A 57671-nucleotide genomic window follows, 5' to 3' on the forward strand; every position below is an offset into this window, starting at 1 on the left:
CCAGACTGATCACGATGACAGTACGCATAGTACAAGCAAGCGGTATTCTGAGCTATCGACCAGTGCTCCCCTGCATGCTTGTTCAAGACAGCCTTGGCTTGTGGAGCGAATCGTCGACTTTCTTCAGAAGTGATTGTCTTCTGTAAAACCTGATATTCCAAAGGACGCAGCGTACCTATATCCGGCAGACTGACCGCCTCTTCTCCTGATAAAAGCTGATGCTGCTTATCCCGGGACTCTGTAGTGAATCCCCGCAGGCATTGGCTCCAAGGTCGGCTGTCTGCCGGATATGGTGAGGGGAGGGCTTCTCATAACCGCTCTGCCCCAGAAGACCAAGAACGGCTTCAGGGCCGAATGTCAAAAAATAGATACGGCCACAAGTACATGGGTGCTATACAGAAATGCGGTTCTGAGAATGTCGGCAAATCGTTCAGCCGTCCTCTGAATCAAAATCGGTTGGCATAATAGCATCCGAGCGTACGAACCGACTCATGTCCATATGCTAGACCTCCTTCTTACCGGTTCATTCAGCATGATCTCGTTCTCAACCGATAGCCGCTGCCAAGCAGATGGATCATCCAATCGCACATTTCAAGGGGATCAGCCTGCATCTGATCTGTCAATATTTCTAATGCTTCCGTTCTCTTCGAGGAAGACCTCATCTGGCACAAGCTGTGTCTCGATGCACCCAGCAAAGTCGGGGTTGAATGAATTCCGGCCTCTACATTTGGTTATCCAAACCTGTCGTTATCTGTTTACGCGCGACTCAGAATTATTTGACGTCACTTATGCCAGGCAAGGATCGATGGATGACGAATTCTCCCGCTCTGCTTCCGGCACGACTTATCTGATCTGGTTTCAATGCCGGGCATTCTCGGAAACCAAGTCCTCCTAGCGTTATAATGGTGTATTCCGGCAACGACGTCCACAGGAAAGGCAGCCATGAACGATTGGAATCAGCCAATAGACCATCAAACAGGGGACAACCAAGACCCGGCTCGGGCAGGCGGGAATTACTCCGGCTACAGCGGATACGACCAACAATCGTCAAGCTACGGCTACGGGTCTGCTCCACAGCAGGGAAATCCCTCGGAAGCAGCCAATCAGTACCCTAACGCGGATCAGCCTTGGCGGACTTCGAACATCCCAGGAGGACCTCAGAATCCCTATGACCAAACCGCATATATGCCACAATCCAACGGCAGCAGCGAACCGTCCCAGGCTCAACCTTGGCAGCTCCAGACCCAGTATGTCAACGGACCGGGCATGTCAAACAAGTCAAAAGTCACGGCAGCCATCCTGGCTTTCTTCCTGGGCAGCTTCGGCGTACACAACTTTTATCTAGGCAAGACCGGGCGAGGGGTCGCCCAGCTGCTGATCACGATTTTCGTCCTCTTTATCGGCCCTCTCATCTCTTCGATCTGGGCCATCGTAGAAGGCGCGCAGATTCTTGGCTCGCATCCAGGCTCGCCTTACCATATGGACGGCAAGGGGCTGCAGCTGCAGGATTGAAAGCGCACGGACCCGGCCTACACCGGTCCTGGCTGCTAGCAGCTGCCTTAAATGCTTTTGGGTCTCAACATCCTTTCGACTGAAAACCAGAGACAATCAGAAGGGCATGGCACAGGCGCCCGCTCAGACACTACCTTCCGTAAGGTCAAAGATCGACGCGAAATCAAGGATCAGCTCCGTCCGCAAACTTGGCAGAGACGTCTGCCTAAAAAACAAAAGCCACTTGCCTCGTCACGACACCCGTAGGATGCCATGTGCGCCTTTTTCAGCCAGACTCATGATGTGGTTGACTATGGAATAGTCACCAGGCTGGTCGACCTTGAGCTCTACAAAGCCGCCTTGGGCCGGCAGCAGGGGCAGGACCTGAGCTCCGGCTGATGAGGCAGCGGAATCCGCTCTCGAATCTCCGCCTATCAGATAACGGCCCTCGGTCCAGACAGTATCGAACTGGGTTCCGACGATATGGAAGGACAGCGGTTGGTTAGGCCCGGCGTCCAGAACCCAGATGCGAACTCTTTGCCCCTTCTCCAGCGTGAGGGGGTGGGCGTCATATTGAAAGGCACGCCCGTTGAAGGTCATGATATCCGGGCTCATGGCCGCTACCTTTTCAGCATCGGCAGCACCTCCATTGGAACCTAGATAGATCTCGGACTGGACCAGAACATATTCAGCAGCTACTGGCGACAGTGTGCCGTCATCCACGACCACAGCCCCGTACATGCCGTTGGCTATATGGTTTGACATGGGGTCGCTGCTGCAGTGGTACATCCAGATGCCGGCCCGATCAGCGGTGAAGGTATATATGAGCTCCTTGCCAGGGTCTATGTTGCGCATCATGGTCTGCGGAACGGCCGGGCCAGCATGAAAGTCAATGGAATGGCTCATGCTTCCCTTGTTTCTGATGGTCACTTCAAAGGTGTCTCCCACCCGACCTCTGAGCACCGGACCCTGAGCTAAGGGCCGCGATCCCCTATCCCGCGGATCGCTCGCATCATCGAAGCTCCAGACCGTGCGCTCAAGCCCTGCTGCCACCTGTTCCTTGCGTTCTTTGACGTCCAGAGTGTACTTTCTAGTACCAGCCCTCCCCTGGTCATCCAGGGGTGGAAGAGCGGCCTTGGCGGGATCGCTTTTCTCAGCCTGCAACTTGAGCTTGGCTGCCGAAGGGGCCTGGTTCATAGTCATCTTCGGAGCGGAGGACTGCGCTTGCTCGGTAGTTGTTCCACCCCTGGTTTTGACCTTGAGCTCCATGCCCATCTGACGGTGTCCTGCCAGCGAGCACCATCCTAATGTGTCGCCGCCCAGGACGCCTACGTCGACCGAGACGCTCTGGCCTGCAGGCACGGATCCTGTGCTCTTGCCATTGGCAAACACCAAGTCATGCCGCTGATCCCCGGTATTCTGAAAATCTACAACCAACCGATCGCCTGCATCGATGGTGATGGTATCCGGCACAAAGGCCATCCCCTTCACCTTGATTGAAGCTCTGCTGGTGTGTCCGGTCGGCTGAACGCTCTTCGACGATGCGTCCCGAACGCTCCCAGCACTGGGCGATGCCCCGACCGAGACAGCCAGCGTTGGCCGTATAGCCATCAAGACCACGGCGGCCACCAGGACCAGCACAGTAGCCGAAGTGGCAACCAGATCCGTCCTCAGGGCGAATGTTCCTAGCCGTTCGGTTTCCGGAGAGCCCTCTGGCTGGCGACGACGGTAGCGTTTGGATGCCAGGACCTGCTTGCCACGAGCAGCCAGGTAAACCACGGTCAGCATCATGGAGAGGATTCCCAGGACATTCAGCAGGTTCCCCGCCTTCCATAAAGGCGTGTACAGCCGGATAGCTCCAAGAAGCCTGATCAGCAAGCCGACCTGCATAAGCGCCCAGGCACCCCAGAGGAGTGGGTGAAAAGGCAGGGGCCTGCGAATGACGGAGGGGACGATCATGCAGACATGGGCGATGACCATGGTCATAATGAATCCCACAGCCAAGGCATGCAACGCCATATCGCCCCAGTAGGTGTTGGAATCCAAAGGTGCCGCCATCCATATGAGAGCAGCCAGAAGCCCCCAGGCGTAGGCCGACAGCATGCAGGTGCCCATGAATCCTGGCAGGCCACCATGTCGGAAGGTACCCTTGGCCACGTCGTGACTAGCCATGACCAGGAGGAGCAGGCCCAAAGCCAACCCCAGAAGCGGATAGCCGACCGAAGGCGCCATGGCTTGAACAGGCAGCATCAGGACGATCAGAAGACTCAGACCCAGAATCCCCGATTCAAGACGGATATCCGAAAAGACTGCCCTGGCCAGTTCCACCCGCTCCCCGACGATGGTCAGAATCAGAAAGAGAAGCCAGGTTGGAGCTAGAACCGAGGCATCCAATCCTGCAACCCAGCCAGCGGCCCCGACCAGACCCACCAGGGATCCGAGGACCTGTATGAGCACCTCTGCAGAAGGCTGCCGACGCCAGATAGCCAGATACATGGCTGTCAGGACCAACATGGACAAAGTCCACGGAATGCCGCCAAAAAGCTCCACCCTGACCCATGATGGGGCAGCAGCGCGGCTCGAGACCATCAGCGACAGCAGACAGAGCAGAGACCCCAGCAAGCCCAAGGCAGGGGCGAAAAATCCCCAGGAGGGCTTGCTGGAACCGCCGCTGCGATAAGCCACTGCCCTCTCAAGACCAATGGCAGCGCCCAAAAACCCATAGACCATGAGCCCGCCGTGCAGATCGGCCAGGGGCACCCTGTCTGAAGGATGGATCAGATCCGCACGAATCAGCGCCGCTGTAAGGCCAAGCAATGCAGCCAGACCTGCGCCTATGAGAAGGGCCATCCTGGACCTGGGCAAGGCCGTTTTACCGCCGGACTTGCGCATCTTCTGGTCGTTCTGCATAGGTCTGTCCGCCTTGTCCTGGGTTGATAATTGATTTGATGGTTATACAATTTAATCGATGAGTCAGGAAATTCAAGCCCGCAAGCGATGGGTCCAATCCCCATCCAGACGCAGAAGCGGGGAAGAGATTCGCTCCGCAATCTTGAATGATCTGCACACGGCAGCCGAACGGACCGGCGCAGGTCTTACCGCACAGCAAATCGGGGCAGCCTTCGACATCCATTCGACCACCGCTCGTTTCCATCTTGAACGTCTGGTCGAACAAGGTGAGGCAGTCCGCCAGAAAAAAGACAGTAATGGCCAATCAGCCGGTCGAGGCAGGCCGGCTGTCATCTACTCCCCCACATCCGTGAACCGAGCCAGGGAGGATATGATCTCCTCGCTCTGCATGGCTTTGGAGGCTGCCTGCCCGGATACCCGAAGCAGAAATAGGGCCGCGCTGAAAGCAGGTGTGGCCTGGGGCCGCACCCTGGCCGGCCAGAACAGGGAAAACGCGAAAAGGGAGATGCCATCGAGCATGGCTCAGACACTATTGGATACGCTGACAACCCTAGGGTTTGCCCCGGTTATGGCAGGACCGAATGCGGCAATCCTGCACCTGACCTCATGCCCTTTTTTGGACAGCGTCGGCAGCCACCCCATTATCTGCACAATCCATCTGGGGATGATCCAAGGGCTCGTGGACGGCAGAAGCAAGAAGACCAGCGGCAAAAAGGCCAGCGTGTCCTTGAAACCCTTGTCCTCGCAAAAAGGATGCTTTCTGGAAGTAATAAAAACAGATAGTCGATCAAAAAGGAGAGTAAAGCAATGACCTACGTGATTGCCCAGCCCTGCGTGGATGTCAAAGACAAGGCCTGCGTAGACGAATGCCCGGTGGATTGCATCTACGAGGGCCCCAGGAACCTCTACATCAACCCCAACGAATGCATCGACTGCGGCGCCTGCGAGCCTGTTTGCCCCGTGGAGGCAATCTTCTACGAGGAGGATCTGCCAGAGGAATGGACCTGGTTCAAGGATGCCTCCGAAGACTTCTTTGCCCAGGTCGGCGATGCCGGCGGCGCCCAGGCCCAGGGACCCTACGATCACGACCATCCACAGGTTGCCGCCCTGCCCCACCAGGATAATTTCGTCTGCATTCAGCCGGAATCACGAGGCCAGCGCGCAGTCTGGGTCCGTAAGGACCAGGCCAAATGAAGACTGGCTCAAGTCAGGATGATCACCTGGCCTTCCCTGACTTTCTGGACCGCCCTGTGGATCAGGCTGCCCGGATGCTTCTGGGCTGCCTGATAATCCGAGACTACGAGTCGGATGGGAAACAGGCCAGGGTTCGGATCGTGGAAACCGAAGCCTATGATCAGAATGATCCGGCCAGCCATGCCTACCATGGACGGTCAGCTCGCAACGATGCCCTTTTCGGCCCCAGCGGACATATGTATGTCTACTTCACCTATGGAATGCACTACTGCTTGAACATCTCCTGCCAGGAGGACGGATTCGGCGCCGGTGTGCTGATTCGGGCCTGTCAGCCAATGCAGGGTCTGGGCCTTCTGCGCAGCCACAGGCATGGCCGTCACCCTGACCGGGATCTAACCAATGGTCCCGCCAAGCTCTGTCAGGCATTGGACATCGACAAGCGCAGCTACGGCCATGACCTGAGAAAACCGCCCATCCGTCTGGCAGCCGCGGAACTGGCTCAGGACGAGACCATCACGGCAACTCCCCGAATCGGCATATCCCACGCCAAGGAAACCCTACGGAGATTCGTCATCGCCGGAAACCCCTACCTGTCACGATAAGGGGCAAAGAATCCTTCACCTAGGGCTTGTACGCCCTAAAGGGTGACGACTTATTGCTCTATAAAGCGGGATTCGACACAGCTCTGGAAACGGACAAGCGAAAGAATGACGGCAGCAAGCAGAGCGATGATCAGCATACCCATGAAACTGCCGGTTACCGGATCCAAGCCAAACGCTGTTGAGAAAGCCTTGAAAACCCAGGTGGATGCCGTAAAACCAAGGCTGGTAGTGGCCGAAAAGATCCCCATGACCAGTGGATAGCGCCGGTGCTCGGTCAGATTGGACAGGAGGAATGGGCAGGTGGCCATATTGATTGCACTGCCCGACCCTATCAAGAACGCCGACAGACAGACCAATGGGAAGGAGCGGGTGGTCAGGAAGAGCAAGGCGCCCAGAGCCATGAGAGCAAAGGCGACCGGAATGGTCCATTGCCGGCAAATCCGCTTGATGCCGTTGATGCCGAGTCCAATAACGACCGACGAACCCGTGTTGAACATCAAGGCCACCCCGGCTGCACTGGTGCCGCCCAGACCGTACTTGGCAATGTAGACCGAGAGCTTGTTGTACAGGACCGCGACCAGGAAAATGCTCAAAAACCCGATGACAATGCAGGATATGATGCCCCACCAGCATTGTCGGCCTTTCCAGGAGGACGATGCTTCAGACCCTGTGGCCTTGTCAGGCTCATCCTCGACTGCACCAACCCGTGGGACCATGAAGATGACTAGCGCCAAGGCGGGCAAGGCCAGGAAATAGAGCCAATAGTTGTGCAGCCATCCTCCCTTGGCCAGGACACCGCCAAGAGCAAGAACCAGCATGGAAGAGCCATCCTGAACAGCCAATACCAGCCCCATCAGCGCCGCCAGCCGCTTCCCGCGGAAGAACCTGGCCGACAGGCTGGGGAGAACAGTAGTGGCGATGCCCACGCCGAACCCGACAACCAAGGCAAACAGGAGAAGCTGGCTTACGCTTCCGTGCAAGACCAAGGGCATCAGGCCGCCCAGGGCCACACACAGACAGCTGATGCAGGCAGCGGTTCTGAAACTCATTCTGGTCATGAGCTGGCCAAATAGAAGAGCGGAAACTATAGCCGCCGAAGAGCCTATGGAGACTACAGATTCAACGGTGGAGGGATCGGCATGGGGAAAGGATGCCTGGATGGCTGCTACGGAAGGGGAGATGATGGAGTCAAACCGCGACATGACGGCCAAGGCCATGATTCCGACCAGAACTCCAAGATTCCGTCTGGACAATATCCCTGTGTCCCTGTGCTCAGACACATCTTGGTCCGGTTCCACCGTTGCTGCCTCCCTCTCAATGCCAGCGGCACCATATCTGGTTGATGGAGGGCAGTCTACTCCAGCAGCAGGGCCATGCCAACCAAAACAACCAGAAAAAACAGATTAAGTGATGTATAGATCTTCAGGTAATTGCCTTTTCTGTCAGGGTACTGCTTGATCACAGCCTTGTAGGAAATCAACGAGGCCATTGAAGCCACCAGAGTGCCTAGCCCACCTAGGTTGGTGCCAAGAATGATAGGACGCCAGGCTGTCGAGAAACCTGAGACCAGAAGGGCGGTGGGCACGTTGCTGATGACCTGGCTGCACAAAACCGAGGTGATCAGAGGATGGATATTGACCAGGCTGCTGACAAGGTTGTAGAACTGAGGAATCCGCCTGGCATTGCCTATAAAAACGAAGAAAGCCACGAAAGTCAGAAGCAGTCCCCAGTCCACATGCAGAAAGACCCGCCTGTCGCAGATCAGGAAGGTCACAGCCACCACCAGGACCATGGCCCATTGGGGAATCAGCTTGGCCACACCGAGCAGGCAGACAAGAAAAAGAAGGAAATAGAGGGTGATACGCCATCCGCTGGACCGCTGCATCTCTTTCACCTGAGGTTGTACTCCCTCCTCTCTGGGCGCAAGTATGCTGCGGCGAATCTCCTGTGCATTCATACCCTCGAACTTGTTCAGATGCTGATTCCTGAAGGCGAACCAGCAGCACAGGAAGAGCATCAGGGCCGCGACCAGGGCGTATGGCGCCATAAGGAGAAGGAACTCACCGGCAGGCATCTCGGAACGGGCCTTGAGATATAAGTTGTGGGCATTGCCAATAGGGGTCAGCATGCTGCCCACATTGGCACCCAGAGTCATTAGGGTGACGACCAGCAGGGCATGGCTTTCCAGCTCAGCCATGATGAGAACGGCAATGGCAAAAGGCACGAAGGTAACCAGGGCGACATCATTGGTAATGAACATGCTCGAAAAGAAAGGCAGCGAAACCAAAACCAAGGCCAGGCCACGCACCGAGCGGACATGGCTCAGAAGGCTGGCCCCAATGGCGTGGAAAACCCCGATGCGCTGAAATCCGCTGACCACCATCATGAGGGAACCCAGCTGAGTGAGGGTATTGACGTGGATGTAGCCCAGGTACTGCCGGTCCGGAGGAATGAGGATGCAGGACACGAGAGCAACGACTGTCGCGACGACCAGGACGGTCTCGTTTTTCAACAGTCCGATCACCCGATGTTGCATAGTCACCTCCGGCGAACGAATTCCTCACTTAGTTTACGCGCCCGCCTGCAGCTTACAGGGCCTTGCCAGACGCTATTTTCCGCTCCAAAGCCTCAGGTCGGAACGCTCGAGAGCTACTGACTGCTAGCCTGTCCGGCCCCGACTTTTGACTCCCGTCGGATGCGCATAAAATCAAATGCGCATAAGGCGTGGAAAAGGGTCCTGCAAATCAGCACATCCGCAGGACCCATATCGAACTGCAATATTACTTGTCGCTCATTCGTTCCGGATCCGGAATCAGATAGGACAAGGCCAGGGCAACCAGCACCAGCACACCGCCGCCAATCATTGCCGCGACATATCCTGTACGGGCGCCCCCGGATGCCGCCAGGCCACTCATGAATGCATAGAGGACCGCGTAACTCAGCCCCGAGCCCAGGTTGAAGGCTCCGGCATTGAGACCGGGCAGATAACCTGTGTTGTCCGCAGGAGACAGGACGACACCTAGTCCGTTAAGCATGATATTGGCCGTCCCTGCATAGGAGACGCCTAGGATCAGAGAAAGAGCCACCAGACTCCAGATGCTGGGAACCAGGCAGACGTAGATGCCAAAGGCCAGTCCGAGCACACTGAATAGCTGACCGACCCTCAGCACCTTGAGGTAGCCGAAACGTGAAGCCAGCATCCCGGCCACCGGGCCAAAGACCAGACCGACCAGGGCATATGGGGTCAATGTGACAAAGGAGACGATGCTGGCCTTCAAGCCGACGCCGACCTCGCCATCCTGGGCCAGAGCCGGAACGATCCCATTCATGATGGCGAAGACGCCGACCATGGTGGTAAGAGTCGTCAGCAGAAGGCCCCAGGTGCGCCGCTGCCTCAGATAGATTGTGGTGACCATGGGTGCTGACGAGGTGCTTTCGACCTTCCAGAAGATCATGAAGAAGACCGCAGCCACCAGGATCTCAACGACCACCAGGATCCAACGTGCCTGAGCCAGCTTCTCGACCTCGTTGATAGCCAGGTAGGCCGCCAGGAAGGCGATGCACAGGAATACCACACCCGCCCAGTCCATACGGGGGCGATCGTCTGCATAGCTTTCGCGGGCGAAGACTGCCACCAGGAGTACGGCTACCACGGCGATGGCCACCATGAACCAGAAGACCGACCTAAAGCCGAACGTGCCGGCCAACCATCCGCCCAGTATGGCATCCACGCCGCCGATGCCACCGTTGACCGCTGTCAGAATGGCCATGAGTTTGGCGTAGCGGGCCTCATCGGGCACCTCGGCGTGCAGCATGATCAGGGTCATGGGCACGACCGGACCAGCCACCCCCTGAATGACGCGCCCAATCATCAGCACCGTCACATTGGGAGCCAGAGCGGAAACCACGCATCCCAGCGCTGTAAGGCTCAGCATGCCCAGCAGCACCTTCTTGCGACCGGCCAGATCGCCCAGTCGAGGCAGGAAGAGGGAGAAGACGGCACAGGAGGTGAAGAACACCGTCTGGGTCAGGCCGATGCTGGAGCTGCTTGCATTGAGTTCGACCCCCATGGTCGTCAGGGCCGGGGAGAGCATGGATGCGTTGAGCTGGAAGGCGAAGACGGCGGCCATGAGGGCCGTCATCAAGGCGACTATGGAAGGGCCGGAGCCGCAATCGCTCGTGGCAGCGGTCTTGTCAGCTTCGGATGATGGGGTATTCGAAGTATTCATGTATCTCATCCAATCGTGGTAATGGCCTTGACCACCAGGTCCCAGAATCCTCGGAAGTCAAGCTTGACGGCCACCTGGGTGTGGCAGTCCTCGGCAGATGGCTCCGGACCGCGCAGATCGGCCACGGTCATCCCGCAGGTCAGGTCCCCGCGCAGCTCCACATCGACCGGACAACGACGGGTACTCACAATGGACGGGTCAATCAGGTAGGCCACAGTGCAGGGATCATGCACGGGCGGATCCACGAAGTCCTGGTTGTCCTGGTAAGACTTGCGGAAGAAGTCCATCAGCCCGCTGACGAAATGGGCCAGATCAGTGCCGATGCCCTCAATGCGCTGCTGAACCTCCGGGGTGCACAGGGCCTGATGAGTCAGATCCAGCCCCACCATGGTGACCGGCCAAGGCTCGTTGAAGACGATATGTGCGGCCTCAGGATCCACCTTGATGTTGAATTCAGCGACAGCGCTCCAGTTGCCCACGTGGTAGCCGCCGCCCATGAGCACGACCTCGCGGACGCGATCGACGATGCGAGGTTCCTTGCGGACAGCCATGGCGATGTTGGTCAGGGGCCCTGTGGGAACAAGAGTCACTGTGCCCGGCTCCTCGCGCATGATGGTCTCGATGATCCAATCGACGGCGTGGCCAGGATCCAGCGGCCGGGTAGGCTCAGGCAGCTCGACTCCGTCCAGACCGGTCTGGCCATGGATGGAGGCGGCCACCTCCTGAGGACGCACCAGCGGCCTATCACATCCGGCGTGCACCGGCACCTGGCGCGCATGGGCCTTTTCCAGCACAGCCCTCGCATTGTAGGTAACCTTGTCCAGACTCTGGTTGCCGCCAACCGTAGTCACTCCGATCAGGTCGATCCGCGGATCGCCTACTGCCAGAAGGATAGCCACCGCATCGTCATGCCCTGGATCGCAGTCCAGGATGATCTTGCGCGTCGTCATGTACTCGCCTACGCCTTTCTCATGAATATGTCCTGGGCCATTGACCATGGCCCAGGACATGATAACCCTGATTGGCATTCAATCCTTGTAGGCGCGTTCGACTGGTCAGTCCTGGACGCGGGCGAATCCACCCACTGCCCAGGCCAGTCGATCCCGAAGATCGGGGTCCACTGCGAATAGCCCCAATCCGTGCACCCCTCGTTTAAGCAGCACATTGAACTCGTGCCGAAGATTATCCACAGGATTCATCTCCAGCTCCGGCCGTTGATTAGTCGCCAATGTGTTGCAACTGAGCTTCGGGTCGAATTCGATCTTTCCATTCCTATAAGTGACTGAGGGCCCGATAATGACCCCTGCGTAGTTGAGGTCAAAACCTTGGATGGTAAAGATAGAACCCACCTCATCAATGGTGAAGGGCAACTCGGCCCAAGCGATCCGGTGATTTGCAGCAGAGTTTCCCTGCGCCTCATATAGTTCGTAATTCCAGGGCATGGCGAATTCACCATCCCCTTCCTGACCCTCTTCGACCCATACCCACCGGCCTGAATCCTCTTGGCGCAGTACAACCTGCCAGTGACGGGAAGGATCCCGTGGGTCCGGGTGATTCCTGCTGTTGTAAGGCCAGTCATAGGTGGCTAGAAGTCGGCAGAGGCCCAAGGAGCCCTCGCTCCTTTGCTCTTGGTCCTTTCGACGAATGAACTTTCTCAAATCCTTTGGCGAATCAAAAACCTTGATCTCGTAAGGATGCTCCCAGGGATCCGGATGCAGTGGACCAATGACGCCATCCTTGGCCGTCACCCGATCCAGCCAGGCGCATGTTGCAGGATCAGCCTGAATGCGCATCTGTTGATCCAAACGAATATGACTAACCTGGAAAGTATCCTCACGTACATGCTGACCGTCCCGTGACTTTTCGCGGATGAGCATGGGTTGCGAGGAGGTCTGGTCATGTTCAGAACCCGTCAATCCCAGAAACCGACTTTCCTGGGCATCCACGAACTGGGATCCTCGCAAGATCTGTTCTGGGTCGAAGACTACAATGGCTACTTTTGCCCGCCGCAAAATGTCGTAGAGCTGGTTGCTCCCTGAGTAGCTCTGTGACCCTTGTGTCAGCAGCAGATGCGCCTCGTCAATCAGCACCACATCCGCCTGAGCGTCGACGCTATTCATGGGGTCCGCTGCTCTGCCTGTGGACCGACCATTTTGATTGGTGTGCTTGCTGAAACGGTTGATGAACTGGACAGCCCCCACCACGCACTGACCGCGTTTCTTTTGCAATCCCAGCTTCAGAGCCATCTGGTTGTAGACATTAGCCTGCTCGGCCTGGTTGACAATGATGTAGGAACGCTGCCTGGCCTTTGACGAACGGTTATCATCCTTGCCGTTCAAATTTCCGTAGATGCCGTATCTGGCACATATTTGATAGAAGAGATGGCTGAGCAAAACGGTCTTGCCAGTCCCTGACATGCCCTGAACGACAATGACCTGCGTATGGGCATCTTCAATCTGCACCGGCCCCGTCGACTCCGTCATCGAGTGGAAACCCTCGCTAGCGTTTTGAACTATCACCGACTCCAGCACATGCAGAACAGCCTCTTCAGCCCGCCGCTGTTCGTCAGTGAGCTTGCGGAAGGGCGAGGCTTTGAACAGGGCAGAGTCCAGGATCGCCTTCTCTTCCGGAAACAGATCGGGCTCCATCTGGTGCAGAGTCTGCCAGGCCTTGGAAAAGATGCTGTCGAATTCATCGCTAGTGTAGTACATGTCCTGAGCGTTGGTTCTACGGTTCATAACCAGCTTGACCGAGTCGACGCTCTGCATATACCCCATCAACCGATTTTCCATATCCAGTGTCAGAGATTTATTGAAGTGACGATCACCGATGATGTACTGGCAGACCCTGTCATGATTATTGCGCATGAACCGCACCAGGCGTTCCCAATCCGTCCGGGTCCGTGGATCCAACTCAATATGCTGCCTGGTTCGAGAACGAATGTCGTTGGTTTCCCCGACGTAAACCACATAAGGAGACCCACCGCCATGCTTTTTGCCGCTGTCCCTTATATCAGCAGAGACAATGTATACAGTGGGATAGCGCAGGAACAGCTCCTCAAGCAGCCTCTCCTCCAAATTGCTGCCCTGACTGCCAACAGCTTCCCTCTGCTTGTACTCTGCAATGGCTTTGGAAAAATCTTCATCCCTGGAGTCGCCATAGGGCAAAGTCATCACCACAGGCTGCGGCGCGCTTGATGAATCCATGGTTTTCACTATGCCACGAACCCACACCAATCTCATGGCAGGCGGGCCGACTGGTAGGCTCGAAACCATGATCAGCGAGGAAACAGAAGCAGCGGTGATGGATTTTGTGCATGAGCGCGACTGGGATCAATTCCACACGCCCGCCAACCTGGCCAAATCCATCTGCATCGAAGCTGCAGAACTCTTGGAATGCTATCAGTGGGGAGATGATCCTAGGGACGGTGATGAGGACCACGTGACTGACGAGCTGGCGGACGTGCTTACCTATTGCATCCAGCTAGCGGATCGGCTGGATCTGGACATGGACAGCATTGTCATGGACAAACTGCAAAGGACGGCCCACAGGTATCCAGTGGCTGCTTCGCGCGGTTCCAGCCGAAAATATCGGCCCCTGCAGTAGACGGATGAATTCAGCAAGTCTATGCTGCGGATGACTCCGATCGTCCGAGCCGCCTGGCGATCAGTGCTGACAAGTCATCCAAGGTAACTCCGACATAGCTATTTATGGAAGCGAACTGAGGGCCTGATGAAGTGTCCACCGGGTTGGCGCCGGTATAGGCCACTGTGGTGGCGCCCGATGCCACAGCAGAGGTGATTCCCGTCAAGGTATCCTCAAAAGCCAAACAGGAGGTCATCTGAGCAGGGCTATTGATGTCCAGCAAACTAGCTGCATGAAGATAGGGCGCGGGATCAGGCTTCTGTGCCAGTCCGTCATCCCCGCAAACATAATCAGCGAAAGCCCCTTCGGGCGCCTTGGCGACCACAGCCTGAGCCATGCGGCGTGGCGACGTGGTGACCAGAATCGAAGGGATCCCGGCCGCAACAAGGCCTGCCAAGATGTCACGCACCCCGTCAATCCATGGCATGTGATGCGCCTCCAAGGCGATCACCCCATCGATCAACAGATCGGGGATCTGGTCCTCAGGAACGCCAAGACCCCGATCGCGCATCAGCTTTGCCACCTTAGGCAAAGGTCTGCCAGAGACCTGCCAACCCATGTCGGCATTCCAGTCTCCGCCATGTTCGCGTGCCAGATCCATCTCCGCCTGATGCCAGTAGGGCTCTGAGTCGATCAAGGTCCCGTCCATATCCCAGAAGACGGCCAGTGGCTGACAGCCCCCTTCAGGCCGAGCCTCATCAGTCGATCCGGCATGGCTTTCTTGCATCTGATACCCCATGTTCATGTATCTACCCTATCGGTAGGGCCTGTCGAAAGTTGCATGCCAACAAGAGACCTATCCAGGCACCAGTTCATTCGGCGTTACCGAAGACCTGGTTGCGCAGCTCATTGCGCTGGGTCTCGTATTGGGTGAGCTGACCGAGAAGATCGAACTTCTCCTGCCCGTCTGGCAACTGATTCATCCGGTGCCGAGCAGAAGCAATCAGCCGCATGTAAGTGGCATCCAGCAGTCTTGCCAGCAGCTCTGAAGCATACTGACGCTCCTCCGGGCTGGGCTGTCTCAGCTGAGCATCCGCTTCCTGGGAGCCCGCCACCTGATCGTCTCCCTTGTTGACGACCATGGAGCCCGAGCCTGCCCCCTTCTGCCCATACTCCTGTGTATCCGAGTTCAAGGGCAGGGGCATGACGGCCAGCTCGTTGATGGCCGACTCCAACATGGGCCCAGCTGCCTTGGTCAGATTATGCATCCACAGTCCCTGGGGCGTCTTGCTGTCGGGAAGACCTCCGGTCGCCTGCACAGCCCGATAGAGGGAACGGAAAATCGGGACCTCAAAACTATCCGGACTGAGCTGGGCAAAAGCATTCGATCCGACCGCACCGGGAATCTGGATGAGTACACCCATGAACTGCTGCTCGCAGATAAATACGGCATCATCGATGCGATGGTATCCCTGTCGGAGAGCATCCTCACGCTGTATCCTGCGGCGTCGCATAGCATCGTCACTGCCGTAGCCTGCGCGCCCCTCCGATTCGCTCGAACCGCGGCGAGGAGTACGGATCGCATAGGCATCCCGGTCCTTCACATGCAGCTTGTGGCGGGCCTTGTTAACCTCCTCGCGCAGAAGATCCAGATCCACGCCGATTTGCCTGGCGGTCTTGCGGGTGTAGGCCCCCACCAGGGAGCGGTCCCTAATCTGGGCCAAAATGGGCGCCACAGCTTTGACCGCCCCCATCTGCCCGGTGGTGTACTGAGTGTCAAACATGGCCACGGCGGTGTCGATGACGAAGTCATACAGCGGTCGGGCATGCTCGACCAGGGATCGCACCGCCTCATCGCCGTAACGGATTCGCAGATCGCAGGGATCCAGATTCTCCCGAGCCACCGCCACGAAAGTCTGCGTCAGAAAGCTCCCGTCAAGGCCGAAGGCATGCAGGGCGGCCTTCTGCCCGGCGGCATCACCGTCGAAGGTGAAGACCACCCTGGAACCCTGGACCGGCCCTACCAGTTGGATAGCCCCCAGGGCGTCGTCAGAGATGAGACGGCGGACGATCTTGGCATGGTCCTCGCCGAATGCAGTGCCGCAAGTGGCTACTGCCGTGTCGACGCCGGCAAGGTGACATGCCATGACGTCGGTATAGCCCTCCACAATAACCACCTGCCGCTTTTTGACGATGGCCTCCTTGGCCAGGTCGATGCCGTAGAGCACCTGATTCTTGCGGTAAAGCTGAGTGTCCGGCGTGTTGATGTACTTGGCATTGATGCCGTCGTCCTCGTAGAGCTTGCGAGCGCCGAAACCCAGGGTGCGGCCTGTGGAATCCCTGATAGGCCAAGTGACCCTGCCCCGGAAGTAGTCGTAGACTCCCCGTTGCCCCTGCCTGGCTAGTCCGGCATCCAGCATCTCCTGCTGGGTGAAGCCCTTGTCGGACAGGTGGCGGACCAGGTTATCCCATCCGCGAGGGGCGTATCCGCAGCCAAAATGGGCGCTGTCAGCCTGCGAGAAGGTCCTGCCGGCCAACAATTTGCGCGCAGCCAGCGCCTCCTTGCTCATAATCTGCGAAACGAAGAAGCGCTGGGCCTCCTCATTGGCCTCCAGCAGCCGGGAACGTTTGGACCCATGGCGCTGGTCCTGACGGGAATTTTCGTAATGCAGCTCGATCTGGTACTTGTCTGCCAGGATCTCGACGGCATCGCCGAATTCGACATTCTCCTCCCGCTCCACATAAGTGAAGACATCGCCGCCCAGACCGCAGCCGAAGCAGTGCCAGACACCCAAGGAGGGACGCACTGAAAAGGAAGGGGTCTTCTCGTCGTGGAAGGGGCACAGACCCATGTAGGTGCCGGAACCGGAAGGCTTCAGGGTCACGCTTTCAGATACGATCTCATACAGATCGGCCTTGGCTCTGACCTTCTCGATGTCTTCCTTCTTGATCATTCCGGACATGACACCCAGCCTACCGGTCCAGGGCGATGTGTTGCGTCCGGCATAAACGCCGCAGGCCTAGGAACAGACCAGGGAATGCAGGGCCAGCGCCGAGCCGTCGGTCAAGGAGGCCACCTGGTCGATGGCCACCCGCAGGCGCTCCCCATCCGAACCGGCATTACGCCAATCCTCCATGAAGACGTCCTCCAAGGCATCAGAGGGCGCTGGCGAGTCGGCCATCATCACCTCAACCAGGTCGGTCACGATTTTCAGCTGCTCTTCGTGGAAGGGCTCCTTCTCGCGGGGAGCCATGACGAAATAGACAGCGATCCCCTTCAAAGCCACAATCTCATAGGAGGTCCGAGGAGGAATGACCAGCCCAGCCGAATATCTGGCCAGCGGGCCTTGGCCGTGGCGACCTCGTGTAGCCGCCTCCACTGAATCGGCGAAACGGCCGATCAAATAGCTGGTGGTGTTCTTCAAAGTAGCCAGAGCGCGGCGTGAACCATCGAAGCCCAGCGGCAACAGGCCACGGACGGTCTCCAGGGCTCGGACCAGCTGGTCAGCATCCCAGCGGTCGCCATACCAGGATCGGGCAGCCCGGACCACGCCATCGATGATCCGGGGCTCGGCCAGCCGTTCAGGCGCGAAAGAACCGACCACGATAGCATCCTCCACGTCGTGGACGCTGTAGGCGATGTCGTCAGCCAGGTCCATGACCTGGCACTCCATAGGCGTGCTGGCCGGCGGCGCCCCCTGCTTAAGCCAATGAAAGACCTCCTGATCGTCAGGGTAGACGCAGAACTTGGCGGTCCTCTCCCCCTTTGGATGAGCCGAGGCCTGGGCCAGAGTCCAAGGATATTTGACCGCAGCGTCCAGGGCGGCTCGGGTCAGATTGACTCCTGCTGAACGTCCGTCCGGATGGAAGACCTTGGGCTCCAGCCTGGTCAGCAGGCGAAGGGTCTGCGCATTGCCCTCGAATCCCCCTATACCGGAGGCCAGTGAGGACAGGGCGCGTTCGCCGTTGTGGCCGAAGGGCGGATGACCCAGGTCATGAGCCAGGCAGGCACAATCCACCACGTCGGGATCGCAGCCCAGCATGGTCCCGATCTGCCGTCCGATCTGGGCCACCTCAAGGGTGTGGGTCAACCGTGTACGGGCAAAGTCGTCAGTACCGGCGACCAGAATTTGCGTCTTGGCCCCCAACCGACGCAGCGCCGAAGAATGAACCAGGCGCGCCCTATCTCTTTCAAAGGCGGTCCTGCCGCTGGTCTTTGGCGGCTCTTGGGCCCACCGTTCCTGGTCCCGGGCAGAGTAGCCCTCGGCCAGCAGGCGGGATCCACCCCCTTCGTCATTGCCCATCAGGCGCGCCCGCTCCGTTCAGTCCAGATCGTCCACGACCACCACTTCAGTAGGCACATTGCCCGCCGTGGCCTTGGAATAGGGGCAGAGCTCCTGGGTGCGTTCCACCAGTCGGGTGGCCAGATCGCGTTCGACGCCGGGCAGGCTGACCTCGATCAACGCTTTGATGCCGAAGGACTCGCCCTGGTCGCCGAGGGAGATATGAGTGCGCACTCTGCTCTGGGCCAGCTTGGTGGCCGGTACGCGCAGTTCTTTGCCTGCCAGGCCCATGGCTCCCTGGAAGCAGGCGCCCCACCCAATGGCGAAGAGCTGCTCGGGATTGGTGCCCTGGCCCTTGCCCCCCATGGCCTTGGGCGTGTCCAGGTCTAAGGAGAGATCGGGCTCGTGGCTGACCGCATGGCCCTCGCGGCCTCCAGTGATGTCAGCTACGGCTGTGTATGAGATATTGCTGGGTTCATTTCCTGTATATGTAGTCATAACCTCATCTCACCACTTATATTGCCCCTTGACAAGACCTTCGGACCAGGTTCTGCCTGTGATAGTGGTCTCAAAGAATTGAGTCAGGGGCGAACAGGTGCAGGTCGGAGGGGTCGACCACCTCATGCACACCAAGATAGAGCCGTGGAATCCGACTACGCAGGCAGGTGAAGATCTCATAGCTGATGGTGTCGGCGGCCCGGGCCCAGTCATCGGCGGTTGGCTCCGCCTGATCCTCCCCTCTGCCTGGCCCGAAGAGCACAACGGTATCGCCCTCGCTCACGCCAAAGTCGGAGGCCAAGCCTTTGAGATCAAGCACGCACTGGTCCATGCAGACCCTTCCAGCAACGCGAACCAACCTAGGCCCTTGACTAGTCATTAGTCGGACGGGCCCGCCCAGGTGCTCTCGACCCATAGCGCCCTCGCAGTCGAAGCCCGAGGCTGACCTGTGTATCCCATCGGCGTAGCCCAAGGGCATGATGGCCGTGCTGGTGGGCTTCTCCGTCAGATAGGTGCGTCCATAGGAGATGCCGTGACCAGCCGGCATATCCTTGACAGTGCCCAGCTGAGCCTGAAGGGTCATAGCCGGACGCAATCCATAGTCAGCCGAAACCCCCATGGAGGGATCAGGCTCGTATCCGTACAGGCCAATGCCCGGACGGGTCAGGTCATAGCGTATCCCAGGACGGCTGAGCGTGGCAGCAGTGTTGGCCAGGTGCCGTACTTCGGGCTTCATGCCTGCGGCCGTCATCCTGTCAGAGAACTCCTCAAAGAGGGCGATTTGCTCGTCAGTGGACGACACGAACTCGTCCACGCCAGGCATGTCGGCCACTGCCAGATGACTGAAAAGCCCAACAGGCTCCAACAGGCCCTCGGCGGCCAGGCGAGAGAGCTCGCGCAGAGCGTCCCCGAAGGTTTCAGGAGTGAAGCCGTTGCGTCCGAAGCCGGTGTCCACCTTGACGTGGACGCGAGCAGGTCTGCCAACCCGATCCGCCGCCTGGGCCGCCATGTCCATGGTCTTCAATGAACCGACGCCCAGATCTATGTCAGCCTGGATCAGCCCGTCAAAGGGAGCGCGGTCCCCGTTGAACATCCATGACAGAATCCTGCAACGGTCTGGGCCGATGCCCGCCCGACGCAGGCAGAGGGCCTCGCTGGACTGGGCCGTGCCCAGCCAGGTTGCCCCGCCGGCCAGTGCCGCCAGAGCGGCTGGGATAAGCCCATGGCCGTAGGCATCGGCCTTGACTACGCCCATGACTGCAGCACCAGGGTTCGTGGAATGAACCAGATTCACCAGGGTGGCCATATTGGCCTTCAAGGTCCGCAAGTCCACGATGATCTGCCCGGGATAAGCCTGAAGGGCTTGCTCGTAGTGCTTTTTGCCCTCGGGCCCGGAGAATCGCCATGCCGGTGCTGCACTCAATGTCATGGCTCCATTGTGCGACGGCGCTGCGACGGTCGGCACCCGCCATCAGACAGCGACCAAGTGCTTGGCCGCCTTTTCGCGCTCCGCCAGGTCGAGCGGACGGTCGTGCCGCTGGTAGGCCACCCGCACGTTCTCAATCTCCTTGTTCTCAGGCATGATGATGTTGCCGCAGCGGGTGAAGCCATGAGTCTCCAGGATGTGCTGCATGGCGTAGTTCTTCAGTCCCGTATCAGCGCGGATATTCTCGTATCGGCGCATGCTCCAGTCAAGCAGGTCCCCGGCCGCGTGACGCCCCAGTCCCGAGGCGGCCACCCGATGGATGGTGGTATAGGGCCGATCATCCAGCCAGCTGCCATCGATGACTCGATAATCCGGCTCCGGGTCATGGAAGAGGGCGAAGACGCCGATGATGCGCTCATGGCTGCCTTTGTGCTCGTCAAGCTCGGGTTCAGGGTAGACGGGATCCTCAGGAATGTGGTCCATGCCAGCCGCATCATCTACCAACAGCATGGTGTGGCCCCCGGCGATGTCCTCGCGGATGCGTTCGGGCAGGGGGTACTTGTCCCCCCACTGATGGGGGTTGCCGGTCTCGGCCATCCGCTTTCTGGCGTAGGCGTAGACAGGCATGATCGCCTCAAAGTCGTCCATGGTGGCATGACGGATCCAACGTGCAGTTTCCATCGCGTACCTGCTCACTGTGGCTACCTCTTTCTCGACCGGTGCGGCAGGGACGAGACCCGCCCCTGCGATTGCCGAAGTACGAGTGTATCCAACAGAAAGCTGGCACGAAGTGAGTACGCATTGAGCGAATCAGGGAATAGTTTGGGCTATTCTGCGACCATCATAAGAATTCAGAGCCTATCTCCATCAGCTACGTAGCCAGACTCTCATGCTTCCCCTCTCCCGATTGGCCCAAGCATAGTAAGGGACCAGTTTCATGCTTGCAGATCGCTCATGCCTATCCGACAGGGGCATGTAGAGCGGATCATCAGGGTTGTCCTCGGAAGCAAGCATGGCTGGTACGGTCAGCACGTCGACGCCGCCCAGCAGATCCTGGTGGAATTCAGATGACACTTTCCCAGGATCCATAAGAACTCGGTACTGCCACAGCTTTCCCGGGTTATCGGTCGACTCGGCGCAATACACCAGAGGACCTCGCATAAGGGCCACGGATCCGGCATCCGACGAAACCCGCGAGTTGGCTCTCATGAACTTAACGTCCATATTCATTTCCAGGTGAACATGGCACCTTTGGCCCGGAGCCAGATCCACATAGAAGAATCCGCGGTCAGGTTCCGTCGATTCTTCAGATCCGTCAAGGGTCAACTTGTATGAATTCGCCGTCCAACCAGGCACTCTGATGCCAAAACGAACCGGTCCGAGTGCATCCGCGTCCATCTTCAAGTCGTAATCGACAAGACCGCTCCATGGAAAATTCGTAGACTGTACAACTTCAAGACCATTGTCGAAGCTGGCCTGATTGGCGATGAACTGATGGCTGAGCACCGTGCTGTCATCAGGCCTTGCATAAATATATCTATCCACGGAAGCGATCAGCCGGGCAATGTTGGCGGGACAGCATGCACAACCAAACCAGTCCACTCTATGCGCCAGAACGTGATGGCGATCTGGATTGTCCACTCCCTCGGGATCAACCTGGAGAGGATTGACATAGAAGTACTGACGCCCATCCAAACTGATGCCCGCCAAGGCACCGTTGAAAAGCTCACGCTCCAGGACATCGCCATATTCGCCATCTGCATCCAGCGCGAGCATTCTCTCGGTCAGCATCGCAACTCCGACCGACGCACAGGTTTCCCCGTACATGGTGTCATTGGGGAGGTCGTAATCATAGGTAAGAGACTCACCGACGTGAGTGGACCCGATATTCCCCGTGATGTACATGCGTTTGTCGACCAGGTTGTGGCATAGTCGGCGTACCGTGCGTTCCAAGTCTGCATCCTGGGTAATGGCGGCCAGATGAGCCATGCCCGTGCACAGATACATCAACCTCACCGCATGTCCGTGAGCTGTTTGTTGTTGGCGAACCGGCCGCTCAGCCTGAAAGTACTCCAGAGGATAATCAGCCATATCCGGCGCAATCTGCTCACCCGGCGCGCTCTTTTGCTGCTTTTCGTAGAAACGTGGATCCTGCCCGCGAATATCGATGAGATAGGCGGCCAATTGCTTATACCGCTCTTCACCAGTGGCCTCAAAAAGCTTGCAAAGGGCAAGCTCAATTTCCGGATGGCCGTCAGCCCCGTGGATTTTCCCTTCTTCGGGTCCAATATGCGCATCAATGCAGTCAGCCATCCGACGAGCTATATCCAGTGCCTGCCCATTGCCGGTGGCTTGGTAATAGGCCAGTCCCGCTTCTATATAGTGACCCATGCTGTAGGTTTCATGGGATTGCTGCAGCTGCGTGAAAGGCCTGCGATTCGCCCAAGGCCCCGTCCCAATCTGAAAAGCGGTGACCAGGTACCCGTCTGGAGCCTGGGCCCGGGAAATAAGATCCACAGTTCTGTCACAGACCTCCTGCAGATGAGGATCCGGATGGTACTTCAGCACATAAGCAGCCTCCTCCAGCCACTTGTAGACATCCGAATCCTGGAAGACCATCCCTTTGAATTCTCCAGCCTGCTCACCTGCGGCGATGCGCAGATTGCCGACAGCATGACTGAGCGGGTCGGAACCCTGGTTTCCTGCTGGATCATCGGGCACATTCACATCGACTTGATCATTGAGGACCTGCCACTGATAGGGCAAAACCACACGTGCGATCTGCTCCCGCCGTTGTTTCCAAAAAGCTGATGTAATCCGAACCCGGGGTTCACTAGGCAGTGGCTTCCCGCGCAACTGTGATTTTCTCATTCGTTCTCCTTCTGTCCCTGATCGCCAACGCGGACCGTCAGCCCTTGACCGCACCTGCCATGAATCCCTTGACGTAATACTTCTGAAGCGCCAGGAAGAGGATTGCTGCGGGCAAGAGCAACACAACCACGCCTGCCTCTGTAGCTCCATAATCAATGACGCCCATGGTCTGCTGACGCATGTTGACCAAGGCCAACGGCAGAGGGGCATGCGAAGATCCGACCAGGTAGAGGGGAATCATGAAGTTATTCCATGCTTCCAGGAAGGCCAGCAGCCCCACGGTCACCATAGAGGGTTTGACTACAGGCATCAGGATCTTGACCAGCGCCTGCAGGCTGTTGCATCCGTCCACCATGGCGGCCTCTTCCATGTCCTTGGGAATGGCATCAAAGGCTATGCGCATGATGAAGGTGCTCATGGGAAGCTGGAAAAGGGTCAGTACAAGGCCGACACCGACCAGCGAATCGTTCAGACCGATGTCCTTGTACCAGACCATGAGCGGTATCAGCAGGGACGCATACGGCACCATGAGAATGGACAGCGTCACCATAAATCCCAGATCATGGCCTGGATATTCAAATCTGGAGAAGGAGTATCCGGCCATAGTGCATACGATTACGGAAAGCACCACCGTAACCAGGGTGATGACCACCGAATTGGCCAGGTAGGTAGGCAACCCGTCCTGGTAATGCAGCAAGGTCAGATAATTGCCCGGCCCCCATCCATCCGTCTGAGCAGATCCCGTCTGCGGACTGAAGGAACAGACGACTACCCATATCAGGGGAGCTACGAAGACCAAGGCCAGCAGTGCCTGAAGAATCCTGCTTATGCAACGTTTCCACAAGGGCGTAGTCATGATTCCCCTTACTTGGTATTGTCGCGCAGACCGCGCATTTGAATGGAGTTAATGACGACCAGGGCCAGCAACACGATCAAGGAAAGCGCCGCAGCCATGCCCAGGTCTTTCTTGGAGTCGAAGGCGAAGTTGTAAATGAGCTCTACTACAGTCATGGTTGCGTTGTTGGGCCCACCCTTGGTCAGAATGAAGAACTGATCGAAAGCAAGAATGGACCCGGTCACGCAGTAGACCAAGCACATGACGATGGTCGGCCGCATCAGAGGAAGGGTGATTGACCTGAAAATCCGCCAAGTACCCGCCCCATCCATGCGTGCGGCTTCGTAAAGATCACCCGGAATGGATTGCAGACCTATCATCATGAGCAGCATGTAGTACCCCGAGAACCGCCAGACAATGACAATAATGGTGGCCCAAAGGGCACTCTGCCCGGTGGCCAGCACAGAACCATTGGCATCCATAAGACCAAGATGAGCGAGGATTTTCGTGACTGGGCCCACCTGAGGTGAATACAGAGCGTAGAAAAGCAACGATGCTGAAGCCAATCCGGTGGCGCTAGGCAGCAGGAAGCAAGTTCTAAGCACATTGTTCCATGCACTGGACTCCTGCACCAGCAAGGCCAGTCCCAGTCCGAGGACCAGGAGAATAACGGTCACTATGACCGTGTACTCCAAAGTGAACCCGATGGCGTGGGCAAGCAGTTCATTGTGCAGGACCTTAATGAAATTGGTGGGAAAATTCCAACCCCGATTGCCACCCATCAAGGTCCAGCGAGAACCCGCCATGACGATCAGCAGGACAATGGGAACGACGAAGAGGACGATGATGAACAGCCAATCGGGAAGAGCATAAATCATCCCTCGGCGCATTCTTCTTCCGCGCGCCTTGCTTCGTCTTCGTGTCACTGCTTGCTCACTGCTGCCTGACATATTGCACCCCTTTGCTTGGTCATGCCCATCGCTGGTTATCGTCAGGGAGGTTCCTGCGAAACCCCTCCGGCAAAACCGATGGACGCTTATCTACGACCATTCACTCCTTGGACAGGACCTTGCTGACCGCCTGATTGTCGGCTTGCAAATCGCCCTTGCCCCAGACGGCATTTTGAATCAGCAGCTGCCAAGGCGACCCGGCGGCATTGAACGCCTCATTGAAGGCCGGGGACTTGGGGGTCTGGCCATGACCATCGATGATGACGGAATTGATGGTCTGCACCCTCGGATCAGCATCGGTATAAGCGGTCTTCAGGGTACGGATGTTCGAGGCGGTGTCACCCTTGTCGGCGAATACCTGCTTCTGGCTATCCGCTTGCATCAGCCAAGAGAGGAAGTTCCAAGCCTGAGCGACATGCTTGCTGTCCTTGGAGATTCCCATGGCATCCCCGCCGAGGAAAGTAGCGGTCTTGCCCTTTTCAGTGCCGGGTATAGGAGACACACCGACCTTGAAGCCGCCCTTCTTCTCGGCCTCGATGACTGCGGTCACCGAAGTGTTGGGGTAAGGCATCACACCGACCTTGCCGTTGGCGAATGGGGCTGTCCAGGTGGCGCCTGTCTCTTCCTTGGAGCCTGCTCCCAAGCCATTGGTCGTCTCAGCAAGCTGATGGTAGGCGTCCAGAGTGGCCTTCATAGAAGGATTGTCCAGAGAGGCCTTGCTACCGTCGTCATTCATCACTTCATGACCATCAGCCCATGAGGACGGGAACAGATCAAATGCCAGCGCCCCGCCGGATTGACCAGCCAGATATGATCCTGAGACCCCATCCTTGTTCAAACCGGCGATCTTCTTGGCCTGGCTTGTGAATTCCTCTATGCTGTCCGGGCCTTTCTCCGGATCCAGACCGGCTTGCTGATACAGATCCTTGTTCCAGACCATGATCGATACATCGGTGATGAAGGGCAGCGTGTATTTCTTGCCATCCACGGTTCCCGCCTTGATGTGGCCCTGTTGGAGATCGGCTTTATTCGACAGGGCGTCGATTTGCTTGGTTATGTCCTTGAAGATGCCCTCAGAAGCCCAATATGGAATACGGACCACGTCACCAGCCAGGATATCCGGCAGCGACCCGGTCTGGGATGCTCCGCCGACCTTGCCTTCCATATCGTCGTTGGGAATGATCTCCAACTTGACCTTGTTCTTATGGGACTTGTTGTAAACCCCGACCACATTTTTTGCCTGCCGCTCCAACGGGGATCTGGTCCACAGGGTGATTTGAGCCCCGTCGTCCGTCCCCTTGGCCGGTATGTTGTCGGAAACTGCGCCGGACTGCGATCCTCCTCCACATGCGGCCAATGGCAGGAGCATGGCGGCAGCGGCTATGGCCGTCGTCGTACGTACGATGCTCTTCATCGAGATCATATCTGCTTCTTTCTCTACGTTCCCGCTCATCATTGAGAGCTGGCAGCGGAAACTCCGCTTAGCATTCGACGAGTGTCACTTGAATCCAACCGAATGGTCCAGGTCGAAAGCTCTTTCATCATATGCAAGATGAGCGAAAATGCAAAATCGCTTTCTCATAGTGTTACAAACCTATTTATTCTGCCCATACATAGTATTTTCTTCTGCACCATAGTTACGATTGCGAAAATAGCGGTCTGAGGTTTCGCAACTGCCGAAATCCTCGCAAGGCCGCACTAGCATAGGGATTAACACAAGGTGCAATCAACTGCTCGGAAAACTCGCGAACTGGAGTTGGACATGGAGAAGACAACACGGACTGTCAGGCTGTCGGATGTGGCGCAAATGGCCCAGGTGTCACTGTCGACGGCCTCTAAAGCGCTTCATGACCAGCCCAGAGTAAGTCCAGCGACCAGAAAAAAGGTTCGGGCAGCCGCAGAACGTCTGCACTACAGTCCAAACAAGATGGCGCAGTCCCTGGCCAGCGGCAAGAGCGGCATCATCGGCTTGGTCACCTCTGATCTGACCGGCCGTTTTTCGACCCCTATTCTGATTGGGGCCGAAAACGAGTTGCGCGCCGGCTCCGTATCTGTTTTGCTGGCCAACGCACGAGGCGACGAAGCCCTGGAACGTAGCCATGTTGAAAAACTTCTCTCGTTGAACGTGGATGGCCTGCTCATCGTGCAAAGAGAGACCAATCCCCGTTCCAGTCTAGGAAACGTGGGTGTTCCTTTGGTCTATGCATATGGACCTTCGACTAATCCCCATGATGCTTCGGTGACCTGCGACAATGTCGATGCCGGACGAATCGCAGTCAATTCGCTCATCTCCTGCGGACGCAACAAGATAGCCATCATTGGAGGCGACGAAACTTTTACGGCAGCCACAGATCGGACAAAAGGATCTCTTGAAGCCCTGGCAGAATTCGGCCTTGACCCCGCTGGGCCAATCCGATATGGTCGCTGGAATGAGAATTGGGGACGCGCGGCTACAAGACTATTGCTTGACCAAGGTGTCGATTTTGATGCAGTCGTCTGTCAAAGCGACCAACTGGCAAGGGGCTGCATCGATGCACTGAAACAACAAGGACTGTCGATTCCCGATGATGTAGCAGTAGTAGGCCACGACAACTGGGATGTGCTGGTCAACGCCTCCAGGCCTTCATTGACCAGCATCGACAACAACACTGAGCTTATTGGCCGCATTGCCGCTCGGCAGCTCATGGATGCCATCAAAGGCCAGCCGCACCATGGGATTGATTACGTACCCTGTCGGCTGATTCAGCGCGAGTCCACAGTCCCCATGGATTAAACGTGTCCTGTAGCACCCAGACAAAACAGGGGCCCAGGCAAAATTTTCATTTTCGCCTGGGCCATACCTGCCAATGTCTGTCAGCACTCAGACCAGCTTGCGCTCGTAAGGATCGGAGCTGATGCCGGCAGCCACGATGTCGCGGCTCCACTGCTTGGCTGAGAAGAGCGAATGGTCGCGGTAGTTGCCGCAGGAGGTGATCTCGGTGCCCGGCACGTCGTCCCAAGTGGCCTTTTCGGCGATAAACTCCAGCGACTCCTTCAAGGCCTTGGCCACATCTTCGGTCGAATGGCGGCCCCAGGCAAGCAGGTGGAAGCCAGTCCGGCAGCCGAAGGGGGAGCAGTCGATATAGCCGGGGATGCGCTCGCGCAGGAGCACGGCGATGGTGTGCTCGATTGTGTGCAGCCCGGCAGTTGGAATGGCGTTCTGATTGGGCTGAACCAAACGCAGATCATAGTTGGAGATGATGTCTCCCTGAGGGCCCTTCTCCTCGTCGATCAGACGAACGTAGGGTGCCTTGACCTTGGTGTGGTCCAGTTGGAAGCTCTCTACGATAGGTTTGTCAGCCATTGTTATTCCTTTCCTGTCGGGCGCCCAGCGTAAAAGGCAGCCGCGATGAAGTCATGCACATCTCATGGTAGGCCGACCCGCCTATCAGATTCTGCCCTGCCGCTGACCACATTCACTCCTCTTCCGGCTGAGAAATCGGAAATGACCCCCATGAACTGGGGTCCATACTGCTCCAGCTTATGCTGTCCCACCCCGTTGACAGCCAGGAAGGTCGCATCATCGACTGGTCGAAGACGACACATGTCGCGCAGGGTCCTGTCGGAAAAGACAATGTAGGGAGGCTTGCCGATCTCGCGGGCTATGCTGGCCCGCAGATCGCGCAGCTCCTGGAAAAGTTCCTTATCCTCTGGGCTGGCATCGCTTGCTCCGGCCTGGTCGAGACCGTCGTCGAGCGTCGAACAGGACCCGCCGCCGTAGACCTTGCCTGAGGCATGCGGGCGTTCCGTCTGCTTGATCTCGTAGTGGAAGTCCGGGCTGACCGTTTGTGCGGCCTTGGGTCCGAAATGGACCATGAGCAGTCGTCCCTCGGTGATGTACAGATATCCGTCCGAGGCCATCTGATTGAGCACATCACGGATTCGCGCCTCCGGAACCTGGGCCAGAGCGCCATAGCTGGGGCACCGATCCAGCCCGCGCCGAAGCAGATCCTGCGAGCGCGAGCCCCGTAGTATCTGCGCAATCTTCCCGGAGCCGAACCCCTGGTTCACATCATGAACGCACCTGCTGACGGCACGGGCCACATCGCTCACGTCGATGGTCTTGAAGGTGCTCAGACAGTTGGAGCAGTTCCGGCAGCCGCCGCTTACCATGTCGGAATGTCCGGAAAGGGTGGCCTCCCCCTTGCCGGCCTCGGCAGGCGAAAGACCTGCGGCAGCCTGGTCCACCTCTTCGCCGAAGTACCGCAGCATGTACTGGTGAAGACAGCCAGTAGTCCGACAGTAGCCGATCATGACGTTGAGCAGACGCCGGTGCTCGGCTCTGACCGCTTCAGTCTGGTCCCCGGTGAGCCTGTCGTTGCCGTTGTCCATGTCCAGCAGACGTCTGCGGGTGACGATATCGCTCTCGTTCCACAACAGGGAGCAGCGGGCTGGCTCGCCGTCGCGCCCCGCCCTGCCGGCCTCCTGGTAGTAGGCCTCGATGCTCTCAGGCATGTTGTGATGGATAACATAGCGCACGTTGGACTTGTCGATGCCCATGCCGAAGGCGTTGGTGGCCACGACCACCTGCACCTTGTCGTTGACGAAGTCCCGTTGGGCCTGTTCCCTGTCCTGGGCATCCATGCCCGCGTGGTAGCTGACAGCGCTGACACCGGCCTTGCTCAGATCGTCCGCCAGGGCTTCGGTCTCCTTACGGGTGGCGCAGTAGACGATGCCCGAGTCGTCTCCATGCTTCAGGGCGTATCGGACCACCCAGCGATTCTTGTATTTGCTCTCCAGCTTGATCACGTCGAAGAAGAGGTTGGGCCTGTCGAACCCCGTCACAGCCACATACGGGTCGTTAAGACCCAGCATGTATACGATGTCACGCCGAACCTTCTCGGTCGCCGTGGCGGTGAAGGCCGCAACTGTAGGACGATACGGCAGAGACCTGATGAAATCCCCAATGCCCAGATACGCAGGTCGGAAATCCTGACCCCACTGGGATACGCAGTGAGCTTCGTCCACAGCCAGCAGGGAGATCCTTGTACGCTGAGCGAATTCCCTGAATCGAGGGGCGTCCAGCCGCTCCGGCGCCACGTAAAGAATCTTGCTGTGCCCCTGGGAGGCCTGTGCCATGGCTAGGGACTGCTCGTCCATGCTCTGAGTGGAATTGACGAATGAGGCCTGGATGCCAGCATCCTCCAGCCCATCCACCTGGTCCTTCATCAGGGAAACCAAGGGAGAGATGACGATGGTCAGACCGTCCAGAAGGGTGGCAGGAATCTGATAGCAGATGGACTTGCCAGCCCCGGTCGGCATGACACCCAGGCAGTCCCGCCCATCCAGAATGGCCTTGACCAGATCCTCCTGACCCGGGCGGAAGGACTCATATCCGAAATACCGCTTCAGCGCCTGCCCTGCATTCTGGATGTCCACCATGATTCACCAGTCTATTGCCTGGGAAGGAGTCAAGCAGTAGGTGAACGACCATGTGGACAATCGTCAACGGGATGCATAGCTATCCTGCCACTAATCCAGAATGCTGAACCCTTGGATGGCTGGTAACTGCCGACGGCTGGTGAGCCAGCAGCTGAAGAGGACGCACATGGCGGAGAAGACCAGGGTGAAGACCACCTGGGGCCAGAGCACATACACGGTGAAGTATCCCCAGAGGTCCGTATTCATGAAGGGGCTCAAGGTCTTGTACATCCAATGGCCGCGCATAAGGTTGATGATCTGAACCGCCGCTTGCTGCCATCCCCAAAAATTCCAGCCAGAAATCGAATGCCAGAAACCAACACAGATCAACAGTCCTGCCAACAGCAGGCATCTGCCTTTTCGATCAAGACGGGCGGCCAGGTCACCCAGCACCTGGCCAAGCAGAACGAAGGCTACCTGCACCATAAAGGCATGCAGCGCCAGAGCCAGCCAACGGGACGGCTGCTGGGCATACGACTGGTTAAAGCATGACACACTCCAGGGATCAAGAGTCAGTCTCCAAGGCGAACAGCCCTGTACGAGAAACCTTTGGTAACTTTCCGTAAAGGGCATCCATCCGATTTGGCCTAGGCTGCTGATAATCGCGACCACGATCATGAAAGTGCTTGTCGCCAGGGCCATGACCACATTGGAGATGATCTGGGTCCATGCGATTGTGGAACGGGTCACGGCGTTGGAGACCAGGGGCCGAAAAGTCGTCAGTGAGCAGACAAAGGCGGTGGCCATGAGCACCATCTCGGTGAATAGACCGGTGAATCCAGAACTCAAGGGGATAAACCCCATAACCCCCAGAGCGAGGACGAGGGCCCAAATCAAAAAGACGATCAGCCTCGGCATCACCTGTACGCGCAGGGCCATACGGGTCTGCACCGCAGGCGACAGGAAGCGCTTGATTTGAGCCCAGCCTTCAGCAGGTCCGGCACCTAGGTCGGGGCTGTCTGACCCCGGCTTGGTCTTCGTTCCTACCGTCTCTGCAACTTGCGTGTTACTCATTGTGCTGCACCTTCCGTAATCTGGACGAAGTAGGTCTGCAAGTCCATGGGGGCGACAATAAGCCCCTTGGGCTGCTCGTCGGGCACCGGACCCTCAAAGCTGACGCGCAGCAGGTCGCCGATGCGCTGTCTGCCCAGCAGCTTCGGGTCGCCCTGTGCAAGATAGCCCTCCAAGTCACGCGGACGGCCAGTGACAGTGGTCCCCAGACCTGACAGATCATCCACGCTGAAAGATCGCAGGACCCGCCCCTGGTCGATGATCGTGGCGCGGGAGATGAGCTGGCTGACCTCGTTGATGATATGGGTAGCGATGATCATGGTCGGTCCGCGGCGCTGATAGGACTCCAGAAGGAAGGAGTAGATCCTCTCCCTGGCCGCCGCATCCATTCCTGTCGTCGGTTCATCCAGAATGAGATATTCCACAGGCAGGCAGAGTCCGATGACGTCCTTGACCACCTGACGCTGCCCCATGGAAAGGGAGGCAAAAGTGTCAGTCAGCCTCAATGCGAAGCTCTTAAGAATACTCTCAGCCAAGTGCCAGTCGAAACCGCCGTAAAACCCCTCGGCCATGGCAAATGCCTGTCTAATGCGCCGTCGGGATGGATAGGGCCAGGTTTCGTTGACCAGGGCCACGCGGCGAGCGATTCTTGAGTCGTTGACCAGATCGCTTCCATCCAGGTGGATCAGCCCCTGGTCAGGAAGTGCTCTGCCCGTCATCAGATTGCACAGGGTGGACTTGCCGGCCCCGTTCCGCCCGAAGAGTCCATATATATTGCCGGGCTCAAAGCAGAGTGAAATCTCATCCAGGGCCTTCAGCTTTCCGTACGATTTGTCCACCTTGGAAACTGTCAGACTCATTGGTAGACCCTTTCTATGATGGCGTCCAGGTCCTCACGGGATACGTCCAGAGCCTTGGCTTCTTCGACCAGATCCTGGAACCTTCCGTTCAGGAGTTCCCTCCTGCGACGCTCACGAACACTCCGGCCCGCACCGGCAGTGACAAACATGCCCAGTCCCCGCCGTTTCTCCAGAAGGCCCCGGTCGACCAGTAGGTTCATCCCCTTGAGAACGGTGGCCGGGTTGATCTGGTAGGCGGTGGAGATTTCCGTGGTGCTGGGAATCCTTTCACCGTCGGCGACCAGACCCTCGGCTATGGCTTCGGCCAACCGGTCTGCCACCTTCACGAAAACGGGCCGACCATCCGGTATTTCGATCGCCATCGTTTGACCGCCTTGTCTGCCTTGATTCGGAGCGTCGAATTAGGACCTTTTACAACTGTTTATTACTTAGTTACTTGAGTAACTAACCAACAGTCTACGACTCCCTCTCACAACCGTCAAATCACATGCAGTCCTCATCCGCCCGATTGCTCTGCGCATATGCTCCTGCCGCCCACTTTCATCCCGGCTAGGATGGGCATGTCCTCATGTAATTCCGCTTGCCGGAATGCCGGATGAATCCGGTACCTACAGGGTCGCAGCTGCCAGTAACTGCCGGGTATAGGACTGCTTGGGATGATTGAGAATGGCGTTCACCGGCCCCTCCTCCACCACCTTGCCCCGGACGAGCACCATGACCCTGTCTGCGATGTGCTGGACAACGCCCAGATCATGGGAGATGATGATCATGGACATCCCATTCGACGGATCGGCCTGCTGCCTGGACTGTGCCATGATGGATTGAAGGGTATGGAGAATCCCTACGCGCGCCGAGACGTCGATGGCGCTCATAGGCTCATCAGCCAAGAGTATCCGGGGCTTGACAATCAAAGCCCGGGCTATGGCCGCACGCTGGGCCTGGCCTCCGGACAGATCCGAGGGATAGGCCGTCATGAGCCTGTCGGGGTCAAGCTGAACCGCTGACAAGACTTTGGCCACCTGATCGGCAAGACCCGTCCCGTCCTGACGACGATGCCATAGGTGCCCGCTCCCCCTGCGTCTGGCAGCCAGAAGAGGCTCAGCGACTGACCGGCCAATGGTCCACCGGGGATCCAGGGAGGCAAAGGGATTCTGAAAGACCAGAGCAGAGTCCCGGGCAAGCGCCTTGGCGGCCGGGGAACCATGCAGAACTGGTCTGCCCTCGTATGCCACCTGTCCGGCATCAGGCCTCAACTGGCCAAGGAGCAGACGGGAAAGCGTGGTCTTCCCTGAACCAGACTCCCCTATGATTGCCAGGCACTCCCCCGGCAGGAGTGAGACATCGATTCCGTCAACTGCGGCCTTTCGAGCCATGCCGCTGCCCGTGGAGGCATAGACCTTGGTCAGGCCCTTTCCGGTCAGGATCGGATCGGCAGGTGCATCGTCAGTCAGCCTCATGCTTGCCTCCATCTGCGCTCAGCGTCAACTCTCTGGCAGCTCTCACCAGAGTCCTGCCCTGTGGACTGGATGGGTCGCGCAGAATGCCCTGCGTCTGCCCGCTTTCCACCAATCGACCCGCGTCAAGGATGTAGCAGTAATCAGCAACCCGGGCCAGGACGGAGAAGTCATGTGTGATGAACAGGAGGGAGGCCCCGCTCTGGTCGACCAAGGAGACCAGCAAGTCAACAATCTGCCGCTGGGTGATGGCATCCAGGGCTGTGGTGGGCTCGTCTGCCAGTATCAGTCTGGGCTTGGTGACGAGGGCCGTGGCTATAGCCGCCCGCTGCTGCTGACCCCCTGACAGCTCATGCGGATAGGAGCCAGCCAGATCCGCATCCAACCCCACCTGTTGCAATATCTCCATGACCCGCCTGCGCCTTTCCTGGGCGCTCAGGCGATAGTGGCGGCGAAGAGGAAGCTCCACCTGGTCGTAAATCTTCTTTACCGGGTTCAGTGCTGTAGAAGGATTCTGAAAGACCATGCCCATCCGGGCACCGCGCAGGTCCGCCAGGGACCGATCATCGGAACCGAGAATCTGGAGCCCGTCCACCAGAATGGATCCCGACAGGGAGGCCGTCAGTGGTGCGGTGCCAAGAACGCTGCGGGCAATCATCGACTTTCCGGAGCCTGAGGAGCCGATCAGGCCGACCCGTTGTCCATCCGCCACCCTGAGGTTCACCCTGTCAAGAATGGTGCGTCCATTGATGGATAGGCTCAGGCCGTCAATATTCAGCGACATCATTGCCTCCCTCGCCTGCGTAAATCGCATTCTCGACAAGATGGTCGGAATCATCTAATTGCGCAGAAACCGCCTGAGGCGCAGGTTGAAGAGCAGACCGTCCGGCGGCAGCCACGGCGGCCCTGAGCCTGGAGTTGGTGACCGGATCGATGGCATCACGCAGCGCATCACCGAACAGGTTCAGCGCCACCACCACCATGGTGACTACCAGGCCAGGCCAGAGCACGGTCAGCGGAAAAACGTTGATGAACTTGACCGAGGCGGTCAGCGAGTGCCCCCAGGAGGGCAGACCGGAGGGAACGCCCACCCCCAGGTAGGTCAACCCTGCTTCAGCCAGAACGGAGGTCCCCGCCGACATGGAAAGCTGCACGCACAGGACCGGAATGACATTGGGCACCAGATGGGTGCAGAAGATTCTGAAGGACCCGACTCCGCTGTGCAGAGCGGATTGCACATAGTCCGACTCTGCCGCCAGGAGCGCCTGGGGCCTTACAATTCGGGCCAGGTTGAGTCCGTAGCCGAATCCGCAGGCCACGACAACCACGGCGATGCTGGGCCCCAGGGGAACGGCCAGGATCAGAGCCAACAACACTGTAGGCAGGGAGATCAGAGCATCGACCAGGACTACGACCGTCTGCGATACTCCAGAGCGGTGCGAAACCATGGCCATGACCAGAAGAAGTCCCAGTACGCCTGACAGGATGACAGCCAGAAAGCTGATGGCCAGGTTGGTTGCCGACCCCGCCATCAGCCAGGAGAGGATGTCTGCTCCAGTGCCGTCCGTACCCAACAGGTGGTCGCGGCTGGGGGCCCGCCAGATCCGGTACCCGTCGGTGGTCCAGATAGGCACCGGGGTCCAGAACCTGGAGACCAGGGAGACCAGGATCCATACGGCCAGAACAATCAACGAGTATCGACCTGAGGCCTTGCGCCACATGCTGGCCAGCACCACCCGCATCCGTCCGAAGAATCCCAGTCGGCCCGGGAATGCGGCCTTCGATCCCAAGCGGGGCCTGTCTGCGTGTTCACAGCTCATCAGTCAGCCACCTCCTGCCTGGCCGCACCTCGAAAACGCGGATCGATCAGCCTATGAGTAACGTCCACCAGGAGTCCCAGAAAGAGGAAGAAGGCCGCCAGAAGAAGCAACTCGGACTGAACAGCCGGAAGATCCCGGTTGCCCACATCGGTGATCAGCATGGAGCCCAGGCCCGGTAGGGCGAACAGGTTCTCGCTGACCATGACGCCCGTAATCATCTCGGCCATGGTCAGCCCGACCACCGAGACCAGCTGGGGGGAGGCCAGCCGCAGGCCGATGCGTAGGGCGGCCTGGGTTCGGGTCATCCCGCAGGCCATGCCCATGTCCACATACCCCGAAGAGAGCATATCGGTCAGGAGGGAGCGGGTGTACCGCATGATGCCGGCGCCCACGATGATGCCGGTGGACAGAGCAGGCAGGGTCAAGGACGACAGGGCCTGCCCCGGCTGAGCCCAGCCGAGAGCAGGAAAGCCCTGGGAGGGCAACAGGCCGATCAGACCGCTCCCCTTGGCGAAGAGCATAATCAGAAGCAGTCCTGACCAGAGGGCCGGTACGGATCCACCCACGATGGCGGCCATGTGGCTGAAGGACTGCATTCGCGGCGAGCGCGCCAGAGCGGCGGCGCAGCCTAGGGGGATGCCCAGCAGCAGGGCCACGCCCAGTCCCAAAAGAATCAGCGGAAAAGTAATCTGGGCCCGTATGCCCACCTGGGAGGCGATGGAACGGTTGGTCAGAATGGACCTGCCCAGGTCCCCTTTCAGAAAGTCGCTAATCCAATCCAGATACTGCCGAGGATAGGAGCGGTCCAGGCCCATCTGCCGACGCAGCCGGTCGACACGTTCGGGTGGGGCATCCAGCCCGGCCATGACAGCCGCCACATCCCCGGGCAGGATGCGCAGTGCCAGGAAGATCAGCAGGGAGATGCCCATCAGTGCTAAGAGGAACAGCACCAGGCGCCGCATCAGGAATCTGGCCATGGTCATGCCCGCCTATAAATCACGTCGGACAAGGGCATGAGAGACTGGTTCAAATCGACTGGGAAGCCCTCCAACCCCGTCCGCCAAGCCGCGGTCACCCGGTAATTGAAGAGCCAGTCCGCCGCCGCGTCGTTGCTGACGATCCGGGCGGCCTGGGCCAGGAGCCTGTCGGAGTCATCGGCGGAAGTCGTGGCCATGGCCTTCTGGTAGAGCTCCTGGACCTGATGATTGTCATAGTTGTAGTAGTAGCCAGGGTTGGCCCACTGATGGAAGTCGTGGCTCTCGCCATGATCCACCAGAGATAGGTCGTAATCCTTGTTGGCATGCACGTCCTGCAGCCAGACCGAGAATTCCACCACCCGCACGTCCAGGTCGATGCCCACCTGGCGCAGCTGCGAGCGCAGCTGATCGCCCAACTCGCTACCGTAGGTGTTGGCGTAGGTCAGCCGCAGCTTCAGCCGGTGGTCGGGACCATATCCGGCCTGGGCCAGAAGCCGCCGTGCCTGCTCCGGATCATGGGGGTAGAGTCCGGTCAAATCCTGATAGCCGGGATCCAACGAGGGTATGGGGCCACCCAAAGCGCTGTCCGATCCGCCCCGGGAGGCAATCAGCTGCCGATGGTCGATGGCATAGCGGATGGCCTGCCGCACCCGCAGGTCGGATGTAGCAACACCCTTGCCGTTCATGGCCAGGACGTACTTGTCGGTGTCGTCGCCCGCCTTGACCTGGAAGTCGGGGTTGTTGCGGAAGGGACTGGCCAGGTTCTCAGTGACCGGAGCCAGCACCTGCACATCCCCACTGCGCAAGGCATTGACGGCAGCGTTATCGTCATTGAGGTAACGGATGATGATGGTTTGTGTCTTAGGCTTATCGCTGCCCCAGTAGTGCGGATCGGCCTTGAGGGTGACCGAGTCGTTTGGACGGAAGCTTTCCAGCAGATATGGGCCGGATCCCACGGCCTGGGTCTTCATGTCGTATCGGGCCCGTCGGTCAAAGACCAGGCCAGCCCGGCCGCTCAGCTGCCAGAGCAGATCCTGGTAGGGTCTGGACAACGTCAGGCGCACCGTCAGCGGATCCGTAGCCTGAACGCCCTGGAAGCCCTCCAGCATCTCGCTGCCCTGATAGTGGCCTGCCATGAGCTCGCGAATGGAGTCGACCACGTCCTGGGCTCTAAGAGCATGGCCGTTGGAGAAGCGGATGCCCTCATGCAGGCGGAAGGTGTAGACCAGGCCGTCCTCGGAAACATTCCAAGTTTTTGCCAGCCCTGGGTGCACCTTATTCCTAGAATCTCGTGACACCAGACCCTGATAGACATTGCCGATCAGGAGCTGATCCAGCGCCGTACCCGACTGGTTGCGGATATCCAGATTGGTGGGAGCCAGCTTGAGCCCCACCTTGACCGTATCCGCCACGCTCCCGCCCTCGGCCTGACCAGCGACTCCACGATGCCCTGTCCACAGGGAGAGGGCCAAGGCCAGTGCCAGCAGCAGACTGAGCAGCTTCCAGGGCAGGGTGTTGCCGCCCGACTTCATGGGTCTGATCCTGGCGTTGAGTTCGGGGTCAGTGCTGGGGCCTGGCTCCTGGGCCACGTCTGTATCTGCTGCGGTCACGCTGTCATGGGCATGCGTGCCGTGTCGATCTGCATTCATTGACGAATCCTTATGCTGCGGTTGACCGCCATTATGGTCGATCACCGCCCACCAGCATACTCCCCAAAGCCATCACCGAGGCTTCTGCGCTTAGGATGGATTCGAAAAAGCGCTAAGTGCCCGAACGACGGCAGGGAGGAACAGAGATGCTGCTGGCCATCGACATAGGAAACACCAACATCGAGGTCGGATTCATGGAGGACGGCCAGGTCGCCGCATCCTACCGCCTGACGACAAGAATCGACCACACGGCCGATGAGTTCGGGCTTCTGCTGGGACAGCTCATGGCTCTGTCCGGCTACAGGACTTCGGATGTGGAGGATGCCATCATCTCTTCAGTGGCTCCTGCGGTCATGCACGCCTTGAGGTCCTGCCTGATTCGCTTCTTTTCCATCGATCCAATGGTGGTGGGTCCAGGCGTGAAGACAGGCATGAACATCCGTCTGGATGACCCGCGTTCCCTAGGTGCCGACTGTCTGGCCGACTGCGTGGGCGCCTTCCACTGCTACGGAGGGCCGGCCTTGGTCATCGACTTCGGCACGGCCACCACTTTTAACTATGTGGATGCCAAGGGCGCCATCCGCTCCGGTCTGATCGTGCCGGGCATCCGCTCGGGGGCCCAGGCCCTTGCCGGACAGACCGCCCAACTGCCCCAGGTTGAGATCACCCGCCCAGAGACCATCATGGCCACGGGCACCAGGACAGCCATGCAGGCCGGACTTTACTACAACTTCCTTGGCGGCCTGGAAAGGATCATCCGCCAGTTCCGCAGCGAGATCGGCCAAGACTTCCACGTGGTGGCCACAGGCGGCATGGGTCGCGCTTTTTCACAGGACACCGACCTGATCGAGGTCTACGACCCCGAGCTGATCTTCGCCGGCATGTACAGGATTCACCAGCTCAATGCCGATGGGCGACCACACGCTGCACCAGCGCGCCATTGACCTGCAGACTGGCCTGCTTTCCATCCACGTCGACGCCAGCCAAGGAGCCCACTAGAACCTGGCCCTCCAGCTGAACCTGCACCGGATGCTTGGTACGGTTGAATAGAAAAGCGAAGCGCGTCCGGCCATCCCCGCTGACCCTCTCGATTCTCAGCAGCCCGGGATCAGCTTGGGCCGACCTCATATCGGCCACATCCAGTGCCTCCAGCAGGGAAGGAATGACCTTGGCCAGATCCTGGGCATCCAGACGGCAACCTAGGTAGACGGCCTTGCCATGACCCCAGGCATGTACGGTCATGGCTGGCATGCCATCCATGCCTGTCCAAGGATCCGCCTGGTAACTTGCCAGGACTTTGGTGCTCTTATCCAAGCTGCCGATGACATCGGCCCAATCGCGCGCCGTGACCCCGTTGGTCAGATTCAGATGGTTCAGCAGACCAGGCATTCCGGAAGCCATGGGTGCGAATTCCTCGACCGACAGGCCCAGCAGGTCCCGAAGCGGCCCCGGATATCCTCCTGTCCAGACGCGGTCCTGCTCGTCGGCGATCCCGCTTCCCCATGTGACGATCAGCCGCCCTCCCCCATCTACGTACTTATGCAGTCGCTTGGAGAGATCGGCGTCGATCAGGTAGAGAGCAGGCAGGACCACTAGCGGATACTCCTCCCAAGCGGCCCTGACCGGCAGGACATCAGGTCGTATGGCGTTGTCCAGGAAGGCTCGGTACCAGACCGGCGGCTCCTGCCCATGCTCGACCCGATCGCTGGGCGAGGCTGTATGGGAGCTGGCCCACTGGCTTTCGTAGTCGAAGACCAAGGCCAGCGGAGCCCTGGCCAGCGTGCTGCCGGCCAGACCGGCTTGCGAGAGTCCCTGCAGATCCTCTCCCAGCTGGCAGACGTCACGGAAGACGGCCGTGTCTTCGCCAGCATGAGGCAGCATGGCCGAATGGAACTTTTCCGCGCCAGCCCGTGACTGCCTCCACTGGAAGTAGCAGATGGCATCAGCTCCCAGTGCCAGGTGGGCCAGAGAATCTCGCTCCAGCTGTCCGGGCTCCTTGCGAGGGTTGATCGGCCGCCAGTTGACCGCCGATGTGGCCTGTTCCATAAGCCACCAGGGACGCCGACGGGCGATGGCATCCACCAGGCTGGAGGAATAGGCCAGCTCCTCCAGATGATCCCTGCCCGGCGTCGCATAGTGGTCGTTGGATACAAAGTCCACCTGGCCGCCCCAGTCGTCGTAGTCCAGAGCGAACCCCTCAGCGCTGACCATGAAATTAGTGGTCAGGGGAATATCCGGGGTGATCTCAGCCAAGGCGTCACGCTCGGCCATATAGAAATCCTTGAGAGCATCGGAGCTGAACCGCTCAAAATCCAGCATGCGGCCCGGATTCTGAAAATTCCCCTGGCCGATGAAACGCGGAGGCAGGATCTGCGAGAAGTCGCTCAGCCTCTGTGACCAGAAATCCGTGCCCCAGGCGCGGTTTACGGCCTCGATGTCCTTGTAGCGGCGGCGGCACCAGCGCTGGAAAGCCCTCATGGCGTCGTCGGAATAGTCGAAGCGATTGTGGCAGCCATACTCATTGCCCACATGCCATGCCACCAAATAAGGATTGTCCCGATAGTGCTCGGCCATAGCACGGCAAAGCTTCAAGGCGTAGGAGCGGAAGATCGGCGAGGTTGGCCGCCAGTGCTGCCGGGCTCCGGGCCAGACCGTGTCACCGCGCTCGTCCCTGAGCAGGACTTCGGGATGGGCCTGGGTCAGCCACAAGGGAGGCGAGGCCGTAGCCGAGGCTAAGTTGACTCCGATGCCCGCCCGACCAAGCTTGTCGATGATCCGGTCCAGCCAATCAAAATCGAAAACCCCCTGGCTGGGCTCTATACGTGACCAGGAGAAGACCGCCAGGGCCACCACATTGACCCCGGCCTTGGTCATGAGCCTGATGTCCTCATCCCAGGTATCCTCGGGCCACTGATCGGGGTTGTAGTCGCATCCGTACCAGAGTGACTGCTGACCCTTGAGATGCTTGGGCCATCGATAGGGCCGCCTTGTCGGTTTACTCATGGGATAGAACCTCCTGGTCCGTCTTGATCCTCGGACGGGGATGCCTGCCGCGTCCACGTCGTCCCGCAGCTCCGGGATCCCCTGGACCATTATGTCCCACCAGGGTGACTGTTCAGACTTCTCCTTGAGGATTCAGAGGTACAGAGGAAACGAAGGAACGCTTAACCCCTGTGAAGGGGTCCGTGAATTCCAGGCATCGAGCCACCAATTGCAGCGGCCTGGAGAAGTCGTCGTAGGCACGGGTCTGAATCCTGGGATAGAGATCGTCACCCGCTATGGGCAGACCAAGGGCGTTCATATGCACCCGAAGCTGATGGGTCTTGCCCGTCTGCGGATAGAGCGTATATGTGGCCAGACATCCTCGGGAATCCGCAGCCGCAGGACCTTGGCCCACCGTCAGCTCGATTCGGGTAACGGCATTGACCGGCCCACGCTCCTCCCAGGCTTGGAGAACCCCTCGGCGTTTGATCACTCTGGAGCGGCGCTCCAGCGGGAAGATCCGTGGCGGGTTCATATGTCGCACAGTGCCAGTGGGAGGACGAACTATGGGTCGCACTGGCGCCAGACACTGGTAAACCTTGCGCACGCGATGCTCCTGAAAAAGCATCTGGTAGGCCCGCCTGGCAGCCGGATCTCGCACCAGGACCAGCACGCCTGCGGTGGCTCTGTCAAGCCTGTGGGCTGGTGTGATGTCAAGCTCCCCGTACAGCTGGCGCATACGGATCAGCACGGTGTCTGCGTACCACATCCCTCTAGGCGTGGTGGCCAGGAAGTGAGGCTTGTCGACCACAATGATGCGCCGATCCTCGTAAATGACTTTGGGATCGAAAGGAATCTGCGGCTCCTCCAGGACGATCCGATGCCCCCGCTGCCCGGACCCGACGACCACTGACAGCCTCTATTCCACAGTGACCGACTTGGCCAGGTTACGGGGCTTGTCCACGTCCAGGCCCTTGAGCTGGGCCATGTCCAAGGCGAACAGCTGCAAGGGCACTACATCAACCAGGGGGCTGAGCAAGGTCGGGCAGGGCGGCCTCCAAAAGACCACATCGGCATAACGGTCGGCATCAGGGTCGCCCTCCTCAGCCACGACGATGGTGAAGGCGCCGCGAGCCTTGACTTCCTCGATGGCGGAGATGACCTTGTCATGCAGCACATTGCGGCCCCGGGCACTGGGGACGATGACCACCACGGGCTCTCCCGGCTCCACCAGAGCGATAGGGCCGTGCTTGAGCTCCCCGGCAGCAAATCCCTCGGTGAAGATGTAGGCGATCTCCTTGAGCTTGAGCGCCCCCTCCAGAGCTACCGGATAGCCAACATGCCGCCCCAGAAAGAGGAAGGAGCGGGCCTTGGACATGCGTTGAGCCGTCTGTTTGATGACCTCGGCCTGCCCGTCCAACACTGTCTGAATCTTGGCAGGCATAGCCTTGAGGTTGTCGATGGTCTGGTGAATCTCGTCCCGGTACATGGTCCCCTTGACCTGAGCCAGGTAGAGGCCTAGCAAGTAGGCTGCCACGATCTGCGCCAGGAAAGCCTTGGTGGAAGCCACAGCCACTTCGGGACCGGCGTGGGTGTAGAGTACAGCGTCGGACTCCCTAGGGATGGTGGATCCCTGGGTGTTGCAGATGGCCAGAACCCGTGAACCCTGCTCGCGTGCATGCCGAAGCGCCATCAGCGTGTCCATGGTCTCCCCGGACTGGGAAATGGCCACGATCAGCGTGCGCGGGGTCAGAATGGGATCACGGTAGCGGAATTCATGGGCCAGCTCGACCTCCACGGGGATGCGGACCCAGTGCTCAATGGCGTACTTGGCCACCAGCCCCGCGTAGGAGGCCGTCCCACAGGCCACGACGATGATCTTGTCGATCTGGCGGAATATCTCCTCATCGATGTGGACCTCGTCCAGATCCAGGTCGCCCGACTCGTCGTACCGGCCCAGCAACGTGTTGGAAACCGCCGCAGGGTCCTCATGGATCTCCTTGTCCATGAAGGAATCCCATCCGCCCTTTTCGGCGGCTGAGGCATCCCAGTCGACGGTATAGCGGCGCGGATGCTCCACCGGATGCCCCTGAAAGTCGGTGACCATGACCTGGTCCGCGCTGATGCAGACGGCCTGATCCTGCCCCAGCTCCATGGCCTGACGGGTATATGCCACGAAGGCCGCTACATCGGAGCCCAGGTAGTTCTCGCCATCTCCCAGGCCGACCACCAGCGGCGAATCATGTCGGACGCCAACCACCAGATCGGGCTGCCGCGAGTCCACCGCCAGGATGGTGAAAGCTCCTTTGAGCATGCGCGCCAACCGCCTGATGGCCTCGAAGATGTCGGGCTGGCCAGTGGCATCAATGATCTCCTGGGTGATCTTGCCAAGAAGCTTGGCCGCCACTTCAGTGTCCGTGGAGGAGACGAAAGCATAACCCTCGGTCTCCAGATCCAGCCGCAGTCTGGAGGCGTTCTCGATGATCCCGTTGTGAATCAGCGCGACCTTGCCATCACGGCTGATGTGGGGATGAGCATTAACATCGGTGGGCTCGCCATTGGTGGCCCAGCGGGTGTGCCCGATGCCCACAGTGGCCTCAGGCATGGGCTTGGCCTTCAGATCAGCAGCCAGATTGTCCAGGCGCCCCGCCTTCTTGCGCACGGCCACCTGCGTCATACCCGGGGCGGCCAGGGCTACTCCGGCCGAGTCATACCCCCGGTACTCCAAGCGTTCCAGACCCTTGAGGCAGACCTCCAGGGGCCTGCCGCAGGCCGTCCGTACTGATCCTGCATAACCCACGATTCCGCACATGGGCCCCAGTCTAGCCACGGGAGTTCCCGCGTCGCCCGTCCGGAAGGCTTCTTGCCGGAATTTCTACAACCTGAACCGAGCCTGAGCCTAGAGCACGGTATGCAGGAATTCGGCAAACCTCTCGGTGCGAGGATGGTCGATAATATCCGGGCCTCCCTGCTCCACCACGACGCCCTGATCCATGAAGACGATCTGCTCGGCGACCTCGCGCGCGAAGCCCATCTCATGGGTGACCACCACCATGGTCATGCCCTGTTGAGCAACCTGCCGCATGACCCCTAAGACCTCCCCCACCAGCTCTGGATCCAGGGCTGAGGTGGGCTCGTCGAAGAGCATGATGTCGGGGTGCATGGCCAGGGCTCGCGCGATGGCCACACGCTGTTGCTGACCGCCGGAGAGCTGGGCGGGATAGTAGTCCATCCTGTCCTCCAGACCTACGCGTTCCAGCTGGGCCTGAGCCTCCTGGCGGGCATCGGTCTTGGAAACCCGGCCCACATGGACCGGCGCCTCCATGACATTCTCCAGAGCGGTCATATGGGGAAAGAGGTTGAAGCGCTGAAAGACCATGCCTATTTTGGACCGCTGCCTGGCAATGGCCTTGTCGTCCAGGGTCTGCAGCACAGGGCCCTTGCCGGTATCGATCTTCCGGTATCCGGTCAGCTCGCCGTCGACATAGATTTCGCCGGCTGTACGGGTCTCCAGCTGGTTAATCAGCCGCAGCAGCGTTGACTTGCCTGAACCGGAAGGTCCTAGGACGGCTGTTACCGTGCCGGGCATGACCTCCAGGCTGATCCCCCGCAGCACATGCTGATCACCGAACACCTTGTGGACATTCCTGATGACGATAGCCGGATCCTTGCCGCCTTGACCGTCTTTCTTGATCTTCCTGTCCTCGCCCATGATTCTCCTCCTGCGCTCAGGCGTTCAGCCCGGCCATCATGACCTTGTTGACCTTATCAGCCTCCTGACGGGTCTGCGGATCCTCGCCATCCTTGCCGTTCTTGGTCCCCGACCCGGCCAGGGGCCGCGAGTCGAAGCCCTTGCCGTAGTGCTTCTCCAGCTGGGCCTGAATGACCATCAGAACGGAGGTGATGACCAGATACCATATGCAGGCCACAATCAACAGCGGGATGGTCTTGTAGATGCGGTTGGCGATGGCGTTGGTGGCGAACTGGAGCTCCAGGGTGAAAGGCACGGCAAGGGCCAGGGATGTGGTCTTGAGCATGCCGATGGTCTCGTTGCCGGTGGGCGGCACGATGATGCGCATGGCTTGAGGCAGGACGATCCGCCGCATGATCATGGATGGCGGCATTCCCAGAGCCTTGGCGGCCTCCTCCTGGCCGGGGTCCACGGCTTCGATACCGGCACGGACGATTTCGGAAAGGTAGGCGGCCTCGTTGAGTCCCAGACCCAGAACCGTGGCCACGGTGGCGTTCAGCACGGTCTTGGTGTCGATGCTCCAGAATTCGGGACCAAAGGGGATGCCGATGGCCAGCTTGGGAATCAGCACGGACAGAAGGCCCCAGAAGACCAGCTGGGTGTATACGGGAGTGCCACGGAAGAACCAGATGAAGAACCAGCTGACCCAGCGCAGAACCGGATTGGTTGACTTGCGCATGACCGCCAGGATGATGGCCAGGATCGTAGCCAGGACCATGGCGTAGACGGTCAGAAGAAGAGTCCACTTGATGCCGTCCAGGACATGCTCATTGAAGAGATACTTCCAGACTGTGGGCCAATCAAAATTAGGATTGGTCATCATGCCGTGGATCAGCATGGCAACGAAGATGGCCACGATGACGGCAGCCACGATCGGCCCCGGCTTACGCACCGGCCTGGCCTGTATTCTGCCGGGGATCTGAACCGGGTCCGTCCCCTTCTTGGTACGCATCTCCTGCTTCCTTCCATACCGCTGAACCTATTCAGGGCCCAGCCTATCGAATCGGACCAACCTCTGAAAACGCGGACCGGCTGTTGCTCCGATCCGCGCCTGGACCGGTCTCAGTCAGAGACTGCAGGGTTGATCTCGGCCTTTTCGACTGCCCCGCTCTGAACACCCCAATTCTTGAGAATCCTGGCGTAGGTGCCGTCGTCGATCAGCTTCTGAAGAGCCGCCTGTGTGGCCTCGGCCATGCCGCTGCCCTTCTTCAGAGCGGCGCCCTGGAGGACGATGTCAGTATCCTTGCCCAGCTTCTCCAGCTGGCCATCAGTCTGCTTGATGGCGTACCCGGTCACCTGGGAATCGGCGTAGAAGACATCGATTTTGCCGTTGACCACCGCTGTGGCGGCATCGGTCTGCTGCTTGTAGGACTGGACATCCACCGGCTTCTTGCCCTTGGCCTTGCACTCGGCCGAGATCTTATCGGTCGCCTGCTGCTCTTCGATGGTGCCCGTCTGCACACCGACCTTGACGCCGCAAATGTCGTCAGGATTGATCTTGGAGGGATTGCCCTTCTTGACAGCAAAGGCCGTGCCCGCCTTGAAAGTGGTTACGAAGTCGACAGACTGCATTCGCTCCTTGGTGATGGTGAAGCTGGAGATGCCCGCGTCGTACTTGCTGCCTATGGCTGGAATGATGGTATCGAAGGAGGCGCTGACCATCTCTCCCTTGAGCCCCATCACCTTGGCAATGGCATTCGACAGATCCACATCGTAGCCAATGGGAGTCTTCCCATCCTCATTCATGAACTCGCCAGGCGCATATGAGGTCTCCATGCCTACAGTCAGCTTCCCGTCCTTGGAAACAGACTCGGGCACCTTGGCTGCGATGGCCGGATCCTTCTTGATGCCGCTGACGTCAAAAGCTGCTGGATGGGAGCTGGTGGTCGCCTTGCCCGACGCACTGTTGCTGTCCGACTCGTCGGTGGTTCCGCAGGCCCCGATGGATGCCAGCAGGGTGACACTCAGAGCCGCCGCCAGCACCGCCTTGATCTTGCCCATCTCTTCTCCTCTTCCGGACCGCTCCGAAGCGACCCCTCATTGCTCTTGGTTGTCTCTTGGTTGACATGTACTATTATGCACACATTTGTATTTTTATGCACATGTATGAGGGTTGATAAGAATTGCAGACTGCTTATCCTGGTGGTTTTTGGCTCAATTGCAGGCTAAAGGCACCATCCGAGGCCGTTTACTGCCATCGACTCCCGGCGTGTCGAATCTGCATAGAGCCGGAAGGCAGCAGCAGGCGATTATCAGTTTTTAAGAGGCTTATACGAAAGTCCGGAAGCGCTTGGGTCAAGCTCAGCCCCGCCTGTTCCGGTAGCGCATAGCCCTCTGGGCATCACGTCGATCCTGCTCCTCCCGCAGGGCCTGACGCTTGTCGTACTCGCGCTTGCCTCGTGCCACGGCAATCTCGACCTTGACTCTGCCGTCCTTGAAGTACAGGCTCAGTGGAACGATCGTGTAGCCCTTGGCCTGAATCTGCCTTTCCAAACGAACGATCTGCTTGGCGTGGAGAAGCAGCTTGCGCTTGCGTTTGGGGGCGTGGTTGTTCCAGGTGCCGTTGAGATATTCAGGGATATTGGCATTCTCCAACCAGACTTCGTGCCGCCGGTCGATACTGACAAACGACTCGGCCAGGGAGGCACGTCCCTCGCGCAGGGACTTGACTTCAGTCCCGGTCAGGGCGATGCCGGCCTCGTAGCGGTCCTCGATCTGGTAGTCATGACGGGCCCGGCGGTTCTGGGCGATCATGGATGTGCCAGTCTCCTTAGCCATACTATTCTCCTCTGGATTGCGCCAAGGAGGCTACCTGGCACTCCGGACAGCGACAGTGGCGCACCTGGTGGCGGACCTGGCCCGCAGATGAGTCAGTAATGAATGTATTGGTAGTTGCGGGCCCCATAGACCGTCTCATAAGTCGGGAAGGAAGCGAAGCCGGTGCCTCCTTCGGAGATGAGCACCGATCCATCTGCATTAACCCGTTCGACCACAGCCACATGGCCATAGCTCCAGTCAGCATTCCAATTCGTAACCCGCTGGCCACGGGCGAAGACCATGGCGGCGCCCACATGCGGAGTGTTGTTGACCAAATAGCCCAAGCTACGTGCCGTGCTGGCCCAATCAGCCCCGTTGCCCATATAGGATCCCACAGGCAGAGCCAGCTGCGAACGGCGTATATAGGCCCATAAGGTGCATTGTCGGGCAGGGTAGGCACTGCTACCCACTGAATTGCCGGTGTTATGGCCATAACAGAATCCAGAACCTGAAGGACAGCTGCCAGGCACTGCATAATTCATGCCGGAGGCACCGCCACCACCGTTGCCTCTACCACCATTGTTGCTAGGTGGTGTAGGCCGTGAAGCCTGTGATGGACGGGAGCCGCCGCCACCGCTGCTGATCTGCTGGGCTCCGGCGGCATGTGGGTCGGCGCCGCCGCCTGGATTGCCGGTGTTCAGAGAGTCGATCATGGATTCAGTAGCCACGATTTCTGCAGCCTCACGGGCCGACTGCGTGGTCAGGGCGGCCTTTTGACTCTCCAGCTGTTTGCGGGCCGCGGTGCCCTGGTCACGCAAGGCCTGCAGATGGTCCTGCTTGGCCTGCGCCGCCGCAACCGCCTGCTGGGCTACCGCCTGCTGCTGATCAGCCTTGGCCTTCAGGGAACTGATCTGCTCCTCGATAGCCTCCAGGCGCTGCTTGCGGTTCATAGAGGAGTTGAGGGTGCCGGCTGCATCGTTGGCCGTATTGGCTTCGGACCTGGTCACAGCCGCATCGGACTGCATCTTGTCCACGAAATCCTGGGTGCTCGAAGACTTGGTTACCACGTCCATGATCTGAGAAGTCTCAGACCCGTGAAAGCTCTTTCTGGCCATCTGCGCCACGCCAGCCTTGGCATCGTCATAGTCAATGCCGGTCTGACGTATCTTGGCTTCCAGATCTGCACGATCCTTGCGGGCAGCCTGCAGTCGGTCATTGGTGGCCTGAACCAAGCTGTCGGCCTGCTGCGCCTGCTGCTGGGCTTCAATGGCGCTCTGCTGTGCAGCCGGAATCTGGTTGGAAGTCAGATCATCAAGACTGAGTATCTGGTTGGCTAGCTGAGCGCTGACACCGGCCAGCTTGCTCTTCAGAGCCGCGTGGCTCTGAACCTTCTGCTGGTAGCTGCTCCAGTCGGCTCGGGCTGGTTCGGGCGCTGCGGTCAGTCCTAGGATCCCACCGCCGAGCATCATGGCCAATGATCCCATAATGCCGAAAATGGCATCCCACCGTGTGGTACGATTCATGGTCAAGTCCCTCACAATCACTTATCCATGCTAGTCACCATTATGACAGAGATTGTGCCCTAAGCTCGATTGGCACGTCGCCAGGGATCAGGCTCGCAGGTAACGCCGCAGGGAGATGGAGGAGGCCAGCGCGGACAAGAGCATGGCCCCCAGAATCAGCGCTGGAGCCATGAACAGCACTGTTGACTGGTCCACGTAGGGCATCCATTGGACCGTGCGGGCCAGCCAGTCCGTGATGAAGAGCTTGACGATGGCGCTCAGGGCTCCTACAGCCAGGAGCGAACCCAGCAGGGATGCCACCACGCCCTCAAGGATGAAGGGCAGCCGGATGGTCCAGTTAGAGGCCCCCACCAGTCTCATGATCTCGGTCTCGTTTCTACGGGAGGCAGCACTCATTCTGATGGTGGTGCCGGTCAGGAGAATCGCCACGACTACCATGACCACAGCCAGGACCAATGTAACCGCTGTGGCTCTGTTGAGGATTTTGAACACCGGGTCGAATATCTGACGCTGATCGGAGACCTCCTCTACCCCATCACGGCCGGACAGCACCTCGGATACCACCTGGTATTTGGTCGGATCCTTGAGTTTGAGCCGCAGAGAGCCCTGCATGTCCGCCGCGGTCATGGTTCTTCCCTCGTATGTGCCATCCGGGTACTGCTTGAGGAAGGTGTTCTTGAAGAAGTCCTCCCGGCTTTGGTAGGTGATCTTGGCCACAGAGTCGCTCAGCTCGTTGTTTATGGTGTTTTCCAGTTTGACGATCTCGTCATTGGTAGGCGCCTTGCCGGTAGCGCATGAAACCGCCTGGCTGGTCCCGTCCGGGCAAAGCCAGACCACCACTTCCACCTGGTCGTACCAGTCCCCCTTGGCCTTGCTGATTTGAGCCTGCATAAGCCCCGATGCGCCAATGAAGAGAAAGGATATGAAGGTGACCAGCATGACCGAAAGGATCATGGATCCGTTGCGGCGTAGGTTGTCCCAGGTGCTGGAAAGAATGAACCGCAGTCTCATTGTGCCGCCTTCTTCATGTCGTGATGCTCATCCTGAGTTTGCGCGTCATTCTTCCCCTGGCGCTTCTGGGATGTCTTGGACGCTTCGGGCGGAGCGGGAGGCTTCGGCGGCACACCTGCGGACCCGGCGCCGTCATGCTTTAGCTGGCCAGCAGCCTTGCCTGATTTTCCGGCTCGCTCGGCTGGACTGGAATCATCAGACCGCGAAGGCTGATCGGGCCCCTTGAACCATTGTTCACGTCCACCAGTCTCAGCGGAGGAGTTCTTCAACGATTGGCGGTCCTTGGCCTTGCTGTCCTTCCTGGGTTTGCCATGGCCGTTTTGTCTACCTCCTTGGCCAGGGTCACGATTGCGATCATCATGCGCAAGTCCCTTGCGACCGCTGACTTGTTTCCTGTCGTGCTGCTGGCTGCTCAAATCGTCTGCCCGCTGATTCTGGGGCACGCCTCCAGAGGTCAATCCAGGCTCGGCAGCATCCGAGCCAGGGGCGGACTCCCGGGATTCCCGGGAAGCCGAACGCTCTGTCCGAGCGTGATTCGCTGACTCGTTGCGATCAGTTTCTGCCTTGTCACGACCTCTGTCAGTGGAACCGTCACCCGACCGAGCAGGCCGATCCTGGCTACCCTGGGCATCAGGCCTGCGGAATCGCTGATCCGAGTCAGGGTCCGTCCTAGGATCGGACTGCCCTGCAGCCGAATCTTCGTGCTGACTGGAATCTTCCTGCGCCGACTCAAGACTGCTCAGCCCCTTGCCCCAGGTCAGAGTGTCCTCCACCGAAGTGAAGACCTGCCCATAACGTCCGGTTCTCCCCGAATGCATGGACTTGGCCAGCCGTGCGATCCCCTCGTCGCCGTACTGACCCTTATTGATGGCCTGCGCAACAGCCTGGACCACCTGTTTAGCCCCCTTGGTTCCATCCTCGATGGGCTTGGCGGCCGAGCTGTTGCCATCCTGCACGACGACCTGCACTGGACGGCGCCCTGCAACTCCAGCCTCACGGGCGCGGTCCAGAGCATCACCGTCAGCGGGATCTCCGATAGCGTGATGAGAACGCGCCGCCACTTCGGCATCCGGGAAGAAGCGTGAAGAATCGTAGGAGCCATGTGCCTCGTCACGCATGATCCGACCCGTATGCAGCTCCACCACCCGCTTGCGCATGGAGTTGACGATTTCCTCATTATGGGTGGCCATGACCACGGTCGTGCCAGTCCTGTTGATGGCATCCAAGACCTCCATGATGCCCAGAGAGGTGGTTGGGTCAAGATTGCCGGTAGGCTCATCGGCAAGCAGAATTTCCGGATTGTTGACATAGGCCCGGGCCAGAGCCACCCGCTGGGCCTCGCCGCCGGAGAGCTCGTGAGGATAGTTATGTTCCTTGCCCGTCAGCCCCACAGTCTTGAGCACCTGGGGTACCAGGGTCTTGATGGTGGTACGCCGAGCGCCGATGACCTCCAAGGTGAAGGCCACATTCTGCCATACGGTCTTATTATTGAGCAGTTTGTAATCCTGAAAGACGAAACCGATGGAACGCCGATACCCAGGGACATCGCGGTTGCGCAGACGTCGCAGGTCGTTGCCAGCCACGCGGATCTCCCCCTCGGTGGCCTCCTCCTCGCGCAGGAGCAGTCGCAGCAGGGTGGTCTTGCCTGATCCGCTGGCGCCCACTAGAAAGACGAAATCCCCACGATTGACATCCAGGCTGACGTCATCCAAGGCTGGACGGGACCCCTTGGGGTAGATCTTGGTCACGTCCTTGAGCGAAATCAACGCCATTGACACTCCGTTCCTCGGTACTCCCCTACAGAGGCTATCAAGAAGACCTGCACTATTCACTCATGAAACACCGACCAGGTCTGAGCCGGACGAAGTTCTACTTGCTGGATTCCTCTTCCCGGGCTTGAACTCGCTGCTGATGCCGCCAACGGATGCCGGCCTCGATAAAGGCATCAATGTTGCCGTCGAACACCCCTTGAGTATCAGAGGTCTCGTATCCGGTGCGCAAATCCTTGACCATCTGGTAGGGGTGCAGCACATATGAGCGCATCTGGTCCCCCCAGCTGGCCTTGATGTCGCCGGCCAGCTCCTTCTTCTTCTTGGCCTCCTCTTCGTGCCGCAGAACCAGCAGCCGGGACTGCAGAACAGCCATGGCAGCCGCGCGGTTCTGAATCTGGCTGCGCTCATCCTGCATGGTGACCACAATGTTGGTCGGCAGGTGGGTGATGCGCACGGCCGAGTAAGTGGTGTTGACCCCCTGGCCGCCGGGACCGGAGGAGCAGTAGGTGTCCACTCGGATGTCCGAGTCGGGGATGTCGATGTGGTCGGTGGGTTCCACCAGAGGAATGACCTCGACAGCAGCGAAAGAAGTCTGCCTTCGGCCTTGGTTGTCGAAGGGCGAGATCCGCACCAGACGATGGGTGCCGCCCTCCACCGACAGCCGACCGTAGGCATAGGGGGCCTCCACCTGGAAAGTGGCCGACTTGATCCCGGCCTCCTCCGCGTATGAGGTGTCCATGACCTTAGTGGAGAAGCCATGCCGCTCAGCCCACCTCATGTACATGCGCAGGAGCATCTGGGCCCAATCGGCCGCATCCACCCCGCCTGCTCCCGAGCGGATGGTGACCACAGCGGCGCGCTCGTCGTACTCCCCATCCAGCAGGGTCTGAATCTCCATATCGGCCAGATCGGACCTCAAGGAGTCGATCTCCTTGCGGGCTTCCACCAGGGTGTCCTGATCGTGCTCCTCCTGGCCCAACTCCTCCAGAGCCTGTACATCGCCCAGCCGGGAGGACGCGGACTCCAGGTGCTTGAGCTGGGATTGCAGGGCCGAGAGCCTGCTGGTCACCTTCTGAGCATTCTCCTGGTCGTCCCAAAGTCCGGGAGCGCTGGCCTGACGCTCCAGATCAGCAATCCGCGAGCGCAGACCCTCCGGATCCAGCGCCTTGGAAATCGTCTCGTACTTGGCTCTGGCCTGCTCCAATGCCTGAGCAAAATCCATCTCTGCCATACCGTTTCACCGCTTTCCGGACCGGCTCCGCACGAGTCGGCCACTGTCTTCAGCCCCATTTGCCCTGCCTGTGACGGCCGGATTCCCGCCGACCGGACGAACCGGGTCAAAGGCCGCTGAAGATGACGGGGATGACAAGACTAGCCAGCAAAGCCACAGCGATGACCAGGCAGACGACCCTGGCCGTATTGCGTCGCCGACGCTCCCGGCGCTCCCGCTCATGACTGTAGGCACTCATAATTGATAATTTACTCATCGGCTAAGACCTGTACGGCGACGATCCCGACCCAACTGTCGGACAGCCTTGCCCTGCTTGCGCGCTGACCGGTCTATCCTGTAAGGCAACTTGTATCAAATGACTGCACCGCCTGAAGGAGGAACGATGAGCACAGCACGCACCGCATGGGGTTGGGGCCTGGCCAGCCAGGACGAGCAGGGCCGGACTCTGGATGTCTGGTACCCGAAGGCCGAGATCTCCACGCCACCGACCCCGGCGAACCGTCCCAACCACGACTTCGGCGATCAGGTCCACACCCAGCCCGATGCACGCGGCATCCGCCGGGTTCCGGTCTTCACCGTGGCCGATCTGGATGGCCCGATAGCCGATGCAGCCGACGCTTATCTGCGGCTTCATCTGCTCAGCATGCGCCTGACTCCGCCCAACAGCATGAACCTGGACGGAATCTTCGAACAACTGGCTACGGTGGTCTGGACCAACTACGGACCCTTCGCCGTGGAGGGCTTCGCCTTGCGCAGGTCAGAGGTCATGGCTGCAGCCAGACGCTCCGTGCCAGGCATCCCATTGACGCAGGTAACAGTGCTGAGCGTGGACAAGTTCCCCCGTATGGTGGATTACGTGGTTCCCGAGGGTGTACGCATCGGCAACGCTGATCGGATTCGACTTGGTGCCCATCTGGCACCGGGAACGACAGTCATGCATGAGGGGTTCGTTAATTTCAACGCCGGAACCCTAGGACACTCCATGGTAGAAGGCCGGATCTCCCAAGGGGTCGTGGTCGGAGAAGGTTCGGACATCGGCGGCGGGGCCTCCATCATGGGCACCCTGTCCGGCGGAGGCCGCCATCGGGTCTCCATCGGTCAGCACTCGTTGCTGGGAGCCAACGCTGGCATCGGCATCTCCCTGGGCGATGACTGCGTGGTTGAGGCCGGTCTCTATGTCACCGCCGGCACCAAGATCGGTCTGGGCGACCAGGTGGTCAAAGGAGCGGAGCTCAGCGGGCGGGATCATCTGCTCTTCATCCGGGACTCCCGCACCGGACAGGTCAGAGCCCTGCCCCGCAAGAAGGGGATCGAGCTGAACGAGCGGCTGCATGCCAACTGAGCCCAGCCAGCTGTCGGGCTTAGGAATAATCAAGGTCAGCGCTGTTCCATGGGCAGATACGCGCGTGGACCCTGGCCGGTATAGACCTGCCTGGGCCGACCGATCTTCGTATCAGGATCGTCCAGCATCTCCCGGTACTGGGCGATCCATCCGGGGATGCGACCCAATGCGAAGAGCGTGGTGAACATTTCCGGGTCGAAGCCGATGGCACGGTAGATGAGCCCGGTGTAGAAGTCCACGTTGGGATAGAGATGGCGCTCGACGAAGTAATCGTCATGCATGGCCAGATCCTCAAGTTCCAAGGCTACGTCGAAGAGCTCTGCATCCTCGGCATTCCTGTTCTGATCGGGTTCGTCCATAAGCGTGTAGAGCCACTGCTTGGCTATGGCCGCGCGTGGGTCATAGGATTTATAGACGCGGTGACCCAGGCCTGCGATTTTCCTCCCTTCGCTCTTGGCCTGGTCCACATAGCCGCGTACGCCCAGACCGGAATCCCGTATGCTCCTCAACTGGCGCAGCACAGCCTCATTGGCGCCTCCGTGCAATGGACCTGACAGGGTATTGATGCCAGCAGCCACCGCCGAATACAGGTTGGCCCGGGCTGACCCGGCAATCCGGACCACTGAGGTGGAGCAGTTCTGCTCATGGTCGGCATGGATGATGAGAAGCTTGTCCAAGGCCTGAACCTTGAGAGGATCCGCCTGATAGGGCTGGTAGGGCATGGCGAAGCTCATCCGCAGGAAGTCCTCCACATAGCCCCAGGTCCTGTCCGGGTAGAGCAGAGGCTGGTCGCGGCGACGACGGTGAATCAGGGAGACGATGGTGCGCACCTTGGCCATGATGATGGCGCTGGCCTCATTCAGTTGGTCGGGATCGTCGACATCACAGGTATCCGGGTGAAAGCCAGCAAGAGCGTTGACCGCTGCGGCCAGCACGCTCATGGGATGAGCCTGGCGGGGGAAGGACGAGAGCAGATGGCGGAAGTCCTCCCCTACGACCGTGTAACCCAGGACATGACTGCGGAACCCCTGGTATTGCTGGGCATCAGGCAGCTCGCCGTGGGACAGCAGCCAGGCCACTTCAAGAAAATTGGACTGGGCGCACAGGTCCTCAATGGCATAGCCTCTGTAGCGCAGGATGGACCGCTTGCCGTCAATGAACGTGATTCTCGAAACGCACTGAGCTGTCGTCTGGAAACCGGGATCAAGCGTGACCAAGCCGTCGCTGCGCAAGGAGGAGACCAGAATGCCGTCGGGCCCTTCGGTGGCGCGAACCAGGGGAAGATCAACCTGTTCGGAATCGATGGACAACCGTGCTGTAGACACCACGCACCTCCTGCTAATCAACCAGTGAGGTGCCAGTGAAAGTCGACGGCCATGCCAGATCAGGCTACCGGCACCTGTACCGGCGTGGAATTGCCGACATGCTAGCAGAAACAACCACGATTTCGATTACCGTCTTGTAACCGCCAGCAGGAATCCGTCACCCCAGCCACAGCGCACAGATCCAAGCAGGTGCCGTCTTCCTTCCTGCATCAGCCTGCGGGCACAAGGTCAAGGGCGAAAGGGCACATCAAACAGGACCGACATCAAAGAGGGACCCGGGAGCATCCACATTGTGGGCATTCCCGAGTCCTTTATGGTCCCAATTCGGCTCGGACAGCCTTCGACTCAGTCCCTGGCCGTCAGGATGACAGGTCCCTGCTCGGTGATGGCGATGGTGTGCTCGCTGTGAGCGCCGCGCGAGCCGTCGGCAGAACGCAGAGTCCACCCATCCTTGGGATCCTGGTAAATCTCATCGGTGGTCGCCAGGAACCAAGGCTCAATGGCGATGACCAGACCCGGGCGCAGCTTATAGCCATGATGAGGAGTGCCATCGTTGGGCACGTGGGGATCGCCATGCATGATTCGCCCTACCCCGTGGCCGCCGAACTCCAGGTTGACGCTGTATCCGTTTTCGTGAGCAACCTGACCGACCGCAGCGGATATGTCGCCCAGGCGGTTGCCGGGCTGAGCCTGGGCGATGCCCGCCTTCAGGGCCTCTTCGGTGGTTCGAATTAGTCGCAGATCCTCTGGATCGGCATGCTCGCCCACCACGAAGCTGATAGCCGAGTCGCCCACCCAACCGTCCACGTTGATGGCCAGATCCAGGGAGAGCAGGTCGCCGTCCTTGAGGTTGTAGTCATACGGCACCCCATGCAGAACGGCATCATTGACGGATAGGCAAATGTAGTGGGCGAAGGGGCCGGTGCCGAAATCAGGCGCATAGTCCACGTAGCAGGAGGTAGCTCCCTTGCGGGAGCTGATCCTGTCTTTGACGTACTCGTCCAGCTCCAGCAGGTTGACCCCGGGTTTGCTCATGGCCTTGAGCTCCTTGAGGATGCTGCCGACGAACCTGCCCGCCGGCTTCATCTGTTCGATCTCCTGCTTGGTTTTGAGCTCGATCATCCTCTGCGTCCTTTCATGATTGATGCCCGCGGGTGCCGCCCCTCAGGATCCTGCCCAAGTGCTACCTCTCAGTATTATCGGGTCAGTCGGACGAGTCCGGCTCTCAGTTCCGGCCGAAGGTGAATGCCCTGATGATGGATACGACTCCCAGCACCAGGAGAGCGCACCCGCTGAAGATGACCAGGAAGATGACGGAGCTCAGCGGGTAGATCATGACGATGATCCCGGCGATGATGGAGACGATGCCTGAGAAGATGGCCCAGCCTGAATGCGGGAGCCCCCAGGAGGCGGCAAGACTCATCACACCCTCCATGATCCAGCTGATGCCCACAATGATGGTGACCAGCAGAGTAAGCGCTGAAGCGGACAGGGCCGTGTTCTTGACGATGACAATGCCGCCGACGGCGATCAGAGCGCCAAAGAGAACACCCAGCACACGCCAACCGCCTGGAAGCCCCTTGGTCACGATGGACGTGGCCAGACGGACCACGCCGGAGATGATGAAGTAGATGCCCAGCACCACGGTCACGGCGATCAGGGTCTTGTCCGGCCTGAGAAGAAGCGCCAGACCCAGGATGACTCCAATCACGCCCATGACACCCATAATGACGCGGATGGCCCGTAGGGTCCTGAATCCCAGGTCCTCAGCAATCATAGAGAATGGATCCATCCGTGGCGGGCGCCCTTGATAGCCGGGGTATTGCCCGTACTGGCCATAATTATTCTGATATTGGCCGCTATTCTGCGCAG

The 57671-nt window shown here is 59.0% G+C and carries 48 protein-coding genes and 1 pseudogene (1 of these 49 running past the window's edge); 8 read left to right on the forward strand and 41 right to left on the reverse strand.

Annotated features, from left to right (window positions below; translation table 11 throughout):
• The first annotated feature begins 942 nt into the window (after nucleotides 1-942).
• Nucleotides 943-1512, forward strand: a complete 570-nt coding sequence (locus ACUIAD_RS00005; protein WP_445343284.1) for a TM2 domain-containing protein — start codon at nucleotides 943-945, stop codon at nucleotides 1510-1512.
• Between the two features lie 231 nt (nucleotides 1513-1743).
• Here ACUIAD_RS00005 and ACUIAD_RS00010 read toward each other — a convergent pair whose 3' ends face one another.
• Nucleotides 1744-4401 (reverse strand): multicopper oxidase domain-containing protein, encoded by a 2658-nt coding sequence (locus tag ACUIAD_RS00010; protein WP_445343285.1) that lies wholly within the window; start codon nucleotides 4399-4401, stop codon nucleotides 1744-1746.
• Between the two features lie 58 nt (nucleotides 4402-4459).
• On the opposite strand from ACUIAD_RS00010, the gene ACUIAD_RS00015 reads away from it, so the two are divergent.
• Genes ACUIAD_RS00015 through ACUIAD_RS00025 form a run of 3 tightly spaced genes read left to right on the forward strand, consistent with a single transcriptional unit; the run spans nucleotide 4460 to nucleotide 6197 of the window.
• Entirely contained in the window at nucleotides 4460-5212 is a 753-nt protein-coding gene (locus ACUIAD_RS00015) for a helix-turn-helix transcriptional regulator (protein WP_445343286.1), read from the forward strand.
• On the forward strand, nucleotides 5209-5595 hold the full coding sequence (gene fdxA / locus ACUIAD_RS00020) for a ferredoxin (RefSeq protein ID WP_198230135.1): 387 nt from the start codon (nucleotides 5209-5211) through the stop codon (nucleotides 5593-5595). Before ACUIAD_RS00015 ends, fdxA begins: the two co-directional genes overlap by 4 nt.
• The gene (locus ACUIAD_RS00025; RefSeq protein ID WP_445343287.1) at nucleotides 5592-6197 is read left to right on the forward strand and encodes a DNA-3-methyladenine glycosylase; all 606 of its coding nucleotides are present in this window, start codon (nucleotides 5592-5594) and stop codon (nucleotides 6195-6197) included. The genes fdxA and ACUIAD_RS00025 overlap by 4 nt, the downstream gene beginning before the upstream one ends.
• Nucleotides 6198-6247: 50 nt before the next feature.
• Here ACUIAD_RS00025 and ACUIAD_RS00030 read toward each other — a convergent pair whose 3' ends face one another.
• From ACUIAD_RS00030 to ACUIAD_RS00050, 5 genes are all read right to left on the reverse strand, one after another.
• The gene (locus tag ACUIAD_RS00030) at nucleotides 6248-7450 is read right to left on the reverse strand and encodes an MFS transporter (protein WP_445343288.1); all 1203 of its coding nucleotides are present in this window, start codon (nucleotides 7448-7450) and stop codon (nucleotides 6248-6250) included.
• Between the two features lie 101 nt (nucleotides 7451-7551).
• Nucleotides 7552-8733 carry an SLC13 family permease gene (locus tag ACUIAD_RS00035; protein WP_445343289.1) on the reverse strand — a complete coding sequence of 394 codons (1182 nt, stop codon included), beginning with the start codon at nucleotides 8731-8733 and terminating at the stop codon, nucleotides 7552-7554.
• Between the two features lie 244 nt (nucleotides 8734-8977).
• Nucleotides 8978-10426: a uridine transporter UriT gene (gene uriT, locus ACUIAD_RS00040; RefSeq protein WP_445343290.1), complete on the reverse strand. Its 1449-nt coding sequence runs from the start codon at nucleotides 10424-10426 to the stop codon at nucleotides 8978-8980.
• 5 nt (nucleotides 10427-10431) lie between these two features.
• Nucleotides 10432-11376: a uridine-preferring nucleoside hydrolase UriH gene (gene uriH, locus ACUIAD_RS00045; protein WP_110452557.1), complete on the reverse strand. Its 945-nt coding sequence runs from the start codon at nucleotides 11374-11376 to the stop codon at nucleotides 10432-10434.
• A 105-nt stretch (nucleotides 11377-11481) separates the two neighbouring features.
• Nucleotides 11482-13632 carry a DNA/RNA helicase domain-containing protein gene (locus ACUIAD_RS00050; protein ID WP_445343291.1) on the reverse strand — a complete coding sequence of 717 codons (2151 nt, stop codon included), beginning with the start codon at nucleotides 13630-13632 and terminating at the stop codon, nucleotides 11482-11484.
• Nucleotides 13633-13699: 67 nt separating this feature from the next.
• On the opposite strand from ACUIAD_RS00050, the gene ACUIAD_RS00055 reads away from it, so the two are divergent.
• Nucleotides 13700-14032, forward strand: coding sequence for a nucleotide pyrophosphohydrolase (locus ACUIAD_RS00055; protein WP_110452558.1), 333 nt, complete (start codon nucleotides 13700-13702; stop codon nucleotides 14030-14032).
• Nucleotides 14033-14051: 19 nt separating this feature from the next.
• On the opposite strand, the gene ACUIAD_RS00060 is transcribed toward ACUIAD_RS00055, so the two are convergent.
• The 10 genes from ACUIAD_RS00060 to ACUIAD_RS00105 all read right to left on the reverse strand — a co-directional run bounded on the left by ACUIAD_RS00060 (nucleotide 14052) and on the right by ACUIAD_RS00105 (nucleotide 26297).
• Complete coding sequence (locus ACUIAD_RS00060; RefSeq protein WP_445343292.1) at nucleotides 14052-14798, reverse strand: HAD family hydrolase; 747 nt, start codon at nucleotides 14796-14798, stop codon at nucleotides 14052-14054.
• 85 nt (nucleotides 14799-14883) lie between these two features.
• Nucleotides 14884-16974, reverse strand: coding sequence for a DNA primase (gene dnaG, locus ACUIAD_RS00065; protein WP_445343293.1), 2091 nt, complete (start codon nucleotides 16972-16974; stop codon nucleotides 14884-14886).
• A gap of 57 nt (nucleotides 16975-17031) precedes the next feature.
• Nucleotides 17032-18315, reverse strand: a complete 1284-nt coding sequence (locus tag ACUIAD_RS00070; RefSeq protein WP_445343294.1) for a deoxyguanosinetriphosphate triphosphohydrolase — start codon at nucleotides 18313-18315, stop codon at nucleotides 17032-17034.
• 18 nt (nucleotides 18316-18333) lie between these two features.
• Nucleotides 18334-18792 carry an Ohr family peroxiredoxin gene (locus ACUIAD_RS00075; RefSeq protein ID WP_110452435.1) on the reverse strand — a complete coding sequence of 153 codons (459 nt, stop codon included), beginning with the start codon at nucleotides 18790-18792 and terminating at the stop codon, nucleotides 18334-18336.
• Nucleotides 18793-18862: 70 nt separating this feature from the next.
• Nucleotides 18863-20221 (reverse strand): alanine racemase, encoded by a 1359-nt coding sequence (gene alr, locus ACUIAD_RS00080; protein WP_445343295.1) that lies wholly within the window; start codon nucleotides 20219-20221, stop codon nucleotides 18863-18865.
• Between the two features lie 42 nt (nucleotides 20222-20263).
• The gene (locus ACUIAD_RS00085) at nucleotides 20264-20899 is read right to left on the reverse strand and encodes an N-acetyltransferase (RefSeq protein ID WP_445343296.1); all 636 of its coding nucleotides are present in this window, start codon (nucleotides 20897-20899) and stop codon (nucleotides 20264-20266) included.
• Between the two features lie 186 nt (nucleotides 20900-21085).
• Nucleotides 21086-23089, reverse strand: a complete 2004-nt coding sequence (locus tag ACUIAD_RS00090) for a glycoside hydrolase family 127 protein (RefSeq protein WP_445343833.1) — start codon at nucleotides 23087-23089, stop codon at nucleotides 21086-21088.
• A gap of 37 nt (nucleotides 23090-23126) precedes the next feature.
• Nucleotides 23127-23945, reverse strand: a complete 819-nt coding sequence (locus ACUIAD_RS00095) for a carbohydrate ABC transporter permease (RefSeq protein WP_110452439.1) — start codon at nucleotides 23943-23945, stop codon at nucleotides 23127-23129.
• Nucleotides 23946-23953: 8 nt separating this feature from the next.
• The gene (locus tag ACUIAD_RS00100; protein ID WP_110452440.1) at nucleotides 23954-24874 is read right to left on the reverse strand and encodes a carbohydrate ABC transporter permease; all 921 of its coding nucleotides are present in this window, start codon (nucleotides 24872-24874) and stop codon (nucleotides 23954-23956) included.
• Nucleotides 24875-24974: 100 nt separating this feature from the next.
• Nucleotides 24975-26297, reverse strand: a complete 1323-nt coding sequence (locus ACUIAD_RS00105; RefSeq protein ID WP_445343297.1) for an ABC transporter substrate-binding protein — start codon at nucleotides 26295-26297, stop codon at nucleotides 24975-24977.
• Between the two features lie 339 nt (nucleotides 26298-26636).
• On the opposite strand from ACUIAD_RS00105, the gene ACUIAD_RS00110 reads away from it, so the two are divergent.
• Nucleotides 26637-27647 (forward strand): LacI family DNA-binding transcriptional regulator, encoded by a 1011-nt coding sequence (locus ACUIAD_RS00110; protein WP_110452442.1) that lies wholly within the window; start codon nucleotides 26637-26639, stop codon nucleotides 27645-27647.
• An 87-nt stretch (nucleotides 27648-27734) separates the two neighbouring features.
• Here ACUIAD_RS00110 and ACUIAD_RS00115 read toward each other — a convergent pair whose 3' ends face one another.
• The 10 genes from ACUIAD_RS00115 to ACUIAD_RS00160 form a co-directional block, all read right to left on the reverse strand.
• Nucleotides 27735-28217, reverse strand: a complete 483-nt coding sequence (locus tag ACUIAD_RS00115) for an S-ribosylhomocysteine lyase (protein WP_029678668.1) — start codon at nucleotides 28215-28217, stop codon at nucleotides 27735-27737.
• 62 nt (nucleotides 28218-28279) lie between these two features.
• A complete protein-coding gene (locus ACUIAD_RS00120; RefSeq protein WP_445343298.1) occupies nucleotides 28280-30295 on the reverse strand; it encodes a RecQ family ATP-dependent DNA helicase in 2016 nt (671 codons plus the stop codon).
• Nucleotides 30296-30385: 90 nt separating this feature from the next.
• Nucleotides 30386-31348, reverse strand: coding sequence for a hypothetical protein (locus ACUIAD_RS00125; protein ID WP_445343299.1), 963 nt, complete (start codon nucleotides 31346-31348; stop codon nucleotides 30386-30388).
• The gene (locus ACUIAD_RS00130; protein WP_445343300.1) at nucleotides 31345-32205 is read right to left on the reverse strand and encodes an ATP-binding cassette domain-containing protein; all 861 of its coding nucleotides are present in this window, start codon (nucleotides 32203-32205) and stop codon (nucleotides 31345-31347) included. Before ACUIAD_RS00130 ends, ACUIAD_RS00125 begins: the two co-directional genes overlap by 4 nt.
• Nucleotides 32202-32567 (reverse strand): GntR family transcriptional regulator, encoded by a 366-nt coding sequence (locus ACUIAD_RS00135; protein ID WP_110452446.1) that lies wholly within the window; start codon nucleotides 32565-32567, stop codon nucleotides 32202-32204. Before ACUIAD_RS00135 ends, ACUIAD_RS00130 begins: the two co-directional genes overlap by 4 nt.
• 246 nt (nucleotides 32568-32813) lie before the next feature.
• A complete protein-coding gene (locus tag ACUIAD_RS00140) occupies nucleotides 32814-33662 on the reverse strand; it encodes an ABC transporter ATP-binding protein (RefSeq protein ID WP_110452447.1) in 849 nt (282 codons plus the stop codon).
• Nucleotides 33649-34443 carry an ABC transporter ATP-binding protein gene (locus ACUIAD_RS00145; RefSeq protein WP_110452448.1) on the reverse strand — a complete coding sequence of 265 codons (795 nt, stop codon included), beginning with the start codon at nucleotides 34441-34443 and terminating at the stop codon, nucleotides 33649-33651. Before ACUIAD_RS00145 ends, ACUIAD_RS00140 begins: the two co-directional genes overlap by 14 nt.
• Nucleotides 34427-35401, reverse strand: coding sequence for an ABC transporter permease (locus ACUIAD_RS00150; RefSeq protein WP_445343834.1), 975 nt, complete (start codon nucleotides 35399-35401; stop codon nucleotides 34427-34429). The genes ACUIAD_RS00145 and ACUIAD_RS00150 overlap by 17 nt, the downstream gene beginning before the upstream one ends.
• A gap of 77 nt (nucleotides 35402-35478) precedes the next feature.
• The gene (locus tag ACUIAD_RS00155) at nucleotides 35479-36456 is read right to left on the reverse strand and encodes an ABC transporter permease (RefSeq protein WP_029678676.1); all 978 of its coding nucleotides are present in this window, start codon (nucleotides 36454-36456) and stop codon (nucleotides 35479-35481) included.
• Nucleotides 36457-36458: 2 nt separating this feature from the next.
• Nucleotides 36459-38105 (reverse strand): ABC transporter substrate-binding protein, encoded by a 1647-nt coding sequence (locus tag ACUIAD_RS00160; protein ID WP_445343301.1) that lies wholly within the window; start codon nucleotides 38103-38105, stop codon nucleotides 36459-36461.
• 146 nt (nucleotides 38106-38251) lie between these two features.
• Between ACUIAD_RS00160 and ACUIAD_RS00165 the strand changes: the two genes are divergently transcribed.
• A complete protein-coding gene (locus ACUIAD_RS00165) occupies nucleotides 38252-39049 on the forward strand; it encodes a type III pantothenate kinase (RefSeq protein WP_110452451.1) in 798 nt (265 codons plus the stop codon).
• On the opposite strand, the gene ACUIAD_RS00170 is transcribed toward ACUIAD_RS00165, so the two are convergent.
• The 12 genes and pseudogenes from ACUIAD_RS00170 to ACUIAD_RS00225 form a co-directional block, all read right to left on the reverse strand.
• A complete protein-coding gene (locus tag ACUIAD_RS00170; RefSeq protein WP_110452561.1) occupies nucleotides 39006-41108 on the reverse strand; it encodes a beta-galactosidase in 2103 nt (700 codons plus the stop codon). The genes ACUIAD_RS00165 and ACUIAD_RS00170 overlap by 44 nt on opposite strands.
• 112 nt (nucleotides 41109-41220) lie before the next feature.
• The gene (locus tag ACUIAD_RS00175) at nucleotides 41221-41997 is read right to left on the reverse strand and encodes a pseudouridine synthase (RefSeq protein ID WP_445343302.1); all 777 of its coding nucleotides are present in this window, start codon (nucleotides 41995-41997) and stop codon (nucleotides 41221-41223) included.
• 9 nt (nucleotides 41998-42006) lie between these two features.
• On the reverse strand, nucleotides 42007-43899 hold the full coding sequence (glmS, locus tag ACUIAD_RS00180; RefSeq protein ID WP_445343835.1) for a glutamine--fructose-6-phosphate transaminase (isomerizing): 1893 nt from the start codon (nucleotides 43897-43899) through the stop codon (nucleotides 42007-42009).
• A gap of 87 nt (nucleotides 43900-43986) precedes the next feature.
• Complete coding sequence (locus ACUIAD_RS00185; protein WP_445343303.1) at nucleotides 43987-44799, reverse strand: amino acid ABC transporter ATP-binding protein; 813 nt, start codon at nucleotides 44797-44799, stop codon at nucleotides 43987-43989.
• Nucleotides 44800-44815: 16 nt separating this feature from the next.
• A complete protein-coding gene (locus ACUIAD_RS00190) occupies nucleotides 44816-45790 on the reverse strand; it encodes an amino acid ABC transporter permease (RefSeq protein WP_445343304.1) in 975 nt (324 codons plus the stop codon).
• A gap of 110 nt (nucleotides 45791-45900) precedes the next feature.
• Nucleotides 45901-46839 (reverse strand): ABC transporter substrate-binding protein, encoded by a 939-nt coding sequence (locus ACUIAD_RS00195; RefSeq protein WP_110452456.1) that lies wholly within the window; start codon nucleotides 46837-46839, stop codon nucleotides 45901-45903.
• 300 nt (nucleotides 46840-47139) lie between these two features.
• Nucleotides 47140-47616, reverse strand: a complete 477-nt coding sequence (smpB, locus tag ACUIAD_RS00200; RefSeq protein ID WP_110452457.1) for an SsrA-binding protein SmpB — start codon at nucleotides 47614-47616, stop codon at nucleotides 47140-47142.
• Nucleotides 47617-47708: 92 nt separating this feature from the next.
• Entirely contained in the window at nucleotides 47709-49118 is a 1410-nt protein-coding gene (locus tag ACUIAD_RS00205; protein ID WP_445343305.1) for a CHAP domain-containing protein, read from the reverse strand.
• A gap of 87 nt (nucleotides 49119-49205) precedes the next feature.
• Complete coding sequence (gene ftsX, locus ACUIAD_RS00210; protein WP_110452458.1) at nucleotides 49206-50129, reverse strand: permease-like cell division protein FtsX; 924 nt, start codon at nucleotides 50127-50129, stop codon at nucleotides 49206-49208.
• Between the two features lie 734 nt (nucleotides 50130-50863).
• Nucleotides 50864-51901, reverse strand: a pseudogene (gene ftsE / locus ACUIAD_RS00215) (cell division ATP-binding protein FtsE); the annotation flags it as partial.
• 97 nt (nucleotides 51902-51998) lie between these two features.
• Nucleotides 51999-53132 (reverse strand): peptide chain release factor 2, encoded by a 1134-nt coding sequence (prfB, locus tag ACUIAD_RS00220; protein ID WP_445343306.1) that lies wholly within the window; start codon nucleotides 53130-53132, stop codon nucleotides 51999-52001.
• A gap of 106 nt (nucleotides 53133-53238) precedes the next feature.
• Complete coding sequence (locus tag ACUIAD_RS00225) at nucleotides 53239-53370, reverse strand: hypothetical protein (RefSeq protein ID WP_258333171.1); 132 nt, start codon at nucleotides 53368-53370, stop codon at nucleotides 53239-53241.
• A gap of 144 nt (nucleotides 53371-53514) precedes the next feature.
• Here ACUIAD_RS00225 and dapD point away from each other — a divergent pair, with 144 nt between their 5' ends.
• Nucleotides 53515-54474, forward strand: a complete 960-nt coding sequence (gene dapD, locus ACUIAD_RS00230; RefSeq protein WP_445343307.1) for a 2,3,4,5-tetrahydropyridine-2,6-dicarboxylate N-succinyltransferase — start codon at nucleotides 53515-53517, stop codon at nucleotides 54472-54474.
• 35 nt (nucleotides 54475-54509) lie between these two features.
• On the opposite strand, the gene ACUIAD_RS00235 is transcribed toward dapD, so the two are convergent.
• The 3 genes from ACUIAD_RS00235 to ACUIAD_RS00245 all read right to left on the reverse strand — a co-directional run.
• On the reverse strand, nucleotides 54510-55799 hold the full coding sequence (locus ACUIAD_RS00235; RefSeq protein WP_445343308.1) for a citrate synthase: 1290 nt from the start codon (nucleotides 55797-55799) through the stop codon (nucleotides 54510-54512).
• Between the two features lie 345 nt (nucleotides 55800-56144).
• Nucleotides 56145-56921, reverse strand: a complete 777-nt coding sequence (map, locus tag ACUIAD_RS00240) for a type I methionyl aminopeptidase (protein WP_110452463.1) — start codon at nucleotides 56919-56921, stop codon at nucleotides 56145-56147.
• A gap of 103 nt (nucleotides 56922-57024) precedes the next feature.
• Nucleotides 57025-57671, reverse strand: partial view of an HdeD family acid-resistance protein gene (locus ACUIAD_RS00245; RefSeq protein WP_445343309.1) — the 3' portion only. 52 nt of this gene lie beyond the right edge of the window; only the last 647 of its 699 coding nucleotides appear in the window; the start codon falls outside the window, past its right edge; the stop codon is at nucleotides 57025-57027.

The organism is Bifidobacterium sp. ESL0819 (assembly GCF_052606245.1).

Excerpts from the sequence above, each read along its gene's own strand:
- ACUIAD_RS00005 (WP_445343284.1), top strand. The coding sequence starts at position 943 with ATGAACGATTGGAATCAGCCAATAGACCATCAAACAGGGGACAACCAA.
- ACUIAD_RS00010 (WP_445343285.1), bottom strand. The coding sequence starts at position 4,401 with ATGCAGAACGACCAGAAGATGCGCAAGTCCGGCGGTAAAACGGCCTTG.
- ACUIAD_RS00015 (WP_445343286.1), top strand. The coding sequence starts at position 4,460 with ATGAGTCAGGAAATTCAAGCCCGCAAGCGATGGGTCCAATCCCCATCC.
- fdxA (WP_198230135.1), top strand. The coding sequence starts at position 5,209 with ATGACCTACGTGATTGCCCAGCCCTGCGTGGATGTCAAAGACAAGGCC.
- ACUIAD_RS00025 (WP_445343287.1), top strand. The coding sequence starts at position 5,592 with ATGAAGACTGGCTCAAGTCAGGATGATCACCTGGCCTTCCCTGACTTT.
- ACUIAD_RS00035 (WP_445343289.1), bottom strand. The coding sequence starts at position 8,733 with ATGCAACATCGGGTGATCGGACTGTTGAAAAACGAGACCGTCCTGGTC.
- uriT (WP_445343290.1), bottom strand. The coding sequence starts at position 10,426 with ATGAATACTTCGAATACCCCATCATCCGAAGCTGACAAGACCGCTGCC.
- uriH (WP_110452557.1), bottom strand. The coding sequence starts at position 11,376 with ATGACGACGCGCAAGATCATCCTGGACTGCGATCCAGGGCATGACGAT.
- ACUIAD_RS00050 (WP_445343291.1), bottom strand. The coding sequence starts at position 13,632 with ATGGATTCATCAAGCGCGCCGCAGCCTGTGGTGATGACTTTGCCCTAT.
- ACUIAD_RS00055 (WP_110452558.1), top strand. The coding sequence starts at position 13,700 with ATGATCAGCGAGGAAACAGAAGCAGCGGTGATGGATTTTGTGCATGAG.
- ACUIAD_RS00060 (WP_445343292.1), bottom strand. The coding sequence starts at position 14,798 with ATGCAAGAAAGCCATGCCGGATCGACTGATGAGGCTCGGCCTGAAGGG.
- dnaG (WP_445343293.1), bottom strand. The coding sequence starts at position 16,974 with ATGTCCGGAATGATCAAGAAGGAAGACATCGAGAAGGTCAGAGCCAAG.
- ACUIAD_RS00070 (WP_445343294.1), bottom strand. The coding sequence starts at position 18,315 with ATGGGCAATGACGAAGGGGGTGGATCCCGCCTGCTGGCCGAGGGCTAC.
- ACUIAD_RS00075 (WP_110452435.1), bottom strand. The coding sequence starts at position 18,792 with ATGACTACATATACAGGAAATGAACCCAGCAATATCTCATACACAGCC.
- alr (WP_445343295.1), bottom strand. The coding sequence starts at position 20,221 with ATGACATTGAGTGCAGCACCGGCATGGCGATTCTCCGGGCCCGAGGGC.
- ACUIAD_RS00085 (WP_445343296.1), bottom strand. The coding sequence starts at position 20,899 with ATGGAAACTGCACGTTGGATCCGTCATGCCACCATGGACGACTTTGAG.
- ACUIAD_RS00090 (WP_445343833.1), bottom strand. The coding sequence starts at position 23,089 with ATGAGAAAATCACAGTTGCGCGGGAAGCCACTGCCTAGTGAACCCCGG.
- ACUIAD_RS00095 (WP_110452439.1), bottom strand. The coding sequence starts at position 23,945 with ATGACTACGCCCTTGTGGAAACGTTGCATAAGCAGGATTCTTCAGGCA.
- ACUIAD_RS00100 (WP_110452440.1), bottom strand. The coding sequence starts at position 24,874 with ATGTCAGGCAGCAGTGAGCAAGCAGTGACACGAAGACGAAGCAAGGCG.
- ACUIAD_RS00105 (WP_445343297.1), bottom strand. The coding sequence starts at position 26,297 with ATGATCTCGATGAAGAGCATCGTACGTACGACGACGGCCATAGCCGCT.
- ACUIAD_RS00110 (WP_110452442.1), top strand. The coding sequence starts at position 26,637 with ATGGAGAAGACAACACGGACTGTCAGGCTGTCGGATGTGGCGCAAATG.
- ACUIAD_RS00115 (WP_029678668.1), bottom strand. The coding sequence starts at position 28,217 with ATGGCTGACAAACCTATCGTAGAGAGCTTCCAACTGGACCACACCAAG.
- ACUIAD_RS00120 (WP_445343298.1), bottom strand. The coding sequence starts at position 30,295 with ATGGTGGACATCCAGAATGCAGGGCAGGCGCTGAAGCGGTATTTCGGA.
- ACUIAD_RS00125 (WP_445343299.1), bottom strand. The coding sequence starts at position 31,348 with ATGAGTAACACGCAAGTTGCAGAGACGGTAGGAACGAAGACCAAGCCG.
- ACUIAD_RS00130 (WP_445343300.1), bottom strand. The coding sequence starts at position 32,205 with ATGAGTCTGACAGTTTCCAAGGTGGACAAATCGTACGGAAAGCTGAAG.
- ACUIAD_RS00135 (WP_110452446.1), bottom strand. The coding sequence starts at position 32,567 with ATGGCGATCGAAATACCGGATGGTCGGCCCGTTTTCGTGAAGGTGGCA.
- ACUIAD_RS00140 (WP_110452447.1), bottom strand. The coding sequence starts at position 33,662 with ATGAGGCTGACTGACGATGCACCTGCCGATCCGATCCTGACCGGAAAG.
- ACUIAD_RS00145 (WP_110452448.1), bottom strand. The coding sequence starts at position 34,443 with ATGTCGCTGAATATTGACGGCCTGAGCCTATCCATCAATGGACGCACC.
- ACUIAD_RS00150 (WP_445343834.1), bottom strand. The coding sequence starts at position 35,401 with ATGCGGGTGGTGCTGGCCAGCATGTGGCGCAAGGCCTCAGGTCGATAC.
- ACUIAD_RS00155 (WP_029678676.1), bottom strand. The coding sequence starts at position 36,456 with ATGGCCAGATTCCTGATGCGGCGCCTGGTGCTGTTCCTCTTAGCACTG.
- ACUIAD_RS00160 (WP_445343301.1), bottom strand. The coding sequence starts at position 38,105 with ATGAATGCAGATCGACACGGCACGCATGCCCATGACAGCGTGACCGCA.
- ACUIAD_RS00165 (WP_110452451.1), top strand. The coding sequence starts at position 38,252 with ATGCTGCTGGCCATCGACATAGGAAACACCAACATCGAGGTCGGATTC.
- ACUIAD_RS00170 (WP_110452561.1), bottom strand. The coding sequence starts at position 41,108 with ATGAGTAAACCGACAAGGCGGCCCTATCGATGGCCCAAGCATCTCAAG.
- glmS (WP_445343835.1), bottom strand. The coding sequence starts at position 43,899 with ATGTGCGGAATCGTGGGTTATGCAGGATCAGTACGGACGGCCTGCGGC.
- ACUIAD_RS00185 (WP_445343303.1), bottom strand. The coding sequence starts at position 44,799 with ATGGGCGAGGACAGGAAGATCAAGAAAGACGGTCAAGGCGGCAAGGAT.
- ACUIAD_RS00190 (WP_445343304.1), bottom strand. The coding sequence starts at position 45,790 with ATGCGTACCAAGAAGGGGACGGACCCGGTTCAGATCCCCGGCAGAATA.
- ACUIAD_RS00195 (WP_110452456.1), bottom strand. The coding sequence starts at position 46,839 with ATGGGCAAGATCAAGGCGGTGCTGGCGGCGGCTCTGAGTGTCACCCTG.
- smpB (WP_110452457.1), bottom strand. The coding sequence starts at position 47,616 with ATGGCTAAGGAGACTGGCACATCCATGATCGCCCAGAACCGCCGGGCC.
- ACUIAD_RS00205 (WP_445343305.1), bottom strand. The coding sequence starts at position 49,118 with ATGAATCGTACCACACGGTGGGATGCCATTTTCGGCATTATGGGATCA.
- ftsX (WP_110452458.1), bottom strand. The coding sequence starts at position 50,129 with ATGAGACTGCGGTTCATTCTTTCCAGCACCTGGGACAACCTACGCCGC.
- prfB (WP_445343306.1), bottom strand. The coding sequence starts at position 53,132 with ATGGCAGAGATGGATTTTGCTCAGGCATTGGAGCAGGCCAGAGCCAAG.
- ACUIAD_RS00225 (WP_258333171.1), bottom strand. The coding sequence starts at position 53,370 with ATGAGTGCCTACAGTCATGAGCGGGAGCGCCGGGAGCGTCGGCGACGC.
- dapD (WP_445343307.1), top strand. The coding sequence starts at position 53,515 with ATGAGCACAGCACGCACCGCATGGGGTTGGGGCCTGGCCAGCCAGGAC.
- map (WP_110452463.1), bottom strand. The coding sequence starts at position 56,921 with ATGATCGAGCTCAAAACCAAGCAGGAGATCGAACAGATGAAGCCGGCG.